The following is a 55,775-nucleotide window of genomic DNA, read 5'->3' as shown; positions in this document are numbered from 1 at the left end:
CTGGCCATCATTCTGGCCGTTCTCTCTCTTCAGATCGTCGGCGACGGCCTGCGCGATATGCTGGACCCCCGCCTGAAAAAGGACCTTTAAGAAATGCAGCTTGAAAACACTGGTTCACCCATGCTGATCCGCAATGTCCGCCCGGTTTCCTTCGGGGCCGGTACACCGGAAGGCCTGATCGACATTGCCGTCGGTGCCGACGGAAAGATTGCCGCCACCGGACCCGGTCTGCCGGTCAGCGAAGGCATGACGGTCATCGATGGTGCGGGCGCGTGGATTTCGCCGGGCTGGACCGACCTTCATGTCCATATCTGGCATGGCGGCACGGATATCTCGATCAGGCCGTCGCAATGCGGCGTCGAGCGCGGCGTGACCACGCTGGTCGATGCCGGCTCTGCGGGCGAGGCCAATTTCCACGGCTTCCGCGAATATATCATCGAACCCTCCGTGGAACGGGTGAAGGCCTTCCTCAATCTCGGCTCGATCGGGCTGGTTGCCTGCAATCGCGTGCCGGAACTGCGCGACATCAAGGATGTCGATTTCGACCGTATCTTCCAGTGCTACGAGGAAAACCGCGAGCACATCATCGGCATCAAGGTGCGTGCCAGCCACGTCATCACCGGCTCATGGGGCATCACGCCGGTCAAGCTCGGCAAGAAGATCGCCAAGATCCTGAAACTGCCGATGATGGTGCATGTCGGCGAGCCGCCCTCGCTTTACGAGGATGTGCTTGAAGCCCTTGGCCCCGGCGACATCATCACCCATTGCTTCAACGGCAAGCTCGGCTCGTCGATCATGGAGGATGAAGACCTCTTTAACCTGGCCGAGCGCTGCGCCGGCGAGGGTATACGCCTCGATATCGGCCATGGCGGCGCGTCCTTCTCGTTCAAGGTTGCCGAAGCGGCGATTGAACGCGGCCTGATGCCGTTTTCGATTTCGACCGATCTTCACGGCCATTCGCTGAACGGCGCGGTCTGGGATATGGCAACCACCATGTCGAAACTGCTGTCGGTCGGCATGCCGTTCGACAAGATTATCGACGCCGTGACACACGCACCGGCCGCCGTCATCGGCCTGCCTATGGACAACCTGCTGGCGACCGGCGCGCGCGCCGAGTTCACCATCTTCAACCTCATCGATGAAGAACTGGACGTGGTCGATTCCAACGGCGACCCGGCGCATATGACGCGCCTGTTCGACCCGGCCTATGCCGTGATAGGCACGAAGGCCGTCAAGGCGTCGCGCCACACGCCCGGCACATGGCGTGCCGGTTACAACGGACAGAATTATGCATTTCGCTGACCGAACGAGCGGCCAGACACCACATTTTGAAAGTACAGGAGTTTTCGTGTCCCAGACATCCGTAATCAAGACGGGCGAAGCCGCAACCGTGGCAGAACGCCTTGCGACACTTGGCATCGAGATCCCGCCTGCGCAGCCGCCGATCGCCAATTTCGCGGCCTTCAAGCAGGAGGGCAATATTCTCTACCTGTCAGGGCAGGGGCCAAGCGAGAAGGACGGTTCGCAACATTACGGCAAGGTCGGTGGCGATGTCAGCGTCGAAGAGGCCTACAAGCATGCCCGGCTGACGGGGCTGAACCTTCTGGCCGTGATGCAGGATGCGCTTGGCGACCTCGACCGCATCAAGCATGTGGTGAAAATCCTCGGCATGGTCAACGCCGCACCCGATTTCACCCGGCATCCGGCCGTCATCAACGGCTGCTCGGACCTCTTCATCGAAGTGTTCGGCGAGGCCGGTATTCACGCACGCTCGGCGGTGGGCCTCGGTTCGCTCCCGAACAATATCACCGTCGAGATCGAAGCGATTGTCGCTCTGAAGGACTGAGACCTAGTGTTCGCGCCATCCCATCAACCGCTCGATACGTTCCGCCGAATCGCGGACATAGTCGCCGAAGGGCACATCGCCAGCGGTGGCCTTCTGCTCGGGCAGCACGATGGAGATCGTCGCGGTGCATTCCCCCTCGGCATTGCAGATCGGCGAGGCGATGCAGGCAACGGAATAGTCGGATTCGCCGACCTGAACCGAAAGCCGGTTGTCAAAGGCAATCGCTGCCGCGCTGGACAGTTCTTTCGGGTCGATGGTTGCACGCCCCGTCGGCGAGGCGCGGGCGCCGCGCTTGAACAGCTCGATGCGGTCCTTTTCCGGCATGTGGCCGACCAGAAGCCGGCCGGACGCGGTCCAGTTCAGCGGAATGCGCGAGCCGACGCGCGACATGACCTGGAAATGGCTGGGGCCGTCGGCCATGGCCATGACCAGCATGTGGTGGCCGTCGCGCCCGCAAAGTTGCACGGTCTCGCCCGCGCGGCGGCAAAGGTCATGCATTTCCTGGGTGGCCACCCGCATGAAATCGACGGAGCGCGCATAGGCGATGCCGTAATTGTAAAGGCGGGGGCCGAGCCACAGCGTGCCGTCATGGGCGCGGGTCAGCACTTCCTTTTCAACCAGGTCCTCGGTGATCGTGTAGATGGTCGAAAGCGGCGCGCCAATCGCCTTGGCAATGGCGTAACCACCGGCCGGTTCACCGGTTTCATAAAGATGATCGATGATCTGAAGAACACGGTCGATGCCGCTGACACGGGTTCTTTTCTTCTTCTTTTCAGGGGCGTCCGCCGGTTGTTCAACGGCGCCGGTGTCGTTCGTCTCGGTCATGATCGTTCCTCAGTTCGGGGCGATATTGCATTATTACGATACAGTTGTCGAGTTGTGCCCGGCGCATTCGACAGACCCACGGAGACTATCAATGAGTGAAGATATCAGGCAGTCGCTCGGACTGCGGCCCGTCATCAACGTATCCGGCACGATGACCGGCCTTGGCGCGTCCATCGCGGTTCCGGAAGCCGTCGCCGCCGTTCCGAAGATCATGACACAGTTTGTCGAAATGAACGACCTGCAGCGCAAGGCCGGCGAGATCATTGCGCGGCTGACCGGCGCGGAAGCCGGTTTCGTCACGGCATCGTGCTCGTCGGGCATCAGCCTTGCTGTTGCCGGCGCGATCACCGGTCCCGATCTTCTCGCCGTCGAGCGCCTGCCGGAAACCACGACTTCGAAAAAGGAAGTCATCGTGCAGGTCGGCCATATCGTCAATTACGGCGCGCCGGTGGATCAGGCCATCCGTCTCGTCGGCGGCACAATGGTTCCGATCGGTCAGGCAACCTCGACACATCGCTTCCATCTGGAAAACGCGATCACCGAAAATACGGCCGCTGCCGTTTATGTCGTCTCCCATCACGTGGTCGATTACGGCCTGCTGCATCTGAGCGAGTTCGTCGAGATCGCCCATGCCCGCGGCGTACCGGTCATCGTCGATGCGGCATCGGAATATGACCTCAGGGGGTTTCTGGAAACGGGCGCCGACATGGCGCTTTACTCCGGCCACAAATTCCTTGGCGGGCCGACCTCGGGCATCGTTGCCGGCCGCAAGGACATGGTCCGCAATGCCTATATCCAGAACTACGGCATCGGCCGCGGCATGAAGGTCGGCAAGGAAAGCATTTTCGGCGTCATGGCTGCGCTTGAAGCCTGGGAAACGCGCGATCACGAGGGCATTCGCGCCCGCGAGAAGAGCTATCTCGACCTCTGGAAGGATACGCTTGACGGTCGTCCGGGCATCAACGCGGTGATCGATCCCGATCCGACCAAAAACCCGCTTGATCGCCTCAAGGTCATGATCGATCCGGCCGAGGCCCGGATCACCGCATGGGATATGGCCGCAGCGCTTGCCGCCGGCGATCCACCGATCATCGTGCGCGATCACGAGGCCGAGCATCAGTATTTCTATCTCGACCCCTGCAACCTGCATCCCGGTCAGGAACACATCGTGGCGCGCCGTCTCGGCGAGGAACTGGACCGCGCCCAGCGCTCCAACGACATCATCGCCACGCCGATCGAAGACCTGAGCCGTCATCGGTTCGACAGCCTGCTCAAATGGCCTGACTGAGGACCGGAAGACGACGAAGGGGACAGCAAAATGACACATCAGCCAAACACGAATGTCAGCCAGACGACGCCGGTTCTGTCGGTACAGAACCTGACCACCTCCTTCTATGCGGAAGGCGACTGGCGCAGCGTCGTCCGCAATGTCTCCTTCGACGTGATGCCGGGGGAGACGCTCGCAATCGTCGGTGAAAGTGGCTCGGGCAAGAGCGTGACCTCGCTTTCGATCATGGGGCTTTTGCCGCGCGACATGTCGCGCGTTGAAGGCCGCATCCTTCTGGATGGCCGCGACCTGCTGCAGGCGTCCGACAGGGATATGCGGGCAACCCGTGGGGCCGACGTCTCGATGATCTTCCAGGAGCCGATGACGAGCCTCAATCCGCTCTTCACCATCGGCGACCAGATTTCCGAGGCGATCCGCTGCCACAGCGATGTGAGCAAAAAGGAAGCACGCGCCGAAACCATCCGGCTTCTGGAAAAGGTGCGCATTCCCTCTGCCGCATCCCGTTTCGACGAATATCCGCACCGCTTTTCCGGCGGCATGCGCCAGCGCGTGATGATCGCCATGGCGCTCGCCGCCCGGCCGAAACTGCTGATCGCCGACGAGCCGACGACGGCGCTCGACGTCACCATTCAGGGGCAGATTCTCGACCTGATCAAGACCCTGCAGGAGGAGGAGGGCACCTCCGTCCTGTTCATCACCCATGATATGGGCGTGGTTGCTGAGATTGCCGACCGCACGGTGGTGATGTTCCGCGGCGAACAGGTGGAAAGTGGCAAGACCAGCGATATCTTTGCCAACAGCCGCGAGCCCTATACCCGCGCCTTGCTGTCGGCCGTGCCGGTGCTCGGCTCGATGTCCGGCACGCAACTGCCGGAACGCTTTCCGATTACCGATGTCCGGACCGGCGACATCACGCCTGCGGCAACGTCGAAAGATACGGTCGCGCGCACCGAAAAACCGGTGCTTGAGGCCCGGAACCTGTCCGTGCGGTTCGATATTCATTCCGGCCTTTTGTCGCGGCTTGCCGGCCGGGTTCATGCGGTCGAGAACGTGTCGTTCAAGCTCCACGCCGGTGAAACGCTCTCGCTTGTGGGGGAATCCGGTTGCGGCAAGTCGACCACCGGGCGCGCGGTGATGCGTCTGCTGGAGCCGGACAGCGGCGAGGTGCTGGTCGATGGCGAGGATGTGCTTGCTTATGACGCACGCTCGATGCGCAAGCTGCGCCAGTCGGTGCAGATGATCTTTCAGGACCCCTTCGCAAGCCTCAATCCGCGCATGACGGTCGGTGAGGCGGTCGCCGAGCCCTATCTCGAACACAAGCTGGGCACACGGCAGGAAGCCCGCGAGATGGTTTCCGACATTCTCGACAAGGTCGGGCTTTCGCCGGATATGGCAAAACGCTATCCGCACGAGTTTTCCGGCGGCCAGCGCCAGCGCATCTGTATCGCCCGCGCGCTTGCGCTCAATCCGAAGGTGATCATTGCCGATGAAAGCGTGTCGGCGCTTGACGTTTCGATCAAGGCGCAGGTGATCAACCTGATGCTCGATCTTCAGGAAAGCATGAATATTGCCTTCCTGTTCATCTCCCACGACATGGCCGTGGTCGAACGCGTCAGCCATCAGGTGGCGGTGATGTATCTTGGCGAAATCGTCGAGATCGGCCCGCGCAATGCCGTCTTCTCCAATCCGCAGCATCCCTACACGCGCAAGCTGATGCAGGCCGTGCCGATCCCCGATCCCGCCCGTCTCGGCATGAAGCGCGGCGGTCAGGTCGATGATCTGAAAAGCCCGATCCGTCCGCTCGACTATGCGGCGAAAGCGCAGGACTACAACGAGGTTTCGCCCGGCCATTTCTGCCTGAGCTGATTGCGGGAAAGCCTGCCGCCGAAAGACGGGACATGTCACAGCGGCAGGCATCCACTGCGCATCGACAGCGATGATAACCGGCTTGCTATAGTCTCTTGCCGGACCTGTTTCAGGGCTGGCTTGGCTTATGCGCAGTCTTTCGCCACAGAAACGGTGCATGATAGAGCTCGGCCAGCGCTTTCCAGGCTGCGGCTGAAAGCATCAGCCAGTAAAATGGCAGATAGAGTGCATCGGCGCGCATCTGGCGCGCTTCTGCCGGCCGCATCCGCGACAGGCCAAGGCGCAGAAACACCCAATAGCTTGCCAGAATATTGGCCAGATCCACGCCGGACAGCAATTGATGCAGTGGCGAGGGGGTATGGTCGGGATGAATCATCATGGCGGCTGTCGAAAACAGCGCCACGAACAGTAGCGGATGCAGCAGTGCCGACAGAATTACGCCCGCACCGTTTGTCAGAAACACCAGACAGCCGAGCGTGCCCAGTTCGCTGAACAGCCGGCCGGGTTCGCGCAACGCAACCAGAAGCGTCTGCAGCCAGCCCTTGACCCAGCGCGACCGCTGGGCAATCCACGGGCGAATGGAAACCGGCGCATCCTCCAGCGTTTCGCAGCTGATCACGCCGCAATGATAACCCAGCCGGTGCAGCCTGAGACCGAGATCGGCATCTTCAGCGACATTATAGGAATCCCAGGCACGGCATTTTCGCAAGACTTCCGTCCGGAAATGGTTCGATGTCCCGCCGAGCGGCAGGGGAAAACGGTGTCGTGCCAGAAACGGCAGTATGCCTCTGAACAGTCCGGCATATTCGCAGGCAAACAGTCCCGAAATCCAGTTCTGGCCGACATTGCCGATTGTCAGCGGCGCCTGCAGACAGCCAAGTGTGCCGGGTGCGGCGTTGAAGGTGGCCCAGGCCTCGCGCAACTGACCGGGATGCGGGCGGTCCTCGGCATCGTAGATCGTCAGGAAGGTGCCGCGGGCGCCGGAAAGCGCGTAGTTCAGGGCCTTCGGTTTGGTGCGCGGGGCAGCCGGCGGCACGACCACCAGCTCGAAATGCGGCGGCATGGGCGTGGCCCGAATGGCCGCGATGGTTTCGCTGTCATCGGCCTCGCAGACGAGTTTGATATCAAGTTTGGATGTCGGCCAGTCCAGTTTCTTCATATGGCCGACAAGTTGCGGGATCATGCCGGCTTCGCGGTAAAGCGCGATCATAACCGTATAGACCGGCAGGGGCGTATCGCTGTCGATGCTGCCACTGTGCCTCTCCGGAAAGGCGGACGCCCTGACGGAAGCCAGGCGGATAAGCAGTGTGAGGGCATAAAGCGTGGTGAAAAGCAGATGGGTCAAAAGCAGCGTTTCAGTCGGAAAAAGGATCAGCCCGGCAAAGAAACTGACCACGCTGCCGCCGAGCAGAAAACCCTGCTTGCCCCAAAAGACGACGCGTGCGGAAAACCGCGGCTCCCAGATCATCAGCCGATGGATGGTTTTTGAAAGGCGTCGTCTGGCCCCCACTTCCCAGACCGTCCTGCGGATCGCGGATGGTACCGTTACCACGACAGCGCGGCGAATGGCCGGGCGGGTCGAAAGGCGCCAGTGCAGTTCGGCAAGGTTTTTCGCGCAGGGCACGATGGCAAATCTGGTGCTGCCGTCCTTGCCCTCGAGCCGCAAGCCGCCGGGCTGGACAAGCAGACGATCGATCCTGGGCCGGTCGGTCACGCAGTCGGCGTCGAGTTCGTCACAAAAGGGCAGCGCCAGATAGTGCGCCAGTCTGCGGTAATAGGTTTCCGGCGAAACCGATCCCTCGGCAAGCAGTTCCTGTTCGATGGTGGTGCCGTTGTCCTGCGCGGCGGTTTCGGCCTTTTCGATCAGCGCATCATCGAAGCCGAGCCGACGGAGCATGCGCCGTTCGCCGGCCAGCGGGTTCTTTGCCGCCCCGGATTTAGAGGCAGAAGTCTCCGTGCTTGTGCACCGCATGGCGTACAAGTGCGAAGCCTGCATCAAAGCCTCCTCTCCTCAAGCTATGCGCGAACTTTAGCAAGAGACTATTAAAGGCTTTGTTTTCAAGAATCACAACATGTAATTGTGTTTTTTTGCTAATGCAATCATGGATTCACGTAATGTTCCACGGGCGGAACTGGCCGTTGCCCCTGCAGGGCAAGGACATGACGCGTCTAGAGATTTCGGTAGCGTGCGATTGCACCGCGCTCGATTGCAGCGCAGGTCAGTTTGTCGAGGTGAAGACGGTCACGCAGAAGTTGCAGGAGGCGAATTTCCTCGGGCTTGACCGCCTGATCGACAGCCATGATTTCCACGGCCAGTGCATAGGCCGTATCGTGGAGCCGCGCGGGCAGCGTATCGCGGATGATCTCCAGTGCAATATCCATGCCCTCGCTTCCCGACAGGATCTCGGCACAGGCATGGGAAACGTCGGTCAGCCGGTCTTCGTCAAACCCGTCAAAGACCGGCAGCGAGCGGGTGATGTGACCGATGCGCGACAGTTCGGCGTCGCTCATCGCGCTGTCGACGGCCGAAGCCATGACCATCACGTAAATCAGGGCATCATAATGAACAAGCGGTGTCCGGGGCATGGGGCATGTCTTTCGATTGAATGCGGGGTTGCGCTGTTACTGGCTCGCCCAGATGATGCGGGCGATCCATTCCACGGCGGAAAGATCGAAGGTGAGGTTATCGTGCGCGGGGTTGATCGACATCAGCTCGATCTGGCGACTGGTGCGGCGCACGAGCACCTTGGCCATCACCTCACCCTCAAGGGTCTTGACGACGACACGGTCGCCCTTGCGGGTTTCGGCATTGGCCTCGACAATCAGCACGTCGCCGTCGCGATAAAGCGGCAGCATGCTTTCGCCCTGCACCTCCAGCGCATAAACGCTCTGGCTGGCGCGCGCGGGGGCGGGGAAATCGACCTCGTCCCAGCCCTGGCCGACGGGAAAGCCGCCATCGTCGAAGAAACCGCCGGTGCCGGCGCGGGCAAGGCCGAGCAGCGGTATGGTGGAGGGCTGTGGCGGAAATGCGCCCGTGGGCGGTGCGCCGTTATAGCCGGCATTGCCGTCGTCCGCGCTCAGAAATGCCGAGAGGTCGGTCCCGGTGGCATCCAGAACCTTGGCGATCGATTCCATCGAAGGCCAGCGTTCGCGTCCGTCCTTGCCCAGACGTTTGGATTTGTTGAAGGCGGTCGGGTCGAGACCGGCTTTGCGCGCCAGTCCGGAAGGCGTCAGCTTGTGCCGGGCGGCCAGATCATCGATCGCGTCCCAGATGGCGCTGTGGCGAAGCTTTCTGGACATGGTTGTTCACTCCGGCCACGAAGGCGCGTTGATAACGGGCGGACTATATCGCATCGTGCGTTGCGGCGTAAAGCTTGGACAGGAATAAAATCCTCTGTCCCGCTCAGGCGACCATCGCCATATTGACCTTGCCCAGCTGGATCACGGCCTGGGTGCGGCTGTCGACATTGAGCTTCAGCAGGATGGCCGAGACATGGGCCTTGACGGTGGCCTCGGACACGCCGAGTTCGTAAGCGATCTGCTTGTTGAGCAGGCCCTCGCACAGCATGCGCAGCACGCGCGACTGCTGCGGCGTCAGCGTCTGCAGCCGCTCCAGCATGTCGGCAATGTCGGGATCGGTTTCTTCGCCGCCCTCGAAATCGTCCGGCGTATAAATCTCACCGGAAAGCACGGTGCGGATGCCGTTGCGCAATTCGTCGATGCCGACGGATTTGGAAATGAAACCGGATGCGCCGAGCGCCAGCGTCCGGCGGATCGTGTCATTGTCGTCGCTGGCGGAAATCACCACGATCGGCAGGCTGGAAAACTCCGCCTTGAGCGTGATCAGGCCGGACAGCCCGCTGACCCCGGGCATGGCAAGGTCGAGCAGAAGCAGGTCGGCTTCGGGATTTTCACGGGCGGCTTGCTGAACCCCCTCGAAGTCGCCGGCCTCCACCACCGCATAATAGGTTGCCATGCCGCTGATGGCCTGTTTCAGGGCACTGCGGAACAGGGGGTGATCGTCGGCGATCAGTATTGTCTGTCCGGTCATTCGCTGCCTCCTCCCAAAGGCAATGTCACAACCCTGGCCGTCTGTCACGCGACGGCTGCAACAAAACGTCGTAAATTTTCTCCATGATCGCGTGTTTCAGCCCGAGATCAATAAAAAAAAGCCGATTGGCCGTGAAAACCCCGGATTTGCTGTTGCTTTCGCGTGGCACCCGTCAATTGTCATGGACTTTTACCCGATGCTGGTTCAAACCCGTGCCGAACATATGCCACCGGAAGCTGATGCTCATGCCGCAACCGATATTCAAGATCGTCGCGCGCCTGGAATGGCAGGCCGCACGCTCTGCCGGCGCCTATGAAGGCGCTACCGTCGATCTTACCGACGGGTTCATTCATTTTTCGACAGCCGGGCAGGTGGAAGAGACCGCCAGCCGCCATTTCGCCGGACAGCGCGACCTGCTGCTGGTCGCCGTCGATCCGGACAGGCTGGGTGAAGCGCTCAAATTCGAGCCCTCGCGCGGTGGCGCCCTGTTTCCTCATCTTTATGCGGCCCTTCCCTTTTCCGCGGTGCTCTGGGAAAAAGAGCTTCCCGAAACGGCTGATGGCGGCCATGATTTCACGGGACTTCTGGTATGATCAATCTTTTCAAATGCGGTGCGCGCAATGCGGTGTTCATGCTTGAGCCGGAGGCGGCGCACGGGCTGACGATCAAGGGCATTGCGAGCGGCCTCATGCCGCGCGCGCGCCATGCCGCAGACAGCCGTCTTGCCGTCACCGCCGCCGGGCTTTCCTTTGCAAACCCGCTCGGCGTTGCCGCCGGTCTCGACAAGAACGGCGAGGCCATCGATGGTCTGATGAAGCTGGGTTTCGGCCATGTGGAGGTGGGAACCGTGACGCCGCGCCCGCAGCCCGGCAATCCGAAGCCCCGGCTCTTCAGGCTTGTGCAGGACGAAGCGGTGATTAACCGCATGGGCTTCAACAATGAGGGACATGCCGCCCTCGCCGTCCGGCTGGAAAAACGCAAGCGGCGCGGCATTGTCGGCGTCAATATCGGCGCCAACAAGACTTCGGAAGACCGGATCGCCGATTATGTCGCCGGCATCGAACGGTTTTCGGCGCTGGCGGAATTTCTGACCATCAACATTTCCTCGCCGAACACGCCGGGCCTCAGGGACCTGCAGGCGCGCGAGCAACTGGCAAGGCTGCTCGACGCGGTCGCCGGAGCCCGGGAAAAGGCCGCAGTCCGTGTGCCGGTTTTCCTGAAGATCGCCCCCGACCTCACCGAGGCCGGGCTTGATGATATCATGATCGAAATCGCAAACAGCACGCTTGACGGTGTGATCGTGTCCAACACCACGCTGTCGCGTCAGGGATTGAGGGACAGGAAGCTGGCGGATGAAAATGGCGGCCTTTCCGGGGCGCCGCTGTTCGACCGGTCGACGGCGCTTCTGGCACGTGTGCGCCAGCGTCTCGGTCCCGACAGGGTGATCATCGGTGTGGGCGGCGTTTCGAGCGGCGCCCGGGCGCTTGAAAAGATCCGCGCCGGCGCCGATCTGGTGCAGATCTATTCCGGTATGGTCTATGAGGGCCCGCAACTGCTGAGCGACAGTTTTGCGGCCATCCTTGCAGCGCTTGAAAATGATGGCCTGTCATCCGTCCGTCAGCTGCGCGACACCGCCGTTGACGCATGGGCCGAAAAGCCGTTCATCGCGCCTACCGGCTGAGACACATCGACCAGAACGGCGTATTGCCGAAATTCGGGCTTGTCGCTTTTGCAACCCCGACATGGGAATAGTTTCCCAGCATGTTGTCGAGATGTTTCGGCGAATTCACCCAGGCCTGAAACGCGCGTTCCGGCGTTTTCTGCTGCATGGCGATGTTTTCAGCCGCCGGCAGCGGCAGGTCGTTGCGCTTGAAGCGGTTATATACGCTTTCCGAACCGGTGATGTGGTTCATCCTGTCGGCAAGCGCCATCCGGCTTGCCTGGTCGACGGCCACATTCGTGCAAGCGCGCGAGGGGCTGACCGGCTCGAGCCCGCGGCTTTTTCTGAGCGCATTGACCCAGGGCAGGAAGGTTGAGGTCATGGCCGTGGCATCGACATCGCCGCGCGGCAGGCCGCTGCCGCCGAAAAGACCGATGCTGCAGGCTGAAAGCCCGATTGCGATGGTGGCGAACGCAAACGCTCGCCGGCCTGTGCTGAATGGGGTCAACGGCGATAACTCAGAATGCGGATGATGATGAACACGGGGATCACGATGATCGCGCCGAGCACGAAATAATGGCCGATCTCGCCCAGTGCCGCAAAGCCGCGCTGCCAGAGGCCGGCAAAGAAATCGATGACACCGTCCCAGAGATCGAGCGGATGGATGCCGAGCGCCGACAGAATAAAACCGACAATCAGCGAGACCACCAGCAGCCTGACGATCGTGCCGACCACCGTGCCGCCCAGAAACCGGTTCAGTTCATTGCTCATTCCGCTCAATCCTTCTGCTCGGCCGTCATTAAGGTGCCTTTGGGGCAGTTTCAAGGTGGAAAATACCCGATCGAACGGCAAGAGGCACGCTGTAATCCGGTTTGTCCTTGCCGCCTTTTGCTAAGGGAACATCACCGGAGGCTTCCGCGTTTTGGATAAAGACTTTCGAAGAACGTCATATGGAGGCCGTTATGAATCTGACGCCTGAACTTTGCCATGCAGCGCGTATTCTGGCCCGCATCGACCGTGCAAGGCTTGCCGCAGAAAGTGGTCTTGCCGAAGACCGGATCGCTGCCTTTGAAGAAGGCACCGGCGAACCGGGCGACAGCATGCGCGAAAAGCTGCAGACCACGCTTGAAGCCCTCGGGATTGTTTTCCTGCCCGAGGAAGCGGAAGGCGGTATCGGCGTGCGCCTGAAGTTTACCGAAAGCGAGACCCGCCGGATCCTCAACTGGGAAGGCGAGGGCGGTCGCGCAAACGAGGATGATGTCGTCTGAGACGTTTGACCAATCGGCGATTATAGGTGATGACGGTATCAGGGGTGTCATCGCGCACCCCTGATTTTCCTCATGACCGGAGCAGACCGCCTTGTCCGAGAACAGCTTTCTGAGAAGCATTCTCAATTCCACATCCGAAAATCACTCACTGCTGGAAGATGCGCAGGGCATCATCGCCGGCGCCATGCTCGCAGCCCTTGGCGTGACGATGCTGAAGGCGGGTGGGCTTCTGACTGGCGGCACTGCGGGGCTTGCCTTCCTCGTCACCTATTCAGGCTTCATGGGGTTTGGCCTTGCCTTCTTTCTGGTCAATCTGCCGTTCTATTATTTTGCCTGGCGACGGCTCGGGCTGAAATTCACCATCAAGACCTTTGTCGCCGTCGGCCTGACCTCGGCGCTTTCCGGCATCGTGCCGCAATTCATTTCCATCGGCGAGACCCATCCTCTGGCGGGCGCGCTTTTCGGCGGCATTCTGGTGGGCGCGGCGCTGCTCATCTTCTTCCGTCATGCCGCAAGCCTTGGCGGTTTCGGCATTCTGGCGCTTTATCTTCAGGATCGTTACGGCTGGAAGGCCGGTTATATCCAGCTCGGCCTTGACGGCATGGTGCTGCTTTTGTCCTTCCTCGTTGCCTCGCCCTATATCATCGTCTGCTCGGTCATCGGCGCCGTGGTCATCAACTTCGTTCTGGCCATCAATCACCGCCGCGACCGCTATATCGCGATGTAGAAAAACCTTTCCCTGACGCCTGTTTCCTGTAATCGTGACCTTATGAACGAAACGGAAACATCGCTGCTGCCGGAACGCTTCCGCCGCTGGTTCGCCGTCAAAGGCTGGCAGCCGCGGCCGCATCAGCTGGACCTGCTGCAACGCGCCGGGGCCGGCGAGGACATGCTGTTGATCGCGCCGACCGGTGCCGGCAAGACGCTGGCCGGTTTTCTGCCCTCGCTTGCCGATCTTGACCGTCAGGGGCCGCAAAAGCCGGGCATGCGTCCACGCGGGGTGCACACGCTCTATATCTCGCCGCTGAAGGCGCTGGCCGTCGATATCGCCCGCAATCTGGAACAGCCGGTCATCGAAAGCGGCCTGCCGATCACCATGGAAACCCGCACCGGCGATACGCCGCAATCCAAACGCCAGCGCCAGCGGTTGAGGCCGCCGGATATCCTGCTGACGACGCCGGAACAGCTGGCGCTTCTGCTTGCGGGAAAGGATGCGGACAGGTTCTTCGAGGATTTGCGCTTCGTGATCTTCGACGAGCTGCACTCGCTGGTCACCTCCAAGCGCGGCCATCTGCTTTCGCTGGGTCTTGCGCGGCTGAGACGTCTTCGCCCGGAACTGACCGCTATCGGCCTTTCGGCCACGGTCTCAGACCCGATGGAATTGCAGCGCTGGCTGGTGGCGCAGACCGGCGAAGTGGCGCCGCCCCATGCCGGGCTGATCACGGTCGCCGGCGGTGCGCGGCCGGAAATCACCATCCTCAAAGCCTCGCAACGCATTCCCTGGTCGGGCCATTCGGCGCGCTATGCCGCGCCCGATATTTACGAAGCGCTGAAACAGCGAAAGATGACGCTGATCTTCGTCAATACCCGCTCGCAGGCCGAAATCGTGTTTCAGGAACTGTGGAGCATCAATGACGACAATCTGCCGATTGCGCTGCATCACGGTTCGCTCGATGTCGGCCAGCGCCGCAAGGTGGAGGCCGCGATGGCGGCGGGAAAACTGCGCGCCGTCGTTGCCACCTCGACGCTCGATCTCGGCATCGACTGGGGCGATATCGACCTGGTGATGCATATCGGCGCGCCGAAGGGCGCCAGCCGGCTTGCCCAGCGCATCGGCCGCGCCAATCACCGCATGGATGAACCGAGCCGCGCCATTCTGGTGCCGGCCAACCGGTTCGAGGTGATGGAGTGTCAGGCAGCGCTCGATGCCAATTATGTCGGCGCGCAGGATAGTCCCCCCATCGGCGACGGCGCGCTTGATGTGCTGGCCCAGCATGTGCTCGGCATGGCCTGCGCCGGACCTTTTGAGGCCGATCTGCTTTATGAGGAGGTGCGCTCTGCGCTACCCTATCACGGGCTCACCCGCGAGACCTTTTTCCGCGTGGTCGATTTCGTCGCCACCGGCGGCTATGCGCTGCGCACCTATGAGCGCTATGCAAAAATACGCAAAACCGCCGACGGGCTCTATCGTCTCACCCATCCCGATTTCGCCCGCCAATATCGGCTGAACCTCGGGACCATTGTCGAAATGCCGATGCTGAAAATCCGGCTGGTGCGGCCGGGAAAACGCGGCGGTCCCTTGCGCGGCGGTGCGGTGCTGGGCGAGGTCGAGGAATATTTCATCGAGATGCTGCGCCCCGGCGATACGTTCCTGTTTGTCGGCAAGGTGTTGCGGTTCGAGGGGCTGCGCGAGAACGAGTGCATGGCCTCCACCGCCTATGACAGCGATCCGAAAATCCCGGCCTATGCCGGCGGCAAGTTTCCGCTGTCGACCTTTCTGGCCGATGGCGTGCGCGCCATGCTGGACGATGCCGAACGGCGCAAGGTGCTGCCGGCGTCCGTGCGCGAATGGCTGGCCTTGCAGGAACAGCATTCGCACCTGCCGAAACGCGGTGAGCTTCTGGTGGAAACCTTTCCGCTTGAAAACCGCTTCTACATGGTCGCCTATCCCTTCGAGGGGCGGCTTGCGCACCAGACGCTCGGTATGTTGCTGACCCGGCGGCTGGAACGCGCCGGCGCCCAGCCGACCGGCTTCGTCTCGACCGATTATTCACTCGCCGTCTGGGGGCTGAAGGATATCGGCGCCATGCTGGCATCCGGCGAACTCGACCTGAAGGCGCTGTTCGACGAGGACATGCTGGGCGACGATCTCGAAGCCTGGCTCGATGAAAGCTACATGCTCAAACGCACCTTCCGCGCCTGTGCCACCATTGCCGGGCTGATCGAGCGGCGGTTTCCGGGCAAGGAGAAGACCGGCCGCCAGATGACGGTTTCGGCCGACCTTATTTATGACGTTTTGAGAAGCCATGAGCCGGACCATATCCTGTTGCAGGCAACCCGCGCGGATGCGGCCTCCGGCTTGCTGGATATCGCCCGCCTTGGCACAATGCTGCAACGAATCAAGGGACATCTGACCCATTACCGGCTGACGCGCATTTCGCCGCTCGCCGTGCCGGTGCTGCTGGAAATCGGCCGCGAAAGCGTCAATGGCGGGGCCGGCGATGCGGTGCTGAAGGAGGCTGTCGACGAACTGGCCGCCGCCCTTGAAGCTGCGGAAACCGAAGACGGACGGGAAGAGACCGGCGCATGAGCCTTACGACCGCGACATATGAGAGCGAGCCGCCCGGCAAGACCGCAGACAGTTTTGCCGGTCATGCGGTGATGTTCGACTGTTCCGGCGCGGCCTTTTTCCCCGGCCTTTCGCTGCTCGTCGTCTCCGACCTGCATCTGGAACGCGGTGCGGCCCACGCCCGGCGCGGCTTTTTCCTGCCGCCCTATGACACCGGACGCACGCTTTCAGCGCTTTCGGCGGTCATCGCACGCTACCGGCCTGCCTGTGTCGTTTCGCTCGGCGATAATTTTCATGACCGCACCGGCGCCCGCGAGATGGCAAGGGACCACCGCGAAAGCCTGTCCGCGCTTGCCGAAAGCTGCGACTGGGTCTGGATCAACGGTAATCACGATCCCGATGGCGTTGCCGGATTGCCGGGCCGGGTTTTCGATGAGTGGCGGTTTGAGGGGCTCAATTTCCGTCACGAACCCGCGCAAACGGGCGCGGCGGAAATCTGCGGCCATCTGCACCCCTCCGCAACCCTCCGTCGCCCGGGAAAATCGGTCCGCCGGCCCTGCTTTGCCAGGGACGAAAACCGTCTGATGCTGCCGGCCTTTGCCACCACACGCGGCGGTCTCGACCTTCGCCATGCGGCATTCCGGGGCCTGTTCGATCGCAATGCGCTGACCGTGCACATGCTGGGCCCGGAGCGGGTCTATGCGCTGCCGTTTGCAGCACTTTCCGGGTAAACGGCCGAACGGTCAGTTCTTCCTGAAGATCACGCTGGCAAACCAGCCGGAAAACAGGGCGATGAACACGGCGCTCATGCCGTAAAACAGCGGATAGTCGTGGGCGGCGGTGGTGATCTGAGCTTCAAGCCCGGTCTTGACCACCTGGAGCGGCAGGTTCTGGGTCGCGATCTGGCGACCTTCCTTGAACAGATAGGCCTGAACCGTGTGGGTGCCCTGGGGAATGTTTACCGGCAGGCGCAGACTTGCGCGGAACAGGCTGTTGGAGACGAATTTCACGCCGTCATATTCAGCGTCGTAGATCCCGTCGACCGCGTTCAGTCTCAGCATCGCCTCACGGAATGTGGCCACGTCGCTGGCGTCGCCAAAATAGCCGACCGGCGCGATGCGCAGATGCGAAACGCCGATGCCCTGCGAATTCAGGGTCTGCGGGGATGTCACGTCCTCAAGCGGCCGCGTGCTCGAGATCGAATAGGAGCGCGGCACATGCTCGAATGAAATCGTCTGGCGGTTGACCCATATCCCGAAAAACCGCTCCTTGCGCCGGACATCGGCCTCTGCCTTCGGGCCTTCGAGGATCACCACGATGTCATAGCGGCCCTTCGACAACAGGATCGGGTCGGCATCGTTGATGGCGCCGAAGACGGTTAGGTCGGCGCCGGAAAAGTCCGAGGTGATGGCGATCTCGTTGGTCGAGGTGCCGATTTCCAGCGTCTCCTGCTGGATCACAGGCGCCTGCTGCGCAGCGGCGATTGCGGGCAGAAAAACGAGGGCCAGAACGGACAGGAGCTTTTTCATCATTGCGGCGCTCCCTCGAAGACGACGGAGAACAGGTCGGTCGGTGTCACCACCAGGCCGAAGGCAAGGCGCACGCCGACGGCCAGGATCAGCAGCGCCAGCAGCGCGCGCAGCTGTTCGCCCTTCAGCTTCTGGCCCACACGCACGCCGTACTGGGCGCCGATCACGCTCGACATCATCAGGATCGTGGCGAGCACGATATCGACCGCATAGTTGGTCACCGCCTGAACCACGGTGGTGTAGGCCGAAACGAAGATGATCTGGAACAGCGATGTGCCGACGACGATATTGGTCGGTATGCGCAGAAGATAGATCATCGCCGGCACCATGATGAAGCCGCCGCCGATACCGAGCGAGGAGGTCAGAACACCGATCGAGCCACCGAGCAGGAAGACGGGAATGACGCTCAGATAGAGCTTCGATTTCTTGAACCGCATCTTGAACGGCAGGCGATGGATCCAGTTGTGCTGGCCGGGCTTGCGCAGGGAAACGGCTTTCTGCGAGGCGCTGCGCCGGATGGCGCGAATGCTTTCGGCCAGCATCAGCCCGCCGATCGAACTCAGGAGCACCACATAGAGGATCGAGATCACCAGATCGAGCTGGCCGAGATCGCGCAACAGCGAAAACAGCCAGACACCGATCGTCGCGCCGACAAGACCGCCGGTCAGAAGCACCGTGCCGAGCTTCATGTCGAGTGTGCCGCGCCGGAAATGGGTGAGCGTACCCGAAACGGAGGAAGCCACCACCTGGCTTGCCCCGGTGGCAACAGCCACGACCGGCGGAATCTGGTAGAAAATCAGAAGCGGGGTGATCAGAAATCCGCCGCCGACGCCAAACATGCCCGAAAGAAAACCGACTGCCGCACCCATGCCGAGAATGACAAAGATATTGACCGAAAGTTCAGCAATCGGCAGATAAATCGACACGCGCTTCCCCAATAGCGGCATGGCCGGACGGGTTGCGTCCAGCCTGTTGAAAATGCTTTTTCTTTCTGCGGCCTACGGTCGCAACTGTCAATTCAAACGACCGTAAACCACCAATTCTTCTCAGGCGCTGTTGCTGTTCAGCAATGTCTCGACAAGCGCAGGCGTGATCGCACCGTCGGCTTTCAGGCCATTCTTGTTCTGGAACGCCTTGATTGCGGCATCGGTTCTGGCGCCGAGAAGCCCGTCTTCGGGGCCGGAGTCATAGCCGCGCTCATTCAGGATCGACTGGATGTCGCGGATGATTGCCTGCTTGTCCGGCGCGCTTGCGGCGGCCTCCTGCGGCAGCCATTCGGCCGGCGGCACCACCTGGTTGGCGGCCGGCAGCGGCGTTTCGGCTTCCCAGTCAGCGGCAAGCTTGCGTCCGCGGTCGAGATCGGCTTTGGAAAGCGCCTCGGTCACTTCGTCGCGCCGGTTTGCGGCTTCGGGATCACCGTTGCGTGCAGCAATCGCGAACCATTTATACGATTGTGCGAGGTCAGCATCCACGCCGGCGCCGCGTGCATGCATGATGGCAAGGTTGAACTGGCTGTCGGCAACGCCGTGATCGGCTGCCGCACGGAACCACTTTGCCGCTTCGGCAAAATCGGGCGTGCCGCCGTCGGCGCCATTGGCCAGCATTACCGCAAGATTGTGCATGGCCCTGACATTGCCGGCCCTTGCAGCCTTGCGATAAAGCGTGATCGCCTCTGCTGCGTTGTGATCGACGCCGACGCCCTTTTCGTAAAGACTGCCGAGCTGGAAAGCGGCAGGAGCGGAGCCGCGTTCGGCCGCGGCGTCAAACCAGATGGCCGCTTCGGCGGGGTCGCGCTTGAGGCCGAGACCGTCCTGATAACGCATGCCGATCTCGTAAAGTGCATCCGGATTGCCGTTTCGGGCCGCATCGGCAAGCGCTGCGGGGTTGATCGTCGCGGGGACGTCGATGTCGAGAGGGGCGGGGTCTTTCGGGCGCTGCGCGGCAAGGGCCTCGCGCGCCTGGCTGGCTTCCGGCTGTGATCCGGAATTCAGCCTGGCCAGCGGAGCTTTCGCGCCGGCCGCTTTTTCATTGCCGGAGGCGGCCTTGGGTGATGCGGAGGCCTGTCTTGCCGGCGACGGTTCCGCCAGCATGTCGAGCACATCCTTTGTGGTCACGGATGCCGTTTCTTCCGAAATTTCCGGCGGGCGCGTTGCAGGGGGCGGTTCCGGGGCGGCAACCGGCGTCTGGGCCGGTGCGGGCGCGCCGGCCCGTGCTGGCGTTGCCGGTGCATCCGGTTTGATGCTGCCGGTGACAAGGCTGTTGTCGGTGTCGAACATCTGGAATGCGCGGACGGCAGGCGCTGCTGCAATTTCCCGGGCTTCTGCGGCAAAATTGGTTTTGACGGCAGCCCGGTCAGGCGAGCGCAGCGAAGGCGCTGCGGCGACATTCTGTTTGGCTGTGCTGCCCGATATGGCTTGCTGCGGCGGGGTTGCCGGGGCAGGGGCACGCAGCGACGGCGGGGCCTTGTCGAAGGCCTTGGTGGCCTGAAGTATGGCCTCGCGGTCCTTTCCCGTATCGGAGAGGAACGGATAGGCGATGATCGCCAGCAGGATCGCGCCGGCAGCGAGGTAGACAGGCCGGCGGGAAAAACCGTCCCGGGCCTGTTTCGCGCTGTCCTCATCCTTTTCAGAAGGCTTTGCGGGCGAAATGGACGGCGTCATGTCCTCGGCATTTTCAAGCGCGGAACGGGCCGCACGCCGGGCAGCGGCGATCAGGTCGCCCTGAGGGCCGCCGGCGGCAAGCCGCTGGTTGCGCATGCCGGCGGGCTGGCCGGGCTCGCGCTTCTTGTATTCGGTCTTGGCAACAGGCCGGTCGTGCACGGGCAAAACAGGCGTGTTTTGCTTTGGCGCCTGTCCGGCGCGCACACGCGAGAGAATGTCCATGACATCGTCGCTTGCGCCATCGGCCTGCGTGTCGACGGCAGACGCAGCGGAAGGCTGCGATGCTGCAGCGGGAAACTGCATCTCGAAACGCGGCGGTTCCTGCCGCTCGGCCTCGGTTTCGGCCGCCTTGCTGGCCTCAGCCGTAGCTGCCGAGGGCGCGGGAGCGACGAAAGGGCCGGTCTCCGCGCGCCTCCCTTCGGTCTCTGTGGCGGTTTCGCCGTCTTCGGCATTCAGGGTGTCGAGCCTGTCGGAGATGGTTTTCAGGGTATCGTGCAGACCGGCTGTGCCATCACTGTCGCGCCCTGCCTGCTGAAGGTTCTTAAGATCGGCGGCGAGCGCCTTGAGGACGGCAATATGCTCGTCGGTTTCGCCCTTGCGGCGTTCCTCGAAATTCTTCAGCGCTTCCTCGGCGGCGTGCTGCGCGGCCTCAATGAGGTAATCGTCATTGCTGGCCGTCAGGTTCTCGATACGCGCGCCGATGCGCTCTTCAAGCTCGGCGAAAGGTTGCTTCGGATCCGGCCGGCCGACCAGCGTCGTCAGTTCGGCGATCTGCCGTTCCAGCTTCTGCAGCGCCGGGGCGCTCATGTCGCGCCGGCTTTCCTCGAACCGGTCGGCAAGCGCGGTCAGCTGTGCGCTGATCCGCTCATCCGATCCGTTTTGCGCGAGATCGGCAATCCTGCGCGCCAGCCGTTCCTCGGTGCCGGCGAGATCGAGCGCTTCGATGCGCGCGGCAAGGCGTTTTTCGAATGCTTCGGGATCGATGGCATTGGTGTTGTCGCGCACCGTAGGCGTCGGCATGGCGGCGATCTGCTCGGAAAGCCTCCGTTCCGCACCGGCCATGTCGATGCGCGAAACCGTGTCGTTGATTTTCGATACGGCCGCTTCAAGGGTTTCAGGCCGGAGGCCCGGCTTCTGGTTTTCGATCAGGCCGGAAAGCCGTTTGAGCTCGTCGCGCACGGCATCGCGGCTGCCATCATCGGCCGTGCTGAGGTCCAGTGCATCCAGTCTGGCGGTAATCCGGCGCTCGCTGCCCTGAAGGTCGATCCCGCTAATGGTCTGGTTGATGCGCCTGACCGCGTCTTCGAGTGCGCGTGGGTCCAGGCTGTGGCTGTTGTTTTCAACAAGAGCCGAAAGTCTGTCGAACTGCTGCTGCAGGTCGCGCCGGTCCTGTTCGCAGAAACCGCCGGCGGCGGCATTGTCGATTTTGTCGGCGATCCTGCGTTCCGCCCCGGCCATGTCGATGCGCGAAACCGTGTCGCTGATTTTCGATACGGCCGCGTCCAGGGCTTCAGGCCGGAGGCCGGGCTTCTGGTTTTCGATCAGACCGGAAAGCCGTTTGAGTTCGTCGCGCACGGCGTCGCGGCTGTCATCATCGGCCGTGCTGAGGTCCAGTGCATCCAGTCTGGCGGCAATCCGGCGTTCGCTGCCCTGAAGGTCGATCCGGCCGATCTTGTCGGAGAGCTCGGAAACGGCCTGAACGAGCGTTCTTCTGTCGATGCCGGGCGTGATGTTTTCAACGGCGGCTGTCAGCTTGTCGAGCCGTGCTTCAAGCCTGAGATGCCCGTCGTCCGCGCTGTGTTCCTTGAGGCGGCTGGCCATGTCCTCAAGGCTTTCAAGCAGTGTCGTCTGCTTGGTGCCCTGATCGCGCATCTGCCAGTCGATCGCCGCAACCGCGCTGGCGAGTTCTGCAAACCGGCTTTCCAGCCGCTCGACCGTCGGGTCGTGCTGAACTTCACCCTGTCGGCGGCCAATCAGCTCGATATTGCGGTCGATGTCTTCGATCCGGCGCTCGATGGCGCTCATCTGCCCGTCAAGCTTGCGGCCGGAAGCGGGGATCCGGGTGCACAGAACCTCCATCGCCCGGGCCAGTGCCGTGAGACGGTTTTCAATGTCGTTCAGACTGTTATCCGTCTGGCTGCGATCGAGACGCTGCCTGATATCGTCGAGACCATAGGCAAGCGCCGACAGATCGCCGTCCAGCCTGGCCGGGTCGAAAGGCGTCAGATGCTGTTCGAGCGTGTCGAAACGGGTCTCGAGGCGGGCCATACTGTCGGAACTCGCAAGGCCGCGTATCAAGGTCTGAAGGTGTTCGAACTCCGCCATCAGCGGATCATCGGAACTGGCGGCCGCGTTGCTCAAAAGCCAGTCGACGCCCTCGGAAATTCTCAAGAGTTCGCTGCGGGTCTGTTCGTCGCTCGCCAGCGTGTCGGTCTGCCGGTCGAGATGGGAGAGCATGTCATGAAGGCCCGCCAGCTCATCACGCAGGCTGTCGGTGAAATCCTCGCGCACGGCGGCCCTGAGGTCCTTGAGCGTCGAGCTGATCTCGCGCAGTTCGGCATTCGTGCGCACAAGGTCCGGATTGGTGGAAGGGCGTTCACGGCTGGGGCGCTCGCGGGGCGGCTGCGAAGGGGCTGGCCTGCGGGCGGATGCGCGGTTTGCCATCATGTCGGCAAGGCGGGATTCCAGACCCTCGATGGTCTGGTTGAGCGCGTCCAGAGAAGGTCTTTCTCCCCGTGCGTCCTGTGTCATCCGCGTTTGCGCCATGGTTCGTGCCCGCTCCGGTTCACGGTGCCTGTGGCGTATCAAGCGAAGCTGCCTCCCTCACGCGCGCAGGACCGCATCAACAGTTCTGAACCCCAGCTTTCGCCCAACATGGTAAAGAAGTTGTTAACTCCTGCATGAAACTTCGGGCAGGAGAACCGGAAAATCCGTGCGCTTCAGGGAATTTTGCCGTGCAGGAAACGGTTTGAACGCACGCGGTCGCCGCTTTGCGGCGCCGGGCATTCAGGACGGGTGAGCGGTGATCAGGGTTGCGCCGAAGATGGCGCCGGGCTGTCCCTTTTTGCCGGTCGCCTGCAGCAGGATCGCGCAGCCGTCGCTTTCGCGCGGATCAAGTACGCGCGCCGGCAGCGTGATGCGGGCCGGAGCGCCATGCCACATGCCGACGGTCTGAACATCGGTGACGATATTGCGGTAGGTGATTGTCCGGCCCTTGTTCTCGCCGTCCTTGATGGCGACCTTGTCTTCATGCTTGAAATAGACAACGAGCACATCGGCCTTGCCGGTGCCCGCGCCGATATCGATCAGCACCTCGTCGCCGTTCATCGTCGTGGAAACGGGGACATTGAGGCCATCGCCATCGGCGGCAAGGGTTTCGAACGTCTGGTTGAGGTCGGCCACGTCGGTGCCGACCATCTGGGTGCGCCCATTCAGGATCGCCTGTGGCGTGTAGACGCCGCTGCGGCCCATCGCCTCGCCATAGGCATATTGCCGTTCGGTGTTCTGGCGGCTGCTCATCGTGTCGGTCCAGCCGAGATAGTTCCAGTAGTCGACATGGTAGCTGAGAACGACGATGTCACCCTGATCGGCAAGCGCCGCCGCCGCCTTGTCTGCGGGGGGGCAGGAAGAGCAGCCCTGAGAGGTGAAGAGTTCGAGAACGCCGAGCGGATTCCGGATCTCGTCCGCCTGCGCCGTGGACAGGGCAAATGCCGCAAGAAAGGCGGCCGATATGAATGTCTGCTTCAGCACGGCAGCAACTTTCACCAGCTTATAGGGGCTGCGTTGTGTTTTCATCCAACGCCTGAAAAACATGATTGGCAATTTACCCTTTAACGAAATCAACGGGAAGTCACGATGGGGTGAAAAAGAGCCCGTGTCATCACACGAAAATGCGCGGCGACGGTCAGCGGCTGAGCGGCATCCCGCCATCCTCATGCATGCCGGCTCCAGGGTTGTGATGTGGTGGTCACGGCGGACTGTGCGGCTGCGGCTTCATCCATTATCCGGGCCAGATAGCAATCCTGCGCGGTCTCGGCGAAACTGTAGGAAGAAATGCCGCGTTCCACGTAGACGCGCATGTTTTCAAGGCAGGTCGCAACCGCAATTTCATCATCAAACAGATGCGGTCCCGGGAAAGGATTGCGATAGACCCAGCGACCCGCAGCCACGATCCCGGCGTGATGATAGCCCTCGAAATTGACGAAATGGCCCTTGTCCATGCGCTGAAGCTCAGCCGTCATCGGCGTGCGCTCGTCCATCAGGTAGTCGATGCGTTCCGGTGTGATCTCGCCGCATTCGCCGCGAACCGTCACCCTGGGCGCGCGAATGCGGCTGCGGTGCTGGCCATTGGCGAAGTCATAGACGCCGACCTTGTCGCCGAAATCGAATGTGGCGATGGTCTGGGCCGCAGCGATTACCTCATAGCGCTCGGGCTGGTCATAGCGTCCCGGCCCCTTGACCACCGGCAGCGTGACGCGGCTGGCGGTGACCGTGGCGTTTTCGAAACCGATTCCCAGAAGTTTCCGCATCATGCTGATGCTGTGATAGGTCTGCAGGACCGAGACATGGGCATAGTTCGGCGTGCCGATCAGGCCGTCCAAGATCAGGGCCCGCATGGCCGAGAGCACCGGATGCAGGAAATACTGCTCGGCCACCTCGATTTTCGCTCCGGCCGCGACCAGCGCGTTCAGTGCGAGCAATTGATCGTGATCGAAGGCCGCCGTTTCGAGGAGAACCGGGACCTTATGCGCGGCAAGTTCGCCAATCCGGTCGACAATATGCTCCGGACGTATGGAGACGACGGCAAATTCGGGTCGGGTGGCGGCAAGCAGGTCATCAATCGAAGCGAAGACCGGCACGCCCCATTCCTGCTCCAGCGCAGCTTGATCGGCTGCCGGACGGCCGGTAACGATACCGGTGGCGCGAAAATGCGCGGGCAGGGCCTTTGCCACCCTGAGGAAGAATTCAGCCCTCCAGCCGGAACCGATCACTGCAAAAGGTATGGGCGACACCCTGCTTTCCTCCCCGAAATACTGTCTCCGGCATAGACAGTATCCGGTTCGGGTACAAGCCGATATGAAGAAGGCGGCCATCGGCCGCCTCAGTTTGTTGACAAAGCTGCCCCTCACTCCGGGTCATCCTCGGGCTTGACCCGAGGATCCAGGGCCGCACGATGTGTGCTTGCTTTAAACCCTTTCTTATCAGAGGGTTGAGCAGAATGGATGCTCGGATCGCGTCCGAGCATGACACCTGTGGGGACGGCTGAGGGAGGCAACAACCCACACGTCTTCGGGTTTGTCAGCAGTCTGAAGGCGACTATCGGCTGCCTTCTTCAACTGCGCATCAGAGCAGATTATTTCCAGCTGCGGATATCGACGAACCGGCCTTCGATGGCGGCAGCGGCGGCCATGGCGGGGGAGACCAGATGGGTCCGGCCCTTGTAGCCCTGGCGGCCTTCGAAATTGCGGTTCGAGGTCGAGGCGCAGCGTTCTTCCGGCTTCAGCCGGTCATCGTTCATCGCCAGGCACATGGAGCATCCCGGCTCGCGCCATTCGAAACCGGCCTCGATGAAGATCTTGTCGAGGCCCTCGGCTTCCGCCTGTTCCTTCACCAGCCCCGAGCCCGGCACGATCATGGCATTGACCCGGTCAGCGACCTTGCGGCCCTTGGCAACGGCTGCGGCTGCCCGCAGATCCTCGATACGACCATTAGTGCACGAACCGATGAAGACGCGGTCGAGTTCGATATCGGTGATCTTCGTTCCCGGTTCGAGGCCCATATATTTCAGCGCACGCCATTTGGAGGTGCGCTTGGTCTCATCGGGAATATCATCGGGGTTCGGCACTTCACCGGTCACCGCGATCACGTCTTCCGGCGAAGACCCCCAGGAGACGATCGGCGGCAGGTTGGCGGCATCGAGCGTGACCACACGATCATATTCCGCACCCTCGTCGGTCGTCAGCGACTTCCAGTATTCTACCGCCCGGTCCCAGGCCTCGCCCTTCGGCGCGCGCGGGCGTTCCTTGATATAGGCAAAGGTCTTTTCGTCCGGCGCGATCAGGCCGGCGCGGGCGCCACCCTCGATCGTCATGTTGCAGACGGTCATGCGGCCTTCCATGGACAGGTCCCGGATCGCCTCGCCGGCAAATTCGATGACGTGGCCGGTGCCGCCGGCGGTGCCGATCTCGCCGATGATAGCCAGAATGATGTCCTTGGCGGTGACGCCTTCCGGCGCCTTGCCGTCAACGCGCACCAGCATGTTCTTGGCTTTCGACTGGATCAGCGTCTGCGTGGCGAGCACATGCTCGACCTCGGAGGTACCGATACCATGCGCCAGCGCGCCGAAAGCGCCATGAGTGGAGGTGTGGCTGTCGCCGCAGACAATCGTCATGCCCGGCAGCGTAAAGCCCTGCTCGGGACCGACGATGTGGACGATGCCCTGACGCTTGTCCTTCTCGGAATAATATTCGACGCCGAAATCGAGTGCATTCTGGGCAAGGGCTGCCACCTGAATGCGGCTTTCCTCGTTCTTGATGCCGTTGACGCGGTCGGGCGTGGTCGGAACGTTGTGGTCGACCACGGCCAGCGTCTTCAGCGGCGCATGCACCGTGCGACCTGCCAGCCTCAGACCTTCGAAGGCCTGCGGGCTGGTAACTTCGTGGACCAGGTGGCGGTCGATGTAGATGAGACAGGTGCCGTCATCCTGGCTGTCCACCAGATGATCGTCCCAGATCTTGTCATAGATTGTGCGAGCCTTGCTCATGATTTCGTAACCCATTTGTCGAGGAACAGGAAAAAGGCGCGGTTGCCCGCAGCCGGCATTGCTTTTTGAAAAGCATCAGCTAAGTCGGGCGTTGAGCGCGCCGGAAATCATCGCAAAGAAGCGGCTCGGCAGGCGCTTTCTGTCCTGCAGCACGAAAGGCCTTAGGGAAACGGCCGCGCTCTTTCTGTCAATGATCCTCATGGGCCGGTCTTTACCAGCTTTCCGGGGTTTCGGCAATCATTTACGAGAATGGTTCAAAACTGGCTTCGCGCCCGGTCCGTATGCGTTCTGAGAAGCATGAAGAACGGGTCCGGGCCAGTGCGCTGACTGCCGCCGCTGACGGTGTCGGCGATGACATCATCATCGAGCAGAAGACGATCTGCGCCTTTCGCGGTGCCGGCAAGCACAGGTGTGGCAATGGAACCCAGTATCATCGGGTTTCCGGCGCCGGCCACAATGGCGCGGGTTGCATCCATTTTCGCTCCGTCTGACCGCAACCGGCCGAAATGGCGTTTGCGGTTCTGCAATTCATGGGAGCATGGAGATAGGAATCGATTCCGGCTTTTTCTTGTTCGCGGCCGCCTTGGCGTCGGTAAAACGCAAAGAAGCCGCCCGGAGGCGGCTTCTCGAAACAGAATGAAGCGAAAAAACTTATTCGCTCTTGGCTGCTGCGGCAGCTTCCTTCTCGGCCTTGGCAGCAGCGCGGGCGGCTGCAGCCTTTTCGCGGGCTTCGTCGTTCAGACGGCGTGCGCGAACGGAGGTATCCTCGGCGATACGCGCGGACTTGCCGCGACGGTCACGCAGGTAGTAGAGCTTCGCGCGGCGAACCTTACCGCGGCGGATCACTTCAACGCCTTCGACCTGGGGCGAATAAACCGGGAATACACGCTCCACACCTTCGCCGTAGGAAATCTTGCGAACGGTGAAGTTCTCGTGGATGCCGCCGCCGGAGCGGGCAATGCAGACACCTTCGAAGGCCTGCACACGGGTGCGGGTGCCTTCCGTCACGCGGACGTTGACCCGGACCGTGTCGCCGGCTTCAAACGGGGGGAGTTCGCGCTGTCCCTTGATGCGCGCGGTCTCTTCAGCTTCGAGCTGCTCGATGATGTTCATCGGTCTAACCTCTTGATATCTTGCTTTAACGGCCAGAGCGCCCGACAGTCATCCTTTGGACAAAGCCTCCGGATTCGCCTTCATTCCAAGGCAGGAGCGTTACGCGGTTCTTCATTTGGGCAACCGGAAACACCGGTCAGGGCGGGCCTATAGACGTTTTTTTGGCCTTTGTCACCCCTTATTGCGGGGTTTTACGGCCACAAACGCATCGGATTGCGCCCATTCGGTCCGCAACAGCCCCATCATCACGGTGTCCCAGCGCTCATTGTCAAAGCGCGCCGAGGAGCGGCGTGTGCCTTCCTTGGTGAAGCCAAAGGCGAGATAGGCCCGGATTGCCGCGGCATTGTTGTCATAGACATTGAGTTCGACCCGCATGATGCCGGGCTCCCTGAAGGCTTCATCTACGAGAAGGGCAAGCAGCGGCCGGGACAAGCCCTTGCCCCGGAATTCAGGGGCAATGGCGATGCGGCAGAGCCTGGCGGCGCCGTTCAGCCGGTCGAAGACGATCTGGCCATGGCCCGCGACGGTGTCTCCGGTTCTGGCTGTAAAACACACAAGCGCGGGCTTTGAGCCCAGCATGTCGGCGGACCCTTCGCAAAGCTGATCGTAGCTGAAGGGAAAGGCAAGCTGCGTGCCGCCCCAAAGGGCTGTCGTTCTGGCATCGTCAAACCAGCGCGACACAATGTCGAAATGCTCCGCTGCAAACGGCTCGAGCTGCAGTGCCTCACTCATCGTCGCTCTCCTTGCCTGCGACAAGCTCGGGCCGGCGTGCGGCCGTCAGCCGAAGTGCCTGTTCGTGACGCCATTTGTCGATGACCGCATGATTGCCGGATGTCAGCACGTCGGGGATCGTTTCCCCTTCCCATTCGGCGGGGCGGGTATAATGCGGATGTTCCAGAAGCCCGTTTTCGAAGCTCTCATGCGTGCCGGAAAGCGCATTGCCCATCACGCCCGGCAGAACCCGGATGACCGCATCGAGCAGCACCAGCGCGGCAGGCTCGCCGCCGGAGAGGATATAGTCGCCGATGGAAACCTCTTCGAGGCCGCGCCGGTCGATCACGCGCTGGTCGACGCCCTCGAAACGTCCGCAGACGATCACGGCGCCCGGGCCTTCGGCCAGTTCGCGCACGCGCGCCTGTGTGAGCGGTTTTCCCCGCGGGCTCATCAACAGGCGCGGCCGGTCGTCGCCGGCGCTGACGGCATCGATGGCCCGGCCCAGAATATCGGCGCGCAAGACCATGCCCGCGCCACCGCCGGCCGGCGTGTCATCGACGCTGCGGTGCCGGTCCTCGGCAAAGTCGCGAATGTTGACGGCATCCAGCGACCATTGCCCGCGTTCGGCCGCCCGGCCGGCAAGCGACGTACCAAGATGGCCGGGAAACATCTCCGGATAAAGGGTGAGGACGGTCGCCTTGAAGGACATTGCGGTTACCGGCCGTCGGGATCGGGAAAGTCCGGGGTGTCATCGTCGCCGTCATCGATCAGACCGGCAGCCACCGGATCGATCAGCACCCGACGGTCGGTGAAATCGATTTCCAGCACGGCGCTCTCGTTGAAGGGGATCAGCACCGGGCGGCGGCCCGGACCTTTCAGCTCGAGCAGGTCGCCGGCGCCGAAATCGAAGATCGCGCTGATGGCGCCGTAGCTGTTGCCTGCGTCGTCGAAAACATCGAGGCCTTCAAGATCGGCGTAGAAATACTCATCGTCATCAAGCTCGTCATCCGGCAGATTGTCACGCTCGATATAGAGATTGAGGCCGCGCAGCGCTTCTGCAGCGGTGCGGTCGTTGACCCCGCGAAAGCGGATGACGATCATGTTGTTCTTGCCGGGGCGCGTTTCGAGAATCTCGAACATACGCCCGTCCTCGGCATGCAGATTGCCGTAATCGCCGACCGTCAGCGGGTTTGCGGTAAAGCAGCGCACGCGCACATCGCCACGCAGGCCCTGCGCCGCGCCAATGGTTGCCATCAATACCGGATCTTTGAGCTTCGCCATCGTCATTCTTCCCTGCCATCAATGGCTATCTATGCTCTTTTGGCGCAAAGGAAAAGGCCGGACGCATGCGCCCGGCCCTTAATCAATGCCCCAAGAGCGTGCCCTGCACCGGAAGCGGCAGGCCGCCTGCGGGCGTGAAGCTTATTCCGAAGCTTCGGCAGCGGCTTCTGCGGCAGCGGCTGCTGCTTCTTCAGCCTTCTGCTTCTTTTCGGCAACGCGCTCTTCGGCCTTCTTGCCGGGCTTGGCCTTGTTCGGGTTGTTGCGAGCCTTGCGCTCGGCAATGCCGGCTTCGGCGAGGAAGCGCAGAACACGGTCGGTCGGCTGGGCGCCGGTGCCGAGCCAGTACTTCACGCGCTCTTCGTCGAACACGACGCGCTCTTCCGAATCCTTCGGCAGCATCGGGTTCCAGTGGCCGAGCTTCTCGATGAAGCGGCCATCACGCGGGGAGCGCTCGTCGGCAGCGACGATGTGGTAGTAGGGGCGCTTCTTGGAACCGCCACGGGCGAGACGAATCTTGATTGCCATTCTGTTTTCTCCTTAAAGGCATTTCTTTGGGCCTGAGCCCATTCGTTTCCTTGACCCCGTCTTCTGCGATCAGCGAAAGCCGACACTGGAATGACAGGGCATTTTCGATGGCCGATAACCGGCCTATTTCTCTGCACCACCGTGTTCGGCGGCGATCTGCTCATGATGCCGGATGACTTCCTTGATGATGAAATTCAGGAAAGTTTCGGCAAAATCGGGGTCGAGATCGGCGTTTTTCGCCAATGTTCTCAACCGCGAAATCTGCTGTTCCTCACGCGCCGGATCGGCCGGCGGCAGGTCGTGTTTGGCCTTCAGGTGCCCGACTGCCTTGGTGCAGCGGAACCGTTCGGCGAGAATGTGCACCAGTGCGGCATCGAGGTTGTCGATCGACTGGCGATACTGGGCAAGCTGTTCCTTGATTTCAGCGTCCGTCACTTCTTCTTCCCCTTGCCAAAGCCGCCGCCCAGACCGGGAAGCTTCGGGCCGCCGAGGCCGGGAAGTTCGCCAGGCGGCATGCCGCCCGGACCGCCGAGACCGCCGGCCTGCTTCTGCAATTCGGCCAGCTGGTTGGCGTCGAGCTTGGAAAGGTCGGGCATGCCGCCGCCCATTCCGCCCATGCCGCCCGGCATGCCGCCGCCGCCCATCATGTTCATCATCTGCTTCATCTTGCCTTTGCCCTTGCCGCCCATGGCTTTCATCATGTCGGACATCTGGCGGTGCATCTTCAGAAGCTTGTTGATATCGGCGGCCGAGGTGCCGGAACCTGCGGCAATGCGCTTCTTGCGCGAATTTTTGAGAACGTCGGGATGTGCGCGTTCATACTTCGTCATCGAGGAGATGATGGCGAGCTGGCGGTTGAAGACGCTGTCGTCCATGCCGGCGGCGGCCATCTTGTCCTTCATGCCGCCCATGCCCGGCATCAGGCCCATAATGCCGCCCATGCCGCCCATGTTCTGCATCTGCTTCAATTGTTCGGCCATGTCGTTGAGGTCGAACTTGCCCTTGGCCATCTTCTGGGCCATGGCCTGGGCTTTTTCGGCGTCGATGGTCTCGGCGGCCTTTTCCACCAGCGAGACGATATCGCCCATGCCGAGAATACGGTCGGCGATGCGCTTGGGATGGAATTCTTCCAGCGCATCCATCTTTTCGCCGGTACCGATCAGCTTGATCGGCTTGCCGGTGACCGCGCGCATGGAAAGGGCAGCACCGCCGCGCCCGTCACCATCCATACGGGTCAGAACCAGGCCGGTAATACCGACGCGCTGGTCGAAGTTGCGGGCGAGATTGACGGCGTCCTGACCGGTCAGACTATCGGCCACCAGCAGGATTTCGTGCGGATTGGCCTGCTTGCGGATGTCGGACATCTCGACCATCAGCGGCTCGTCGATATGGGTGCGGCCGGCGGTATCGAGGATGACGACGTCGTGGCCGCCGAGCTTGGCCGCCTGTACCGCGCGCTTGGCGATGGCGACCGGGTCCTGGCCCTTGATCACCGGCAGCGTGTCGACCGAGGTCTGCTCGCCGATCTGCTTCAGCTGCTCCTGGGCGGCCGGACGACGGGTGTCGAGCGAGGCCATCAGCACTTTTCTGCGGTCGCGATTGGTCATCCGCGCCGCGATCTTGCCGGTGGTCGTCGTCTTGCCGGAACCCTGCAGGCCGACCATCATGATGACGACCGGTGCGGGCGCGTTGAGATCAAGCGTGACGCCCTCGGAGCCGAGCATCTCGACCAGTTCGTCATGGACGATCTTGACGACCATCTGGCCGGGCTTGATCGACTTCAGCACTTCCGCGCCGACGGCCTTTTCCCGCACGCGGGCGGTGAAGTCGCGCACCACCTCCAGCGCGACGTCGGCTTCCAGAAGCGCCCGGCGCACTTCGCGCAGCGCAGCCGTCACGTCGGCTTCCGAAAGCGAGCCGCGGCCGGTCAGTCCCTTGAGGACGGAACCAAGGCGGTCCTGGAGGTTTTCAAACATAGCCCAATCCCTTTTCGTTTCGCACACGTCGAAACGTTGGCACCTCTGCCGGCAAATGCAAGACGCAAAGCAAAATTCCATCCGAGGGCGCATCGCGCTGTCGGATGTTGACCTCCGGGCTCTCTTTATACCTTTTCGGGCCCCGGTCGGTGGCTGAACGTCTTCACTGTCAGCAGATTTGTCGGCGATAAACCCCAAGATTGCGGCAAAGTCAAGCCATGGCAGGCGCTTTTGCGCATTTCGGGCCGTGGAACTTTTTCGCCGCTACCGCATATATATCCCGGTAGGCCGGTCGCGACAATCAGTGATGGCCAATAACACCCGGATCAACCGAAAGGACCCTTTCATGATCCCCACGCGCATGCGGCTGCACAAGAAGAACCGCTATTATGCGGGTCCGGAAAGCGACCATTTCGACGGCACATTGTTCTTCAATCCCGATGGCATGAACCCGCCGGGCCTTGCGGAAGTCGCCAAATGGCAATTCGCGCACAAGCGCACGCCCTGGCCCAAACAGGTGGAATGCCGCTTTGCGCCGCACAGGCCGGACGCGCTTGTCGAGGGCAACGACATGCGGGTGACGATGATCGGCCATGCCAGCCTGCTGATCCAGGTTGCCGGCGTCAATATTCTGACCGATCCGGTGTTTTCCGAACGTGTGAGCCCATTCAATTCGCTGGGCCCGAAACGGGTCTGCCCGCCCGGCATTGCCTTTGAGGACCTGCCGAAGATCGATTTGGTGCTGGTCACCCATAACCACTACGACCATCTGAGCCAGACCTGCCTGAAGCGGCTGCAGGCCGAACATGCACCCCGGATCGTCACCCCGCTCGGCAATGACACGGTGATCCGCCGGAAAGTGCCGGATGCCATGATAACCGTGCTCGACTGGGGCCATCAGGCGCAACTGCCCGGCGGCGTGCGGGTCTTTGCAGAGCCCTGCCACCACTGGTCGGCGCGCGGCGTGATGGACCGGCGCATGGCGCTGTGGGCCGCCTTCGTGCTCGAAACCCCGGCCGGGCGGATCTATCACATCGGCGATACCGGTTTTCACGAAGGCCGGAACTACCGTGCCGCCGCGGAAAAATATGGCAGCTTCCGCCTCGCCAACCTGCCGATCGGCGCCTATGAGCCGCGCTTCTTCATGAAAAACGAGCATCAGGACCCGGTCGAAGCCGTGAAGGGGTTTGAACTTTGCAATGCGGCCTATGCCGCCGGCCACCATTTCGGCACCTTCCAGCTGACCGATGAGGGACGGGACGATCCGGTGAAGCTCCTCAAGGCGGCGCTTGCCGATGCCGGTATTGACGAAGAGCGCTTTCGCCCGCTTGAACCGGGCGAAGCCTTCGATGTGCCTGAAACCGGCTGAGGGGCGCTGTGGCCAGCTCTATCTTCCGGCCAGCGCTGCCTCGGTCGAAGACGCTCCCTGGCGCTGTTTCAGCACATGTTCGCGCCAGATGGTGAACACCCCCGCGCCGACGACGATCAGCGCGCCGACGACCATATGCACGGTCAGTTGCTCCTTGAACAGCAGCACGCCGAAAAGCGAGCCGTAGACAAGCTGCAGATAGGTGATGGTCTGCACGGTGACGGCTTCCGTGACGGCAAGGGCGCGAATCAGCAGGTAGTGCCCGGAAATGCCGGTGGCGCAAAGCGCGATCAGCCAGCCCCAGTCTGCCAGCGGCACATCCTCCCAGAAGAACGGGCCGATAAGGCTGGTCAGCACCATGCCGACAACGCCGGTGTAAAACAGGCTGACTTCGGGCGAATCGTAACGTCCGGCAAGCCGGGTGAAGAGCGAATAGAGCGCGAATGTGAAGCAGCAGCCGACCGGCACCAGCGTCACCAGCGTAAATTCCTCGCCGAAAGGATCGATGACGATCAGCACGCCGCACAGGCCGATGACGATGGCGACCCAGCGACGCCATCCAACGCGTTCGCCGAGAAGCGGCACCGACAACAGCGCCACCACAAGCGGGGCCGACATGAAAATCGCCTGGCTCTGGGCAAGGCCGACAAGGGCAAAGGAGATGATCGAAATCAGGATCTGCGCCACCAGCAGGAAGGAGCGCCAGATCTGCAGGGTGGGATGCTCGGTCGCCACCGCCTTGCGAAAGCCGCCGGGCATTCTTGCCGCCAGAAGGATCACGAACACGCCGAAGGCCCAGTAGCGCACCATTGCAATGAAAAGCGGAGAGTATAGCGGGCCGAGATGGCGGGTGATCGCATCCTGAATGGCGAAGATCGAGATCGCGCCGAAGGCGAGAACAACACCGGACGCCTTCATGCCGCCGCTCCGTTGCACGACAGGCAAGGAGCCGAAAGGGCGGCGCGCCGGCAAACCGGCAATTCGGTCACCTGCGCAGCAAAAAGAGGAACTAACATCGTTTCAGAACTTTCGAGAAGGTACGGTCCGGTCAGAGGCGGCCGGGCCATTACGGGCAGCAGACTGTTTCAGGAACGCACAGGCGGCCGAAACGTTCACTGCCGGCAGACAGGATTATCCCGACATTACACACGATCAGCACCGACGCAAAGGTCGCGTAGGGCCCGAGGCGTTCCGTTCTCGCTTTTCGGCGTCATTTTTCGCTATCGTTCCGGCCGGCACTGGTGACGCCGCATGGTTTTGCCCATATAAGGCCGCTTGAAGGACTGGTGATGGAGCCTTGTGGCATGGCGGACAGTGACAGCATGGTGCGCATGGAGCGCATGAACGGACTTGGCAACAAGATCCTCGTCATCGATATGCGCGGGCGCGCCGGCAAGGTGACCCCGCAAGCCGCGATCCGTCTCGACGCCCACCCCGACACCGAATTCGACCAGATCATGGCGCTTTACGATCCCCGCGATGATGCGCCGGACGGCTGGATCGATATTCTCAATTCCGACGGCTCGATGGCGCAGGCCTGCGGTAACGGCACGCGCTGCGTGGTCGATTATCTGTCGCGCGAAACCGACAAGCGCCGCTTTTCCTTCCGCACCATTGCCGGCGCGCTGTTCGCCGAGCGGTTGTCGGATACGCTGATCTCCGTCGATATGGGCGCGCCGATCTTCGAATGGGAGAAGATTCCGCTCGCAGGCACCGCCGCCGACACCACCCACATTGCCCTGCCGGAGCCGCATGAGGCCGACCCGGCGCTGCAGCGGTTTTCGGCCGCGTCCATGGGCAATCCGCATGCCGTCTTCTTCGTGCCGCGCGATGTCGACAGCTACGATATTCTCGCCTTCGGTCCGCGTTACGAGCGCCATCCGCTGTTTCCCGAGCGCGCCAATATTTCGCTTGCCCAGGTCACGTCGCCGTCCTCGCTGTCGCTGAAGACCTTCGAGCGCGGTGCCGGGCTGACGCTCGCCTGCGGCTCGGCCGCCTGTGCCGCCGCCGTCTCTGCCGCCCGCACCGGCCGCACCGGCCGCAAGGTCACCGTCTATCTGCCGGCCGGCGCGCTGGAGATCGACTGGCGCGAAGACGACGACCACGTGATCATGACCGGGCCTGCGGAACATGAATGGTCCGGCCGGGTTGATCCGGTTACGGGGGAATGGGAACGATGAAACCGTGCCACGGGAAAGCGTCTTGCGCGGCACTTTCTGGCTGTGTTTTGACCTTTGCAGGGAGAAACCAGTGACATCGTCACCGCAAAGCGAAGGTTTGAGCCGAAAGGGCTGGTGGCAGCGCCGGGTCGTGACACCTGCCTGCCGTTTTTATGCCGATCCGCCCGATGCCCTGAACGCGTTTTTCTGGATCAATTTCGTCCTGCCGGCCGGCTTTTACCTTCTGGTGTCGGGTACATTGTCGTCCGTCGGTTTTTTTGTGCATACCTTTTTTGTGCAGCCCTACGGGGCGATCGGGCCGGTTGTCATTGCCACGGTCGTCAACCTGATACTCAAGCTGCTGTTGTTTGTCGGGATTCAGGGCGGCAATCTTTATGCTGCAAGGCATTTCAGCAATTATCGCACGCTGTTTATCGCAATCTTCGTGCTGAATTTCATTGCTCTTCCCACCCGGGCGCCGGCTTTCATTCCTGCGCTTTTCAGCATCGTGCCGGTATGGTCCAACCTTTTGCATGATGGGCTTTTCCTGGCGCGGACCGGCGCGTTTTCCCCTGTGTCCCTGCTGGTGATGGCATTGACCGGCGGGCCGGTTTTGTGAGGCGATGATTTTGGCAAGTCCTGCGGAACGTCTTGGTGAAGCATTGCAACGGCGCTATCGTCGGTTCCGTGGCGATCACGCCACGCTGGCCGATGCCCTTGTCGCGGCATTGCACATGCGCGATCCGGCCCTGAAGGCGTTTTTCTGGATCAATTTCATCCTGCCGGCGGTCTATGTGTTCTATATCAGCCGGCTTGGTTTATGGAGCCAGACCGCCGTCATCGCGCCGTTCAGACAGGGGCTCGCAGATGGCACGTTTACGTTTGCCGAGCTTTACGCCGATCCCGCACGCGCTTTCATGATCTCCTGGTTTCCGCTGGAGCTGATGCTGCTGTCATTTCTTGTTCTGCTGGTCCTCAATCTGCGCTGCATGAAGCTGTTTCCCGATCGCAAACGGCTGTTCCGACTTGTCCTTGCGGGCAATTTTCTGGCGCCCCTTGTTGGCAGTATCGGCGTTCTCCCGGTGTTGCCGCGCCTTCCCTTCGACCTTGCCACATATGCCGTTCACATCTGGCCTCTGTAACATCAGGGTCTTTCAATTTACGGCCGGTTGCGCCATATAGCGGGCAACCGGACAAGACGACCAGCGATGACCATCAAGACCCTGACATTCGGCTGCAGGCTGAACACCTATGAGAGCGAAGTCATGCTCAAGGCCGCTGAGGAAGCGGGGCTTGGCGATGCCGTTCTGGTGAACACCTGTGCGGTCACCGGCGAGGCCGTGCGCCAGGCCAGACAGGCGATCCGCAGGGCACGGCGCGAAAACCCCGATGCCCGCATTGTCGTTACCGGCTGCGCGGCGCAGACGGAGCGGCAGACCTTCGCCAATATGGCCGAAGTCGATGCGGTCTTGGGCAATGCCGAAAAGCTGGAAACGGAGAGCTACCGGGCCTTGCCGGATTTCGGCGTTTCGGCGGAAGAAAAGCTGATCGTCAACGACATCATGAGCGTCACCGAAACCGCGCCGCAGATGGTCGAAAGCATTGACGGCCATGTGCGCGCGTTCTTGCAGGTGCAGAACGGCTGCGACCACCGCTGCACCTTCTGCATCATTCCCTATGGCCGCGGCAATTCCCGTTCCGTGCCGATGGGGGCTGTGGTCGAACAGGCCCGCACGCTTGCGGCAAGGGGCTATCGCGAGATGGTGCTGACCGGGGTCGACGCCACATCCTATGGCGCGGACCTTCCCGGCGAGCCGACCCTCGGGCTTCTGGCAAAGACGCTTTTGAAACACGTGCCGGAGATTGCACGCCTCAGACTGTCCTCCATCGACAGTATCGAGGTCGACCGCCATCTCCTCGATCTTCTGGCCGACGAGCCGCGTTTCATGCCGCATCTGCATCTCTCGCTCCAGCACGGCGACAACCTGATCCTGAAGCGGATGAAGCGGCGGCATCTGCGCGATGATGCGCTCGCCTTCATCCGGCAGGCCCGCGCCCTTCGCCCCGGGATCGCCTTCGGCGCCGATTTCATCGCCGGTTTTCCGACCGAAACGGACGCGCATTTTGAAAACTTGGTGCGCTTTGCCGAGGAAGCGGATATCGCCCGGCTGCATGTCTTTCCCTATAGCCCGCGTCCCGGTACTCCGGCAGCGCGCATGCCGCAGCTCGACCGGGCCGTGGTGAAGGCGCGGGCAAAACGTCTGCGCGAAACCGGCGAGACACTCAGAATACGCCATCTCGACCGGATGGTCGGCACCACCCAGACCGTGCTGACGGAACGCGGCGAAAACGGCCATGCGGAAAATTTCGCACCCGTGGCGACGCCGGGGCTTGAGCCCGGCCTTTTCGTCACCGCCCGCATTACCGGTCACGACGGTTCCCGGCTTGAGGCGGAATTTGCGGGACACGCTGTCTGATATCCGATCTTCGACGTCTGGCGCGTTGACAAGGCGCGGTGACGCACGGGATAAAGAACCGCAAACGGCAAGAACAGGAAATTATTCCCATGGCCCTCGGCTTCATGAAAAACGTCTTCACCTTCGGCAAAAAGGACGCGCCGAAGGATGAGCAGACCGTCCTGCCGGAAGACGAGACCGAGGCGCCCGAAGCCGCAACGTCGGAACCGGAAGCGCCTGCCGAAACCGTCACCGAGGTCGAAAGCGCGGACCCGTGGGACGATGATAGCATTGTCGGCGGTGTTGTCGGCCCATCGCAGAGTGAACCGGAAGAGCCCGCGACCCTGGAAGAGCCTGCCGCCGAAACCCCGGCAGCGCCCGAGGCCCCGCCCGCGGTTGAGGAGCCTGCGGTGGACGAACCTGCTGCCGAAACGCTGCCGGAAGCGGAACAACAACCTGACCCTGCCGCACCGAAAAATCGGGGCTTCGAGATCACCAGCGGTGCAAAGCCGGAAGCGGTACCGTCGCAGCCGGCCAAACGGCTCTCCTGGTTCCAGCGGCTGAAGGCCGGGCTGTTTCGCACCTCGCAGCAGCTTTCCGGCCAGATCGCAGCCCTGTTCACCAAGCGCAAGCTCGACGAGGAAGCGCTGGAAGAACTGGAAGACCTGCTGATCCAGGCCGATCTCGGCGTTGAAACCGCCATGCGCATCACCGATACGCTGTCTTCGGAACGTTATGGCCGCGATGTGACCGGCACGGATGTCTCCCGGATCATGGCAGGCGAGATCACCAAGGTGCTGGGCCCTGTGGCAAAGCCGCTGGCGCTCGATCTTTCGAAAAAGCCGCATGTCATTCTGGTGGTCGGCGTCAACGGTACCGGCAAGACCACCACCATCGGCAAGCTTGCCGCCAAGCTGACGGGCGCGGGCCTGAAGGTGACGCTGGGGGCAGGCGACACGTTCCGCGCTGCTGCCATCGAACAGCTGAAGATCTGGGCCGACCGCACCGGCGCCGATTTCGTCGGCACGAAACTGGGGGCAGATGCCGCCGGCCTTGCCTATGACGCCTTCAAGCGCGGTCAGGAAAACGGCTCCGACGTCGTCATCATCGACACGGCGGGCCGGTTGCAGAACAAGGCCGAACTGATGGACGAGCTGGCCAAGATCGTTCGCGTGCTCGGCAAGCTCGATCCCGACGCGCCGCATACCGTGTTGCAGACACTCGATGCCACCACCGGCCAGAATGCCATGAACCAGGTGGAAATCTTCCGCAATATCGCCGGCGTTTCCGGCCTTGTGATGACCAAGCTCGACGGCACGGCGCGCGGCGGCATTCTGGTGGCGATTGCCGCCAAACACAAATTGCCGGTCTATTTCATCGGCGTCGGCGAGGGGATCGACGATCTCGAACCGTTCGAGGCGGAAGAATTTGCCCAGGCGATTGCCGGAACCACGGAAGAAGAAGAGGCCTGAAGGGCGGTTGCGCCCGTAAAATAGCCGTTATTGGGGTTGAAGGAACGCCGCCCCCATATGATATGAGCCGACGATCCCACGCACAAGAAACGACAGGTCATGAGCGAACCCACCAAAAGACTGACGACCGAACAGAAGGAAGAACCTTTCCTGAAGCTTGTCTTCGAGCTTGGTCCGTTGCTGATCTTCTTCTTTGCCAATCTGCGCGGCGAATGGCTGATGAGGACATTTCCGGTGCTCGCCCCCATCGGCTCGCCGCTTCTGGTGGCAACCGCGCTGTTCATGGCGGCCACGGTGATTTCGCTGATCGCCTCGCGCATCGTCATGGGCAATATTCCGATCATGCCGCTGGTTTCCGGCGTCGTCGTGATGGTGTTCGGCGCGCTGTCGATCTGGCTGCAGGACGAGACCTTCATCAAGATGAAGCCGACCATCGTCAACGGCTTGTTCGCCGCCGTGCTGCTCGGCGGGCTTCTCTTCGGCCGTTCGCTGCTCGGCTATGTGTTTCATTCCGCCTTCAAGCTCGATGACGAGGGCTGGCGCAAGCTGACGCTCAGATGGGGCCTATTTTTCGTGTTTCTGGCGATCCTGAACGAGGTTGTCTGGCGCAATTTCTCCGCCGATACCTGGGTCAATTTCAAGGTCTGGGCCACCATGCCGATCACCATCGCCTTCACGCTCGCCCAGATGCCGCTGATCATGCGCCATTCCACCGAACCGCTCGGCGAGGAAAAGAAGGACGAGGGATAAGCGGCTTCGCTGTATCTGCGGTCGTTTTGCCGGCACGTTCCCAAACCACCGTCATCCCGGCCTTGAGCCGGGATCCAGGGCTGTGCGGGAAAACTCATAGTATTTCGCGGGTGCGCGCAGCAGGACACACATCGTGTGGCCCTGGACCCCGGCTCAAGGCCGGGGTGACGGCAGAGCATGTGTTGCAGTCTGTGTCTCAGTTCATCAGCCGCGAAGCCGGGCCGATGGTGCGGTTGATGACCGGCAGGATGTCCTTGGCATAGGATGCAGGATCGATCGGGCCGACCTTCTTGAAGATGATCGTGCCGTCCGGTCCGACCACGAAGGTTTCGGGCACGCCGTAGACGCCCCAGTCGATGACGGCAGCGCCGCGCTTGTCGACGCCGATGGCGGAATAGGGATTGCCGAGTTCGCCCAGGAACCGCAGGGCGTTGTCGGGATTGTCCTTGTAGTTGATGCCGACGACGTTGACGTCGGGGTTTTCGGAAAGCTCCATCAGGAACGGATGCTCCTGCCGGCAGGGCACGCACCACGACGCGAACACGTTGACGAGGGTGAACTTGCCCGCGATTTCCGCACTGGTGAGCGCCGGGCGATTGCTGCCCTCAAGCGGCGGCAGGTTGAGTTCGGGCGCCTGTTTTCCGATCAGCACGGAGGGAATTTCCGAAGGGTCGCGGCCGAACAGGATCTGCCAGCCGAAAACGGCGAACAGGGCGGCAACCACGATCAGCGGCAAAGCCGCCATCAGGGTGCGGCGCTTTCCCGGGCCCCGTTTTTCGTCGCCGTCATCGCTCATCATCGTTTTCCCGCGCTGCGCCGTCTGGCGCCGGCCTTTTCAAGGGCTGCAAGTTCGCGTTTGCGGGCGCGTCCATCCAGCATCAGCCAGGCGACAAGCCCGGCAAAGACCAGTGCCGTTGCGCCATAGGCTGCGGAAATGAAGAAGGTGTGGCTCATCATTGCGTCCTCGGCTCTCGCCGTGCGACCGGCGCTTCCGCCCGGCTGGCGGCCACCCGGCGCATGGCGGCAACGCGGCGGCGGTAGATTTCGTTGCGCATGGCAACAAGATGCATGGTGAAGAAGGCAAAAGTATAGGCGAGCGCCATGACCGCCAGCGGCCACAGGAAAACCGGATCGATGGTCGGGCCGTCGAGGCGGATCACGCTTGCCGGCTGATGCAGCGTGTTCCACCAGTCGACGGAAAACTTGATGATCGGGATGTTGACGACGCCAACGAGAATCAGGATCGCCGACAGCCGTGCGGCGCGCTGCGGCTCATCCACTGCCCGGTTGAGCGCGACGATGCCGAGATACATCAGGAACAGGATGAACACCGAGGTCAGCCGCGCATCCCACACCCACCACGCGCCCCACATCGGCTTGCCCCAGAGCGAGCCGGTCAGAAGCGCCAGAAAGGTGAATGCCGCGCCAATCGGGGCTGCGGCCTTGTGGGCGACATCGGCCAGCGGATGACGCCAGACCAGCGTGCCGAGCGCTGCCACCGCCATCACCATGTAGCACATCATCGCAAGCCATGCCGCCGGCACATGAATATACATGATGCGCACCGTATTGCCCTGCTGGTAATCGGCTTCGGAGGTAAAGGCGAGACAGAGGCCGACGACAGACAGCGCCAGCGTGATTGCGATCATGAACGGCAGGATGCGGCCGACAAGGGAAAGAAACCGCGTCGGGTTTGCAAGCCCCGCAATCATGCCCACCTTTGGCTTCATCTCATCCATCGCAGCAATCCATCCCTGTTGCTCCTATCGGGTTTCGCTCAATCGTCACCCTGACGCAAGGCCAGGCTGGCGGCAAGCGGCCCGACAACGGCAAAAAAAAGCGTGAGCGCGACCAGTATCAGGAAAGGCGGCAGAAACGCCTCGATTTCCGAGGTCGCCGCATAGCTGGCCCCCACGCCGAAAATCAGCACGGGGATCGACAGCGGCAGGATCAGGATCGGCACCAGCAGACCGCCGCGCGGGAGAGAAACCGCGATTGCCGCGCCTGCAGCCCCGATAAAGGTGATGGCGGGCGAGCCGGCAAGCAGCGTGATGAAGGATGCGCCAAGGCCGGAAAGGCCGACATTCATCAAAAGGCCCATGACCGGCGAAAGAACGACGAGCGGCAGCACATAGGCGGTCCAGTGCGCCAGGCATTTGACGAGAACGATCAGCACCAGCGGTTCGTCCTGCATCTTCAGAAGATCGAGCGAACCATCGTCGCGCTCGCTGCGAAACAGGCGGTCGAGGCCGATCAATGTCGACAGCAGCACTGCGATCCAGACCATGGCCGGGCCGATTCGCGCCAGCAGCGCCAGATCCGGGCCGACGCCGAAGGGCACGGTTGCAACCACGCAGAGGAAGAACAGCAAGCCGACCAGCGCGCCGCCGCCGGCACGTATGGAGAGAACCAGATCGCGAAGGAAAAGCGCGCCCATGGCTTAAAAAGCCTCCGCCAGAAACGGGTCGGCGCCTAAATGCCGGGGCCCGGAAAATTCAAGCGCCTGCTGATTGGCAAGGCCGAGCGGCTCATGGGTTGCGGCAATCACGATGCCGCCTTCGCCAAGATGCGCGTTCATCAGCTTGGTCAGGGTTTTTCTGGCAGCCGTGTCGAGGGCGGCGGTCGGCTCGTCCAGCAGCCAGACCGGCCGGTAAGCGACCAGAAGGCGGGCAAAGGCGATTCGCCGTTTCTGGCCGGCCGAGAGATAGCCGAAGGGCAGGTCAAGCGTGCCGGAAAGCCCGATCGCCTCGGCGGCCTCGGTGATGTCGAGCCCCGTACTACCGGCAAAATCGCCCATCATCTTCTGCCAGAAGGTGAGGTTTTCACGCGCCGTCAGTTCCGGTTTCATGGCGTTCTGGTGGGCGAGGTAATGGGCGGCGGGGGCAAGCGGCCGGCCTTCCGCATCATCGCTGTCGAAAAACAGCGCCGTGCCGTCGGTCGGCCCGACCAGCCCCAAAAGCGCGCGCAGCGCCGTTGATTTGCCTGCGCCGTTCGCCCCGGTGAAGACCATGCTCTCGCCGGCGCGCAGCGAAACCGCGAGATTACTGAAGATCAGCATGTCGCCCCGGCTTACCGAAAGGCCTGTAGCCTCGATGCGCAATGCCATCATTACCCCTTCGGCGAAGGCCGCCGGACCCCGTAGCTTGTCGGTTGATAAAAAAATTTAAATTTCAACCATTGTTTATCTGGCACCTTTCTTAGAAATTATCTATACAATGCGCAACCACGCCAGCGGCCGGCGTGAAACACATCCTTGTGCCGAACCTGGGGCATTATGTCCCGCGTGCGGACAGCGGAAATGGTCGCACCCGCATCCTGATGTCGTAAGTACATAGGCGTTCGCACGGCTGGTTGAGGCCAATCAGAATGAGCGGGGTTTTATCCGTGGCTAAATCACTCGACAGTTTTGAATGTCGCTCCACACTCGATGTGGACGGAAAAGAGTATGTTTACTTCAGCCTGCCCAAGGCCGAAGCAAACGGGCTTGCAGGCGTTTCGAAGCTTCCTTTCTCCATGAAGGTGCTTCTGGAAAACCTTCTTCGCAACGAAGATGGCCGCTCGGTCACCAAAGACGACATTATCGCTGTCGCCAAGTGGCTCAACGACAAGGGCACCGCGGGTGCTGAAATCGCATATCGTCCGGCCCGCGTGCTGATGCAGGACTTCACCGGCGTTCCCGCCGTTGTCGATCTCGCCGCCATGCGTGACGGCATCGTCAATCTCGGCGGCGACCCGGAAAAGATCAACCCGCTGGTTCCCGTCGATCTCGTCATCGACCATTCGGTCATCGTTGACGAATTCGGCACGCCGCAGGCTTTCGCGCACAATGTCGAATATGAATACAAGCGCAATGGCGAGCGCTACCGCTTCCTGAAATGGGGCCAGCAGGCGTTCAAGAACTTCCGCGTTGTTCCCCCCGGCACCGGCATCTGTCATCAGGTGAACCTCGAATATCTTGGCCAGGCTGTCTGGACCAAGGAAGAAGACGGCTCCGAAATCGCCTATCCCGACACCTGCGTCGGCACCGACAGCCACACCACCATGATCAACGGTCTTGGCGTTCTCGGCTGGGGCGTTGGCGGTATCGAGGCCGAAGCGGCCATGCTCGGTCAGCCGGTATCCATGCTGCTGCCGGAAGTCATCGGCTTCAAGCTGACGGGCGAGCTGAAGGAAGGCGTCACCGCGACCGACCTCGTGCTCACCGTCGTGCAGATGCTGCGCAAGAAGGGCGTTGTCTCCAAGTTCGTCGAGTTCTACGGCCACGGCCTCGATTCGATGACGCTCGCCGACCGCGCCACCATCGGCAATATGGGCCCGGAATACGGCGCCACCTGCGGCTTCTTCCCCGTCGACGGCGAGACGCTCCGCTACCTCGACATGTCGGGCCGCACCAAGGATCGTATCGCGCTGGTTGAAGCCTACACCAAGGCCCAGGGCATGTTCCGCGAAGGTGATGGCGACGAGCTTGTCTTCACCGACACGTTGGAACTCGACCTCGGCGACGTTGTGCCGTCCATGGCCGGTCCGAAGCGTCCGGAAGGCCGCATCGCGCTCGAAAACATCGCCTCCGGTTTTTCCGATGCGATGGTCAACATGTACAACAAGGAAGAGGGTGACCTCGGCAAGCGTTACGCCGTCGAGGGCACGGATTATGATCTCGGCCACGGCGATGTCGCCATTGCCGCGATCACGTCGTGCACCAACACCTCCAACCCGTCCGTGCTGATCGCCGCCGGTCTTCTGGCGCGCAACGCCGTTGCCAAGGGTCTGAAGACCAAGCCGTGGGTCAAGACGTCGCTGGCACCCGGGTCCCAGGTCGTTGCCGAATATCTGGAAAAGGCCGGTCTTCAGGACGATCTCGATGCGCTTGGCTTCAACCTTGTCGGTTTCGGCTGCACCACCTGCATCGGCAATTCCGGTCCGCTGCCGGGCCCGGTCTCCAAGACCATCAACGACAAGGGCCTGATCGCCGCCGGCGTTCTCTCCGGTAACCGTAACTTCGAAGGCCGCATTTCGCCGGACGTTCAGGCCAACTACCTGGCCTCTCCGCCGCTGGTCGTTGCCCATGCGCTGGCCGGCACGGTCACCAAGGACCTGACCACCGAGCCGCTCGGCGAGGACAAGGACGGCAACCCGGTCTATCTCAAGGACATCTGGCCGTCGGCCAAGGAAGTCCAGGAGACGATCGAGAAATACGTCACCCGCGAGCTTTACGAAAGCAAATATGCCGACGTGTTCAAGGGCGACGAAAACTGGCAGGCGGTTCAGATTCCCGACGGCCAGACCTATGCCTGGGACGACAACTCGACCTATGTCCAGAACCCGCCCTATTTCGTCGGCATGGGCAAGACGCCAACGGCCGTTTCCGATATCGAGAATGCCCGCATCCTCGGTCTGTTCGGCGACAAGATCACCACCGACCACATTTCTCCGGCCGGTTCGATCAAGGCGCAGTCGCCTGCCGGTGAATATCTGATGGGTCACGATGTGGCGGTTGCCGACTTCAACCAGTACGGCACGCGGCGCGGCAATCACGAAGTGATGATGCGCGGCACCTTTGCCAATATCCGCATCCGCAATCACATGCTCGGCCCGAACGGCAAGGAAGGTGGCTACACCATCCACTATCCGTCCAAGGAAGAGATGTCGATTTTCGACGCGGCCATGGAATACCGCAAGGAAGGCGTTCCGCTGGTTATCTTCGCCGGCGGCGAATACGGCAACGGCTCCTCGCGTGACTGGGCGGCCAAGGGCACCAATCTTCTCGGCGTACGCGCCGTGATTGCCGAAAGCTACGAGCGTATCCACCGCTCGAACCTGGTCGGCATGGGCGTCATCCCGTTCACCTTCGAAGACGGTGCAAGCTGGGAAAGCCTCGGCCTGAAGGGCGACGAAACCGTCACCATCGAAGGTCTCGCCGATATCAAGCCGCGCGAAAAGAAGGTTGCCAAGGTGACCTTCGCCGACGGTACGGTGAAGGACGTTCCGATCCTGTGCCGCATCGATACGCTCGACGAGCTCACCTACGTCAACAATGGCGGCATCCTGCAGACCGTTCTGCGCGATCTGGCCGCCTGAAAAGGCGCGCATCATTGATGTGAAATTTGAAGCCGGGCGGTGAAAATCGCCCGGTTTTTTGTGCCCGGTCCACCCCGGGCGCCGGCTGCGATTTTCCTGTTCTTTGACGGGCGGAGACCGGGAAAACCGGGCCGGGCCCTTGCACTTGGCTTTCCATTGTCGCAAGGTGAGGCAGTTCGAGTATGCCGGTTTCCCGGTATTCGTGTCGGTCGGGAGGGGCGATGCCTTTCCGCGCTGTCGGTAGCAAGTGATCACAATCCATGAGTTATTCTGCTTTTGATCATCCTGTGCTTTCGGGTCTGGTTGGCGACGATGAGGTTGCCGCCTTCTTTTCGCTCGATGCTGAAATCAGGGCGATGCTGGCCTTCGAGGCCGCGCTTGCAGAGGCCGAGGCCCGCGCCGGTGTCATTCCCGAAGCGGCGGCCGAGCGCATCGGCGCTGTCTGCACCACGTTTTCACCCGACATTGCCGCATTGAAGAAGGCGACCGGGCGCGACGGCATAGTGGTGCCGGACCTCGTGCGCCAGTTGCGCGCGGAAGTCGGGCCGGACGCGGCCGATTACGTCCATTTCGGCGCCACCAGTCAGGATGTCATCGATACCTCGCTGATGATGCGGCTTTCGGATGTCTCGACACTGCTGATCGATCGGCTGGACCATCTGTTCCAGCGCATGGATACGCTCGAATCGCGCTTTGGCCAGAACGCGCTGATGGGGCGCACCCGCATGCAGCCGGCCATGCCGATCACCGTGTCGGATCGCCTGCGCGCCTGGCGCGAGCCGGTGCTGTATTTGCGGCAGTTCCTGCTGCGTGTCGACAGTCAGTTGTTCGCGGTCCAGTTCGGCGGCGCTGTCGGAACCCTGCACCGCCTGCCGGAGCAGGCCGTCGAGGTCAGGGCAATGCTTGCCGATCTTCTCGGCCTGATCGATGCGCCGCAATGGCAGAACCAGCGCAATGTTCTGGCTGAATTCGCTTCGGCCATGTCCCAGATTACCGGCAGCCTCGGCAAGTTCGGCCTCGATATCGCGCTTCTGGCCGAAATGGGCGAGGAAATCGAGCTTTCCGGCGGTGGCGAATCCTCCGATATCGAGGGAAAACGCAATCCGGTGACAGCGGAAGTGCTGGTGTCGCTGTCCCGCTTCAATGCGGCGCAGCTTTCGGCCATGCATCTGGCACTGGTGCATGAACAGGAGCGCTCAGGTGCGGCCTGGACGCTTGAATGGCTGACCCTGCCGCAGATGGTGGCTGCCGCTGCCGCCTCGCTCAAGCTGGCCGACTGGCTGTGCACCAAGATCACCCGCCTCGGGACCTGATTTCTGCCTTCATATTGCCTTGACCAATTGCACTGATTTGAGAGCCCGGCGGTCCTTGATCCTTCGGTTGTCACCTTAGAGGACCACACGGGATTCAACGGCTTGTATGAAAACCTGTCCGGCGCGCAAACCGCTGGCGGACTCTTGTCAATTGATATGATTTGCCGCACGATGGGACATGACCAAATGGCGTCCCAATCCCAGGCTGATCAAACGACCGGCCTATCTTTCCCTTGCTGAGCAGATCGCCGGCGCCATCCGTGATGGCCTGCTGGTCGACGGCATGCGTTTGCCGCCGCAACGCGAGATGGCGGCCGATCTGAAGATCTCGGTCCAGACCGTCAGCCGTGCCTATGAGGAACTCTCCAGAAGGGGGCTGGTGGTTGGCGAGGTGGGGCGCGGGTCCTATGTCAAATCGGTGTCGACTGCCCCGGAACGCCCGCATCTGAGCGAAGGCGCGTCCGGTGTCGTCGATCTCTCGATCCTGAAACCGGTCTGCGAAAGTCGCAGCCTTGGCCGGTTTCGCAACGCCTTCGCCGAACTTGGCAGTTCCATGCCGCCGGATATGGCCTTTTCGATGATCCCGAATGCGCTGTTCCGGCGCTATCGCATGGCCGGCGTCAATTGGCTTGCGGCCTGCGGGCTGAAAGTGCCGCATCACGGTATCACGGTGACCAATGGGTCCAGCGATGCGATGACGGCAGCCTTCATGAGTGTCGCCCCGCCGGGCGCGGCGCTGGCGGCGGAAGACCTGACACATCCGATGGTCAGGCCGCTCAGCAGCTATCTCGGCATTGACCTCGAGCCGGTTGCCGTCGATGCCGACGGGCTTTTGCCGTCTGCGCTGGAGGCGCTGGCCGCCCGCAAGCGGCTGCGGGCGATCTTCCTGCAGCCTTCGGCCGCCGGTCCGCGTGGAACGCTGATGAGCGCGCCGCGCAGACGCGCGATTGCGGCGATTGCCCGCAGATATGATCTTGCGATCATCGAAAACGATGTGCTGGGGCCGCTGGTCGAAAACCGGCCGCCGCCGGTCGCCGCCTTCGCGCCGGAACGCACGCTTTACATCACCGACCTTTCCAAGAACACGATCCCGGGCCTGAGATGCGGGTTTCTGGTCGCGCCTGACCGGTTCGCGGCCGCCGTCTCCAACCGTTACCTTGCCGCCAACTGGATCGCGACGCCGGTGATGGCGGAAATCGCCAGCCGCTGGATTGTCGACGGCACGGCGATGGAGCTGGTCAACTGGCAGCGCATGGCGCTGAAGCGCCGCCGGGCGATTGCCGAAAAGGAACTTGCCGGTGTTGCCTGCGCCATTACCCCCGGTGCGCTGCATGTCTGGATTCCGCTTCCGGGCGGGATCAACGAGACGGCCTTTGTCGATCGCGCCCGCCACCGCGGCGTGGCGGTTGCCGCGGGCAATTCGTTCCGCTCGGGCCGGGAACCCACCGCGCCTGCCATTCGGGTTGCGCTCGCCGCCTCGTCGGAAATCGAGCTTTCATCCTCGCTGGCGCTGATTGCCGCCATGCTGGAAGAAGGGGAGCGCAAATCGCGCCCGGCGGTGGCCGGCAATGGCTGAGGGGGGGGCGCCAGCCGTGCTTGCGCGCCGGCCGCTGTTTGCCGTCGGTAGCCGGAAGACCGCCGGCAGCCCGCCCGCACTCGCCGCCGAAACGGCCGTGGCGATGAGTTATGGCGGTTCCTCCCACGCGGTGCTGATGGCCACGCCCGCCGACCTTGTCGATTTTGCCTATGGTTTCAGCCTTACAGAGGGCATCATCCGGCATCCGGACGAAATTCTGTCGGTCGAGATCGTTGCCTTCGAGACCGGAATTGACCTGCAGATTGCGCTTGCGGAGGATCGCTCGGCCGAACTGGCGGCAAGACGCCGCTCCATGGCCGGTCCCGTCGGCTGTGGTCTGTGCGGGCTGGAAGGTATCGAAGCCGCCATGCGACCGGTTCCATCGGTCGAAGACGACCGGTTTACAATGACAGCCGACGACATCGACCGGGCAATGAACGCCCTTTCCGGTCTCCAGCCGCTGTTTGCCGAAACCCGCGCCGTGCATGGCGCAGGCTTCTATTGTCCGGACAAGGGCATGACGGCGGTGCGTGAGGATGTCGGCCGCCACAATGCGCTCGACAAGCTCATCGGCGTGCTCGCCCGCGAGCAGGTGGCTGCCCGGCGCGGCGCCTTTGTCGTCACCAGCCGTCTTTCCGTCGAAATGGTGCAGAAGGCGGCGATTGCCGGTGCCCCGGTGCTGATCGCGGTTTCACAGCCGACCGGCCTTGCGGTGGAGACGGCGGAAAAAGCCGGTATCACGCTGGTTGCAAGCGCACGCGGCGACGGATTTTCGGTATTCACCCATGGCGCGCGGATCACGTCTTGACGACCGGGCGCTCCGCCCGGCCGTTTTCCGTTTGACGTGTCTTATGCGGCGAGCTGTTTTGCCTTGCGGGCCCGTCCTTCGGCGTCCGCGGCCCGGATGGCGGCAACCACGTCCTTGGGCGTGACCGAACCGGGCACGTTGCCCATCGTATCGGCCGGGTCGCAGGCCAGTTTTGCCACTTCGAGCAACTGGTCGTCCGTCGCATCGCCGATGCCGATATCGGCAAGCGTCATCGGCAGGCCGATCGCTTCGCAGAAACCGTAGACGGCATTGACGATTTCACGCGGGCGTTTGGTCAGCATCAACAGCGACTGGGTGCCGATCGCGACCTTTTCGCCATGCCAGTAGCCATGCGTGCCCTCAAGCGCGGTCAGGCCATTGTGGATCGCATGGGCGCCGGAAAGCCCGCCGCTTTCAAAACCGAGACCGGACAGCAGCGTATTGGCCTCGACGATCCGCTCGAATTCCGGTGTCACGATCTTCTGTGAGGCAGCCGCCTTGGCCGCCGCGCCATCGGCAAGCAGCGTGTCGAAACACATGCGGGCCAGACCATAGGCCGTCATCGAGCCGACGCGGCCGGTCATGTTGGCGCTGCCGGTCTGTTTGCAGTCTTCCGCCTCGAACCAGGTCGAAAGCGCATCGCCCATGCCGGCGACGAAAAGGCGGACCGGCGCACCGACCACCAGTGTGGTATCGACCAGCACCACATCCGGGTTTTTCGGCAGCACCTAGAGGGAGAAAGTTTAAACTCCCTCTTTGAGACGCTGGAGCAATGGGAACGCCATCTCGCACAATTGGATTTTAAAAATCTGAGGTGCGACGATGACGAATTCGCACCATGATTTCAATAAGGTATCCAAGGGTAAAACGCCTGCGCCGTTCTCACTGCGGCTGACGTTTGAGGAACGGGCGAAGCTGGAAGCGGCTGCAAATGGCGCGCCGCTGGGCGCGTATATCAAGGCCATGCTGTTTGACGGCGATCTGGCGAAGCTGCGCCGCCGCAATATGAACCCGGTCGCCGATCAGCAAGCCTTGGCACGGGTGCTCTCGGCGCTTGGCCGCTCCCGGCTCTCAAGCAATCTCAATCAACTGGCCCGCGCCGCCAATACCGGGACGTTGCCGGTCCATCCCGAAACAGAACAAGAGCTGGTGGAGGCCTGCCGTGAAGTCATGGCCTTGCGGGCCGATTTGCTGCGCGCGCTTGGGCTGGATGGAGGCGCGCCATGATCCTCAAGGGCAATACACGCGGCAATGCGCGGGAACTGGCGAACCACCTGATGCGCGGGGCGGAGAACGAGCATATCGAGCTGCATAGCCTGCGCGGCTTTGTGGCGGATGACCTGCATGGCGCGATGCAGGAAAGCACGGCCATTGCCAAGGGCACGCGCTGCCAGAAACATCTCTTCTCCCTCAGCCTCAGCCCGCCGCAAAACGAGGCCGTGCCGGTCGAGACCTTCGAGGCGGCGATTGACCGGATTGAAGCCGAGCTGAGCCTGACCGGTCAGCCGCGCGCCATAGTCTTCCACGAAAAAGAAGGCCGCCGTCACGCCCATAGCGTCTGGAGCCGTATCGACGGCGAAGAGATGAAGGCGATCAAGCTGGATTATTACAAGCGCAGGCTCAACGGTATCGCGCGCGATCTTTACCGCGAACATGGCTGGGACATGCCGCGCGGGTTCACCGATAAGCGCGAGCGCGATCCGCTCAGCTTCACCCGCGAAGAATGGCAACAGGCCAAACGCACCCGGCAAGACCCGAAAGCGATTAAACAGGTATTGCAAACCTGCTGGCAGGGTTCGGACACCAAAGCCGCCTTTGAGACCGCCTTGCGGGAACGCGGCTATTTCCTTGCAACCGGGGAGCGGCGCGGCTTTGTCGCCGTGGATTGGCGCGGTGAGGTGTATTCCCTGAGCCGGGCTACCGGGGCCAAAACCAAAGACCTGAAAGCCCGCATTGGTGATCCGAAAGACCTGCAATCCACGGATCAGGCCCAAGCGTTCATTGCCGCCCGTATGACGCCCAAGCTGCAAGAATGGGCAAAAGCGGCGGAAGAGCAAGCGCAGAAACAAAACCTCGCGGCCCGGTTCCAGCGGGAACAGATGGTCCAGCGTCAGCGCCATGCCCGCGCGCAGCTCAAGCAGCGGCAAGAGGCCCGCTGGCTGGACGAGGAACGCAGCCGTGCAGCGCGCACGCCACGGGGAATGCGCGGCCTGTGGGGCTGGGTCACGGGCAAGAACCGCAAAATTCGGCAAGAGAATGAGGCGGAAATCGCCCGCGCCACCCAGCGCGACCGGGCTGAAAAACACGCGGAAATTCAGCGCCAGCTCACCGAACGGCGGAATTTGCAAAAGAAGATCGTCGCCGCGCGGGAAAAGCAGAACGCGCAGATGCAGGCGCTTAACCGCGATGTCGCGCAATACATGGCGATGGGCCGCGCGCCAGCGCCGCAAGAGACGCCGCGCGATCAAGGCCGCACACCCAGTCGCACCCGTCAAACCCGCGATCCGCAGCGCGGACCAGACCTTGACCTTTAACCACACCACAAGAGGACACCACTATGGTTATCATTCCAAAGCTTTCCCTCGATAATGATTTGGCCGAACAGCTGGCCGAAATGGCAGATCATTACGGCGTCTCGCTGGAACACATGATCCGCGTGGCCATTGACCGGGAATACGGCCAGTTTGAGAAGTGGCGCTACACCTTCCAGCCGGACGCAACCCCCCCCGGCTTGGCAAACTCGACATGTCGATGATGAGATTCCGTTTTGAGAACGGACTCCGGGGAAATTGCACGCTTAGCCGCGCGCTGCCCGGTTGAACACATCGCATGGATAACCGCCGAGCGCGGCAAGGCTTCTTGGCGACCACAGGCGGATAATGGGGATGTCGATCTGGAATTCAGCCATGATGTTCCTCCTCATGTCTGGCTTGCAAGTTGATACGGACCCGCCAAACAGGACGGCGGCTGTCGTGTAAGCATGATAAATCTGCGGCCTCGTATCCTCCTGAACCGAGTCGTTGCATTTATTGGATGCGTGTTAAACTATATTTCGGTCCGGTGATCCGGTAACCGTATGTTTTGGCTATAACAATTCCTGTCATTGTGATGGAATTGTTGTCTGAGAACTCGACGAAATAGGACTTGGAGGTTTTTTCCTCACCGCGATTGAGCGTGACGTGGATGTCAATCTTTCCGAGCGTGGGCCAAGATCGTATACTTCCCCACGTCCCTTTTGCGTCGTGTTTGTCGCCGATATACGTATCGACGTAACCTCCCGGCGCAAAGTGGATGCTGAAATTGCTTCTTATGTCCTTCCAGCGACCGTATAGCCTCTTCTCTGGGTCTTGAAATACTTTTTGCGTTAGGCATTCGAAAAAACCGCTGCAACTGATCCTTTGAAAAGGGTTTGTGCCGCTGCGCTGAAAACTTGCCGTCGAAACAACGAGGATCGCAAGGGCCGTCACTGTAAGAATACCTCTGGGCATTAGCCTTTCTCCGTATTGCTTGACACGGCCCAGCTCGGGGCTGCATCCCGTTTTTTGTCGAGCAAGAAATTGCGGCGGACAGTCATGTGGGAAACCCCGAAATACGCGGCCACGTCTTCGACGCTCATTTCCTGAAATGTCAGCATCTCAAGGGCCGCGCCAATCTGCGCTTCGTCCAGCTTGCGGGGGCGGCCAAGGGTCTTGCCGCGCTGCTGAGCGGCTTTGAGGCCCGCCACGGTGTTCTCGGCGATAATCTCGCGCTGGAATTCATCGAAGGCGGCAATGATGTGAAAGAACAACCGGCCCGCTGGGGTGGTTGTGTCGATGGCCTGATCGAGCACTTTTAGGCCGATCTGATGGGCTTGAAGAAAGTCGCTGACGGCGATGATATGCTTGACCGAGCGCGCCAGCCGGGACAGCCGCCAGACCACCAGCGTATCGCCGGGGCGCAGCGCTTCCAGCGCGGCCTCCAGCTTGGGCCGCGCCAGATTGCGCCCGGATGCGCTTTCCACAAAGATGGGATCGCAGCCTTGGTTTTCCAGTGCATCGATCTGCAAATCCGGGTTCTGGTCGCGCGTGGAAACGCGGGCATAGCCAATCAGCCGTCCGGCCTCTCCGTCATTAATCCCGCGTCCAGCGGCATTCATGCGCTTTTCCCCTTCACAAAAACGAAGGTTTTCGTGAAGCCTGCATGGTGGGTCTTTCCGTGATTTAAAGTGCGGGAAACCGCAGGGTTTTCCGGTTGAACGTATCATTTTTCCTGTTATTATTTTCTATAATCAAAATTTAACAAATACCTTCGTTATTGTTATCCCGTTTATCATTTATAATTGCAATTATTACTTTAATTATTCCATGTATTAACACCAGCGCATTCGCGGCGAACGATGGCGCATACTTTCAGGAGTGGAGCGTAGAGGCTCAGGAAAATTTTGTTATTACATCCATGGTGATGGCTGGAGCCATTGCCTCGCAAACGGACAAATCGATTCAGAAATGCATAGACGATTGGTACGTGCGAGACTCCGAAAAACTGAATGGGCAGATAGTGAAGCTTATTACTGATAATGAGGAATACGCGCCATCTGCCGTTCTCTTGGCGCTGATACAGAAGAAATGCGGTGCTTTTCCCACGCGCTAAAAGCTATCAAGCCCGCCTATTTGTGTAGGCCCTTTGAACTCGACACTCATTGCTGGGCTCTCGGTCTTTTCGATATTTGCCGACTTTTGTAAAGATTTAAGATCAGACGTCAGATCTTCTTGGATGCCTTTTATTATGTCTTGCATCCCATCTAATTCATCCAATGAAAGTGGTTCGTCGGTATCCTCGTAACGCTCTTGCATGATGCCAACCTCCTGATCGGCGCTATTCAATTCGTGCTCTACCGCATCGACCTTTTGTATTCGGTCGTCGCCGTGCTGAATTTCGCTTAGCTTGGCATGATCTTCACGCCAGATAATGTTTTGGGCAGATGGGTCATCGGAGAGCGCGCCGTCCCGTTCATATGCCAGATCATCATCACCCCGGAAAACAAGCGTCCCGTCAGGCAATCGGGCGTGAGAACGGCGGTGCAAAAGTCGGCCACGGAAGCGGCGGAATAGACCGTCCGCGGGCGGAGTAAAATCCGTCCACCTATCTTCCTTCTGCAATG

At 61.4% G+C, this 55,775-nt stretch carries 56 protein-coding genes (1 of these 56 running past the window's edge); 25 read left to right on the top strand and 31 right to left on the bottom strand.

The genetic code is table 11. The features are described from left to right. The 3 genes in view from ABID12_RS16605 to ABID12_RS16595 are tightly spaced (at most 3 nt apart) and all read left to right on the top strand, a layout consistent with a single transcriptional unit that may run on beyond the window. Positions 1-90, top strand: the end of a protein-coding gene (locus ABID12_RS16605; RefSeq protein WP_106307453.1) for an ABC transporter permease. The gene continues 783 nt to the left of window position 1, outside the view; only the last 90 of its 873 coding nucleotides appear in the window; the start codon falls outside the window, past its left edge; it ends in the stop codon at positions 88-90. Between the two features lie 3 nt (positions 91-93). Then, positions 94-1,302, top strand: a complete 1,209-nt coding sequence (locus tag ABID12_RS16600; RefSeq protein ID WP_354435192.1) for an amidohydrolase/deacetylase family metallohydrolase — start codon at positions 94-96, stop codon at positions 1,300-1,302. Continuing rightward, the gene (locus ABID12_RS16595; protein ID WP_435528248.1) at positions 1,289-1,846 is read left to right on the top strand and encodes a RidA family protein; all 558 of its coding nucleotides are present in this window, start codon (positions 1,289-1,291) and stop codon (positions 1,844-1,846) included. Before ABID12_RS16600 ends, ABID12_RS16595 begins: the two co-directional genes overlap by 14 nt. Before the next feature lie 3 nt (positions 1,847-1,849). Here ABID12_RS16595 and ABID12_RS16590 read toward each other — a convergent pair whose 3' ends face one another. Continuing rightward, positions 1,850-2,671, bottom strand: coding sequence for an IclR family transcriptional regulator (locus tag ABID12_RS16590; protein ID WP_354435189.1), 822 nt, complete (start codon positions 2,669-2,671; stop codon positions 1,850-1,852). A gap of 91 nt (positions 2,672-2,762) precedes the next feature. On the opposite strand from ABID12_RS16590, the gene ABID12_RS16585 reads away from it, so the two are divergent. Then, on the top strand, positions 2,763-3,959 hold the full coding sequence (locus ABID12_RS16585) for an aminotransferase class V-fold PLP-dependent enzyme (RefSeq protein WP_354435187.1): 1,197 nt from the start codon (positions 2,763-2,765) through the stop codon (positions 3,957-3,959). Between the two features lie 30 nt (positions 3,960-3,989). Then, positions 3,990-5,825: an ABC transporter ATP-binding protein gene (locus ABID12_RS16580; RefSeq protein WP_354435185.1), complete on the top strand. Its 1,836-nt coding sequence runs from the start codon at positions 3,990-3,992 to the stop codon at positions 5,823-5,825. 109 nt (positions 5,826-5,934) lie between these two features. Here ABID12_RS16580 and ABID12_RS16575 read toward each other — a convergent pair whose 3' ends face one another. The 4 genes from ABID12_RS16575 to ABID12_RS16560 form a co-directional block, all read right to left on the bottom strand. Continuing rightward, the gene (locus ABID12_RS16575; RefSeq protein WP_354435184.1) at positions 5,935-7,722 is read right to left on the bottom strand and encodes a glycosyltransferase family 2 protein; all 1,788 of its coding nucleotides are present in this window, start codon (positions 7,720-7,722) and stop codon (positions 5,935-5,937) included. Between the two features lie 272 nt (positions 7,723-7,994). Beyond that, entirely contained in the window at positions 7,995-8,411 is a 417-nt protein-coding gene (locus ABID12_RS16570) for a tellurite resistance TerB family protein (protein WP_106307430.1), read from the bottom strand. A 36-nt stretch (positions 8,412-8,447) separates the two neighbouring features. Further along, positions 8,448-9,125 (bottom strand): S24 family peptidase, encoded by a 678-nt coding sequence (locus ABID12_RS16565; RefSeq protein WP_354435182.1) that lies wholly within the window; start codon positions 9,123-9,125, stop codon positions 8,448-8,450. Between the two features lie 103 nt (positions 9,126-9,228). Further along, positions 9,229-9,876, bottom strand: a complete 648-nt coding sequence (locus ABID12_RS16560; RefSeq protein WP_319518010.1) for a response regulator transcription factor — start codon at positions 9,874-9,876, stop codon at positions 9,229-9,231. Between the two features lie 245 nt (positions 9,877-10,121). On the opposite strand from ABID12_RS16560, the gene ABID12_RS16555 reads away from it, so the two are divergent. Next, positions 10,122-10,469, top strand: a complete 348-nt coding sequence (locus tag ABID12_RS16555; protein ID WP_354435181.1) for a DUF952 domain-containing protein — start codon at positions 10,122-10,124, stop codon at positions 10,467-10,469. Beyond that, positions 10,466-11,557, top strand: a complete 1,092-nt coding sequence (locus ABID12_RS16550; protein ID WP_354435179.1) for a quinone-dependent dihydroorotate dehydrogenase — start codon at positions 10,466-10,468, stop codon at positions 11,555-11,557. The genes ABID12_RS16555 and ABID12_RS16550 overlap by 4 nt, the downstream gene beginning before the upstream one ends. Here the strand turns inward: ABID12_RS16550 and ABID12_RS16545 are convergent. Together ABID12_RS16545 and ABID12_RS16540 are read right to left on the bottom strand one after the other, a co-directional pair. Next, entirely contained in the window at positions 11,547-12,044 is a 498-nt protein-coding gene (locus tag ABID12_RS16545) for a CAP domain-containing protein (protein ID WP_354435177.1), read from the bottom strand. The genes ABID12_RS16550 and ABID12_RS16545 overlap by 11 nt on opposite strands. Next, positions 12,041-12,307 carry a DUF6460 domain-containing protein gene (locus ABID12_RS16540; RefSeq protein ID WP_106307415.1) on the bottom strand — a complete coding sequence of 89 codons (267 nt, stop codon included), beginning with the start codon at positions 12,305-12,307 and terminating at the stop codon, positions 12,041-12,043. The genes ABID12_RS16545 and ABID12_RS16540 overlap by 4 nt, the downstream gene beginning before the upstream one ends. 191 nt (positions 12,308-12,498) lie before the next feature. Here ABID12_RS16540 and ABID12_RS16535 point away from each other — a divergent pair, with 191 nt between their 5' ends. The 4 genes from ABID12_RS16535 (at position 12,499) to pdeM (ending at position 16,824) form a co-directional block, all read left to right on the top strand. Next, entirely contained in the window at positions 12,499-12,804 is a 306-nt protein-coding gene (locus ABID12_RS16535; RefSeq protein WP_106307926.1) for a hypothetical protein, read from the top strand. A 91-nt stretch (positions 12,805-12,895) separates the two neighbouring features. Continuing rightward, positions 12,896-13,531 carry a YitT family protein gene (locus ABID12_RS16530; protein ID WP_354435175.1) on the top strand — a complete coding sequence of 212 codons (636 nt, stop codon included), beginning with the start codon at positions 12,896-12,898 and terminating at the stop codon, positions 13,529-13,531. A gap of 42 nt (positions 13,532-13,573) precedes the next feature. After that, positions 13,574-16,114, top strand: a complete 2,541-nt coding sequence (locus ABID12_RS16525) for a ligase-associated DNA damage response DEXH box helicase (RefSeq protein WP_354435174.1) — start codon at positions 13,574-13,576, stop codon at positions 16,112-16,114. Continuing rightward, on the top strand, positions 16,111-16,824 hold the full coding sequence (gene pdeM / locus ABID12_RS16520; protein WP_354435172.1) for a ligase-associated DNA damage response endonuclease PdeM: 714 nt from the start codon (positions 16,111-16,113) through the stop codon (positions 16,822-16,824). Before ABID12_RS16525 ends, pdeM begins: the two co-directional genes overlap by 4 nt. Positions 16,825-16,836: 12 nt before the next feature. Here the strand turns inward: pdeM and ABID12_RS16515 are convergent, their stop codons facing one another. The 14 genes from ABID12_RS16515 to ffh all read right to left on the bottom strand — a co-directional run bounded on the left by ABID12_RS16515 (position 16,837) and on the right by ffh (position 32,654). Then, positions 16,837-17,622 (bottom strand): TIGR02186 family protein, encoded by a 786-nt coding sequence (locus tag ABID12_RS16515; protein WP_354435316.1) that lies wholly within the window; start codon positions 17,620-17,622, stop codon positions 16,837-16,839. Continuing rightward, entirely contained in the window at positions 17,622-18,548 is a 927-nt protein-coding gene (locus tag ABID12_RS16510; protein WP_106313185.1) for a sulfite exporter TauE/SafE family protein, read from the bottom strand. The genes ABID12_RS16515 and ABID12_RS16510 overlap by 1 nt, the downstream gene beginning before the upstream one ends. Positions 18,549-18,668: 120 nt before the next feature. Next, positions 18,669-23,033, bottom strand: coding sequence for a peptidoglycan-binding protein (locus ABID12_RS16505; RefSeq protein WP_354435170.1), 4,365 nt, complete (start codon positions 23,031-23,033; stop codon positions 18,669-18,671). A gap of 255 nt (positions 23,034-23,288) precedes the next feature. Next, a complete protein-coding gene (locus ABID12_RS16500; protein WP_354435169.1) occupies positions 23,289-24,077 on the bottom strand; it encodes a DUF1223 domain-containing protein in 789 nt (262 codons plus the stop codon). 137 nt (positions 24,078-24,214) lie between these two features. Beyond that, a complete protein-coding gene (locus ABID12_RS16495) occupies positions 24,215-25,294 on the bottom strand; it encodes a Gfo/Idh/MocA family oxidoreductase (protein ID WP_354435168.1) in 1,080 nt (359 codons plus the stop codon). 341 nt (positions 25,295-25,635) lie between these two features. After that, positions 25,636-27,045 (bottom strand): 3-isopropylmalate dehydratase large subunit, encoded by a 1,410-nt coding sequence (leuC, locus tag ABID12_RS16490; protein ID WP_354435167.1) that lies wholly within the window; start codon positions 27,043-27,045, stop codon positions 25,636-25,638. Positions 27,046-27,299: 254 nt separating this feature from the next. Continuing rightward, entirely contained in the window at positions 27,300-27,521 is a 222-nt protein-coding gene (locus ABID12_RS16485) for a hypothetical protein (protein ID WP_354435166.1), read from the bottom strand. Between the two features lie 175 nt (positions 27,522-27,696). Then, positions 27,697-28,158, bottom strand: a complete 462-nt coding sequence (gene rplS / locus ABID12_RS16480) for a 50S ribosomal protein L19 (protein ID WP_106308552.1) — start codon at positions 28,156-28,158, stop codon at positions 27,697-27,699. A 171-nt stretch (positions 28,159-28,329) separates the two neighbouring features. Next, positions 28,330-28,890, bottom strand: a complete 561-nt coding sequence (locus ABID12_RS16475) for a GNAT family N-acetyltransferase (protein WP_354435165.1) — start codon at positions 28,888-28,890, stop codon at positions 28,330-28,332. Then, positions 28,883-29,581: a tRNA (guanosine(37)-N1)-methyltransferase TrmD gene (trmD, locus tag ABID12_RS16470; RefSeq protein WP_354435164.1), complete on the bottom strand. Its 699-nt coding sequence runs from the start codon at positions 29,579-29,581 to the stop codon at positions 28,883-28,885. Before trmD ends, ABID12_RS16475 begins: the two co-directional genes overlap by 8 nt. 5 nt (positions 29,582-29,586) lie before the next feature. Further along, positions 29,587-30,153, bottom strand: coding sequence for a ribosome maturation factor RimM (gene rimM, locus ABID12_RS16465; protein ID WP_354435163.1), 567 nt, complete (start codon positions 30,151-30,153; stop codon positions 29,587-29,589). A gap of 141 nt (positions 30,154-30,294) precedes the next feature. Next, positions 30,295-30,678: a 30S ribosomal protein S16 gene (gene rpsP, locus ABID12_RS16460; protein ID WP_106308540.1), complete on the bottom strand. Its 384-nt coding sequence runs from the start codon at positions 30,676-30,678 to the stop codon at positions 30,295-30,297. A 123-nt stretch (positions 30,679-30,801) separates the two neighbouring features. Beyond that, positions 30,802-31,113, bottom strand: coding sequence for a chorismate mutase (locus ABID12_RS16455; RefSeq protein ID WP_106308537.1), 312 nt, complete (start codon positions 31,111-31,113; stop codon positions 30,802-30,804). Continuing rightward, entirely contained in the window at positions 31,110-32,654 is a 1,545-nt protein-coding gene (gene ffh / locus ABID12_RS16450) for a signal recognition particle protein (protein WP_354435162.1), read from the bottom strand. Before ffh ends, ABID12_RS16455 begins: the two co-directional genes overlap by 4 nt. Positions 32,655-33,000: 346 nt before the next feature. Here ffh and ABID12_RS16445 point away from each other — a divergent pair, with 346 nt between their 5' ends. Next, positions 33,001-34,023 carry an MBL fold metallo-hydrolase gene (locus ABID12_RS16445; RefSeq protein ID WP_354435161.1) on the top strand — a complete coding sequence of 341 codons (1,023 nt, stop codon included), beginning with the start codon at positions 33,001-33,003 and terminating at the stop codon, positions 34,021-34,023. Between the two features lie 18 nt (positions 34,024-34,041). Here ABID12_RS16445 and ABID12_RS16440 read toward each other — a convergent pair whose 3' ends face one another. Then, entirely contained in the window at positions 34,042-34,941 is a 900-nt protein-coding gene (locus tag ABID12_RS16440; protein WP_106308527.1) for a DMT family transporter, read from the bottom strand. 386 nt (positions 34,942-35,327) lie between these two features. Between ABID12_RS16440 and dapF the strand changes: the two genes are divergently transcribed. From dapF to ABID12_RS16410, 6 genes are all read left to right on the top strand, one after another. Continuing rightward, the gene (dapF, locus tag ABID12_RS16435) at positions 35,328-36,203 is read left to right on the top strand and encodes a diaminopimelate epimerase (RefSeq protein ID WP_354435160.1); all 876 of its coding nucleotides are present in this window, start codon (positions 35,328-35,330) and stop codon (positions 36,201-36,203) included. 22 nt (positions 36,204-36,225) lie between these two features. Beyond that, positions 36,226-36,801 carry a hypothetical protein gene (locus tag ABID12_RS16430; protein ID WP_354435159.1) on the top strand — a complete coding sequence of 192 codons (576 nt, stop codon included), beginning with the start codon at positions 36,226-36,228 and terminating at the stop codon, positions 36,799-36,801. Between the two features lie 10 nt (positions 36,802-36,811). Next, positions 36,812-37,324, top strand: coding sequence for a hypothetical protein (locus tag ABID12_RS16425; RefSeq protein WP_354435158.1), 513 nt, complete (start codon positions 36,812-36,814; stop codon positions 37,322-37,324). Positions 37,325-37,390: 66 nt separating this feature from the next. Beyond that, positions 37,391-38,659, top strand: coding sequence for a tRNA (N(6)-L-threonylcarbamoyladenosine(37)-C(2))-methylthiotransferase MtaB (gene mtaB, locus ABID12_RS16420; RefSeq protein ID WP_354435157.1), 1,269 nt, complete (start codon positions 37,391-37,393; stop codon positions 38,657-38,659). A gap of 89 nt (positions 38,660-38,748) precedes the next feature. After that, positions 38,749-40,110 (top strand): signal recognition particle-docking protein FtsY, encoded by a 1,362-nt coding sequence (gene ftsY, locus ABID12_RS16415; protein ID WP_354435156.1) that lies wholly within the window; start codon positions 38,749-38,751, stop codon positions 40,108-40,110. A 99-nt stretch (positions 40,111-40,209) separates the two neighbouring features. Then, positions 40,210-40,860, top strand: coding sequence for a septation protein A (locus ABID12_RS16410; protein ID WP_354435155.1), 651 nt, complete (start codon positions 40,210-40,212; stop codon positions 40,858-40,860). Between the two features lie 196 nt (positions 40,861-41,056). Here ABID12_RS16410 and ABID12_RS16405 read toward each other — a convergent pair whose 3' ends face one another. Genes ABID12_RS16405 through ccmA form a run of 5 tightly spaced genes read right to left on the bottom strand, consistent with a single transcriptional unit; the run spans position 41,057 to position 43,960 of the window. Continuing rightward, positions 41,057-41,659, bottom strand: a complete 603-nt coding sequence (locus ABID12_RS16405) for a DsbE family thiol:disulfide interchange protein (protein ID WP_435528247.1) — start codon at positions 41,657-41,659, stop codon at positions 41,057-41,059. Next, positions 41,656-41,814 carry a heme exporter protein CcmD gene (gene ccmD / locus ABID12_RS16400; protein ID WP_106308606.1) on the bottom strand — a complete coding sequence of 53 codons (159 nt, stop codon included), beginning with the start codon at positions 41,812-41,814 and terminating at the stop codon, positions 41,656-41,658. The genes ABID12_RS16405 and ccmD overlap by 4 nt, the downstream gene beginning before the upstream one ends. Next, on the bottom strand, positions 41,814-42,599 hold the full coding sequence (locus ABID12_RS16395) for a heme ABC transporter permease (protein WP_354435153.1): 786 nt from the start codon (positions 42,597-42,599) through the stop codon (positions 41,814-41,816). The genes ccmD and ABID12_RS16395 overlap by 1 nt, the downstream gene beginning before the upstream one ends. 38 nt (positions 42,600-42,637) lie before the next feature. Continuing rightward, positions 42,638-43,297 carry a heme exporter protein CcmB gene (gene ccmB, locus ABID12_RS16390; protein WP_354435152.1) on the bottom strand — a complete coding sequence of 220 codons (660 nt, stop codon included), beginning with the start codon at positions 43,295-43,297 and terminating at the stop codon, positions 42,638-42,640. A 3-nt stretch (positions 43,298-43,300) separates the two neighbouring features. Then, the gene (gene ccmA / locus ABID12_RS16385) at positions 43,301-43,960 is read right to left on the bottom strand and encodes a heme ABC exporter ATP-binding protein CcmA (protein WP_435528252.1); all 660 of its coding nucleotides are present in this window, start codon (positions 43,958-43,960) and stop codon (positions 43,301-43,303) included. A gap of 284 nt (positions 43,961-44,244) precedes the next feature. On the opposite strand from ccmA, the gene acnA reads away from it, so the two are divergent. The 4 genes from acnA to fdhD all read left to right on the top strand — a co-directional run bounded on the left by acnA (position 44,245) and on the right by fdhD (position 50,635). Beyond that, positions 44,245-46,938, top strand: coding sequence for an aconitate hydratase AcnA (gene acnA / locus ABID12_RS16380; protein WP_354435150.1), 2,694 nt, complete (start codon positions 44,245-44,247; stop codon positions 46,936-46,938). A gap of 260 nt (positions 46,939-47,198) precedes the next feature. Then, complete coding sequence (locus tag ABID12_RS16375; protein WP_354435149.1) at positions 47,199-48,251, top strand: 3-carboxy-cis,cis-muconate cycloisomerase; 1,053 nt, start codon at positions 47,199-47,201, stop codon at positions 48,249-48,251. Positions 48,252-48,429: 178 nt separating this feature from the next. Beyond that, entirely contained in the window at positions 48,430-49,827 is a 1,398-nt protein-coding gene (gene ehuR, locus ABID12_RS16370) for a MocR-like ectoine utilization transcription factor EhuR (protein WP_319517980.1), read from the top strand. Then, positions 49,820-50,635, top strand: coding sequence for a formate dehydrogenase accessory sulfurtransferase FdhD (fdhD, locus tag ABID12_RS16365; RefSeq protein ID WP_354435148.1), 816 nt, complete (start codon positions 49,820-49,822; stop codon positions 50,633-50,635). The genes ehuR and fdhD overlap by 8 nt, the downstream gene beginning before the upstream one ends. Before the next feature lie 41 nt (positions 50,636-50,676). Here fdhD and ABID12_RS16360 read toward each other — a convergent pair whose 3' ends face one another. Further along, a complete protein-coding gene (locus tag ABID12_RS16360) occupies positions 50,677-51,363 on the bottom strand; it encodes a dehydroquinate synthase/iron-containing alcohol dehydrogenase family protein (protein WP_354435147.1) in 687 nt (228 codons plus the stop codon). Positions 51,364-51,457: 94 nt separating this feature from the next. Here ABID12_RS16360 and ABID12_RS16355 point away from each other — a divergent pair, with 94 nt between their 5' ends. From ABID12_RS16355 to ABID12_RS16345, 3 genes are read left to right on the top strand one after another with little or no spacing between them, the layout of a single operon-like run. Continuing rightward, the gene (locus ABID12_RS16355; RefSeq protein WP_354435146.1) at positions 51,458-51,862 is read left to right on the top strand and encodes a hypothetical protein; all 405 of its coding nucleotides are present in this window, start codon (positions 51,458-51,460) and stop codon (positions 51,860-51,862) included. Beyond that, a complete protein-coding gene (locus ABID12_RS16350) occupies positions 51,859-53,169 on the top strand; it encodes a relaxase/mobilization nuclease domain-containing protein (RefSeq protein ID WP_354435145.1) in 1,311 nt (436 codons plus the stop codon). The genes ABID12_RS16355 and ABID12_RS16350 overlap by 4 nt, the downstream gene beginning before the upstream one ends. 23 nt (positions 53,170-53,192) lie before the next feature. Continuing rightward, the gene (locus ABID12_RS16345; RefSeq protein WP_354435144.1) at positions 53,193-53,390 is read left to right on the top strand and encodes a ribbon-helix-helix domain-containing protein; all 198 of its coding nucleotides are present in this window, start codon (positions 53,193-53,195) and stop codon (positions 53,388-53,390) included. A gap of 271 nt (positions 53,391-53,661) precedes the next feature. Here the strand turns inward: ABID12_RS16345 and ABID12_RS16340 are convergent, their stop codons facing one another. The 3 genes from ABID12_RS16340 to ABID12_RS16330 all read right to left on the bottom strand — a co-directional run. Continuing rightward, a complete protein-coding gene (locus ABID12_RS16340) occupies positions 53,662-54,123 on the bottom strand; it encodes a hypothetical protein (protein ID WP_354435143.1) in 462 nt (153 codons plus the stop codon). Next, the gene (locus ABID12_RS16335) at positions 54,123-54,770 is read right to left on the bottom strand and encodes a recombinase family protein (protein WP_354435142.1); all 648 of its coding nucleotides are present in this window, start codon (positions 54,768-54,770) and stop codon (positions 54,123-54,125) included. The genes ABID12_RS16340 and ABID12_RS16335 overlap by 1 nt, the downstream gene beginning before the upstream one ends. Before the next feature lie 490 nt (positions 54,771-55,260). Beyond that, positions 55,261-55,775 (bottom strand): hypothetical protein (locus ABID12_RS16330; RefSeq protein ID WP_354435141.1); only part of this gene is annotated, 515 nt, incomplete at its 5' end.

Source organism: Martelella mangrovi (assembly GCF_040545495.1).
Classification (GTDB): domain Bacteria; phylum Pseudomonadota; class Alphaproteobacteria; order Rhizobiales; family Rhizobiaceae; genus Martelella; species Martelella mangrovi.
This window is presented reverse-complemented; position numbering and strand designations above follow the sequence as displayed.

What these genes read in the sequence shown, in the direction of transcription:
- ABID12_RS16600 (WP_354435192.1), top strand. Translation starts at nt 94, where the DNA reads ATGCAGCTTGAAAACACTGGTTCACCCATGCTGATCCGCAATGTCCGC.
- ABID12_RS16595 (WP_435528248.1), top strand. Translation starts at nt 1,289, where the DNA reads ATGCATTTCGCTGACCGAACGAGCGGCCAGACACCACATTTTGAAAGT.
- ABID12_RS16590 (WP_354435189.1), bottom strand. Translation starts at nt 2,671, where the DNA reads ATGACCGAGACGAACGACACCGGCGCCGTTGAACAACCGGCGGACGCC.
- ABID12_RS16585 (WP_354435187.1), top strand. Translation starts at nt 2,763, where the DNA reads ATGAGTGAAGATATCAGGCAGTCGCTCGGACTGCGGCCCGTCATCAAC.
- ABID12_RS16580 (WP_354435185.1), top strand. Translation starts at nt 3,990, where the DNA reads ATGACACATCAGCCAAACACGAATGTCAGCCAGACGACGCCGGTTCTG.
- ABID12_RS16575 (WP_354435184.1), bottom strand. Translation starts at nt 7,722, where the DNA reads ATGCTCCGTCGGCTCGGCTTCGATGATGCGCTGATCGAAAAGGCCGAA.
- ABID12_RS16570 (WP_106307430.1), bottom strand. Translation starts at nt 8,411, where the DNA reads ATGCCCCGGACACCGCTTGTTCATTATGATGCCCTGATTTACGTGATG.
- ABID12_RS16565 (WP_354435182.1), bottom strand. Translation starts at nt 9,125, where the DNA reads ATGTCCAGAAAGCTTCGCCACAGCGCCATCTGGGACGCGATCGATGAT.
- ABID12_RS16560 (WP_319518010.1), bottom strand. Translation starts at nt 9,876, where the DNA reads ATGACCGGACAGACAATACTGATCGCCGACGATCACCCCCTGTTCCGC.
- ABID12_RS16555 (WP_354435181.1), top strand. Translation starts at nt 10,122, where the DNA reads ATGCCGCAACCGATATTCAAGATCGTCGCGCGCCTGGAATGGCAGGCC.
- ABID12_RS16550 (WP_354435179.1), top strand. Translation starts at nt 10,466, where the DNA reads ATGATCAATCTTTTCAAATGCGGTGCGCGCAATGCGGTGTTCATGCTT.
- ABID12_RS16540 (WP_106307415.1), bottom strand. Translation starts at nt 12,307, where the DNA reads ATGAGCAATGAACTGAACCGGTTTCTGGGCGGCACGGTGGTCGGCACG.
- ABID12_RS16535 (WP_106307926.1), top strand. Translation starts at nt 12,499, where the DNA reads ATGAATCTGACGCCTGAACTTTGCCATGCAGCGCGTATTCTGGCCCGC.
- ABID12_RS16525 (WP_354435174.1), top strand. Translation starts at nt 13,574, where the DNA reads ATGAACGAAACGGAAACATCGCTGCTGCCGGAACGCTTCCGCCGCTGG.
- pdeM (WP_354435172.1), top strand. Translation starts at nt 16,111, where the DNA reads ATGAGCCTTACGACCGCGACATATGAGAGCGAGCCGCCCGGCAAGACC.
- ABID12_RS16515 (WP_354435316.1), bottom strand. Translation starts at nt 17,622, where the DNA reads ATGAAAAAGCTCCTGTCCGTTCTGGCCCTCGTTTTTCTGCCCGCAATC.
- ABID12_RS16505 (WP_354435170.1), bottom strand. Translation starts at nt 23,033, where the DNA reads ATGACACAGGACGCACGGGGAGAAAGACCTTCTCTGGACGCGCTCAAC.
- ABID12_RS16500 (WP_354435169.1), bottom strand. Translation starts at nt 24,077, where the DNA reads ATGAAAACACAACGCAGCCCCTATAAGCTGGTGAAAGTTGCTGCCGTG.
- leuC (WP_354435167.1), bottom strand. Translation starts at nt 27,045, where the DNA reads ATGAGCAAGGCTCGCACAATCTATGACAAGATCTGGGACGATCATCTG.
- ABID12_RS16485 (WP_354435166.1), bottom strand. Translation starts at nt 27,521, where the DNA reads ATGGATGCAACCCGCGCCATTGTGGCCGGCGCCGGAAACCCGATGATA.
- rplS (WP_106308552.1), bottom strand. Translation starts at nt 28,158, where the DNA reads ATGAACATCATCGAGCAGCTCGAAGCTGAAGAGACCGCGCGCATCAAG.
- ABID12_RS16475 (WP_354435165.1), bottom strand. Translation starts at nt 28,890, where the DNA reads ATGAGTGAGGCACTGCAGCTCGAGCCGTTTGCAGCGGAGCATTTCGAC.
- trmD (WP_354435164.1), bottom strand. Translation starts at nt 29,581, where the DNA reads ATGTCCTTCAAGGCGACCGTCCTCACCCTTTATCCGGAGATGTTTCCC.
- rimM (WP_354435163.1), bottom strand. Translation starts at nt 30,153, where the DNA reads ATGGCGAAGCTCAAAGATCCGGTATTGATGGCAACCATTGGCGCGGCG.
- rpsP (WP_106308540.1), bottom strand. Translation starts at nt 30,678, where the DNA reads ATGGCAATCAAGATTCGTCTCGCCCGTGGCGGTTCCAAGAAGCGCCCC.
- ffh (WP_354435162.1), bottom strand. Translation starts at nt 32,654, where the DNA reads ATGTTTGAAAACCTCCAGGACCGCCTTGGTTCCGTCCTCAAGGGACTG.
- ABID12_RS16445 (WP_354435161.1), top strand. Translation starts at nt 33,001, where the DNA reads ATGATCCCCACGCGCATGCGGCTGCACAAGAAGAACCGCTATTATGCG.
- ABID12_RS16440 (WP_106308527.1), bottom strand. Translation starts at nt 34,941, where the DNA reads ATGAAGGCGTCCGGTGTTGTTCTCGCCTTCGGCGCGATCTCGATCTTC.
- dapF (WP_354435160.1), top strand. Translation starts at nt 35,328, where the DNA reads ATGGCGGACAGTGACAGCATGGTGCGCATGGAGCGCATGAACGGACTT.
- mtaB (WP_354435157.1), top strand. Translation starts at nt 37,391, where the DNA reads ATGACCATCAAGACCCTGACATTCGGCTGCAGGCTGAACACCTATGAG.
- ftsY (WP_354435156.1), top strand. Translation starts at nt 38,749, where the DNA reads ATGGCCCTCGGCTTCATGAAAAACGTCTTCACCTTCGGCAAAAAGGAC.
- ABID12_RS16410 (WP_354435155.1), top strand. Translation starts at nt 40,210, where the DNA reads ATGAGCGAACCCACCAAAAGACTGACGACCGAACAGAAGGAAGAACCT.
- ABID12_RS16405 (WP_435528247.1), bottom strand. Translation starts at nt 41,659, where the DNA reads ATGATGAGCGATGACGGCGACGAAAAACGGGGCCCGGGAAAGCGCCGC.
- ccmD (WP_106308606.1), bottom strand. Translation starts at nt 41,814, where the DNA reads ATGAGCCACACCTTCTTCATTTCCGCAGCCTATGGCGCAACGGCACTG.
- ABID12_RS16395 (WP_354435153.1), bottom strand. Translation starts at nt 42,599, where the DNA reads ATGGATGAGATGAAGCCAAAGGTGGGCATGATTGCGGGGCTTGCAAAC.
- ccmB (WP_354435152.1), bottom strand. Translation starts at nt 43,297, where the DNA reads ATGGGCGCGCTTTTCCTTCGCGATCTGGTTCTCTCCATACGTGCCGGC.
- ABID12_RS16375 (WP_354435149.1), top strand. Translation starts at nt 47,199, where the DNA reads ATGAGTTATTCTGCTTTTGATCATCCTGTGCTTTCGGGTCTGGTTGGC.
- ehuR (WP_319517980.1), top strand. Translation starts at nt 48,430, where the DNA reads ATGACCAAATGGCGTCCCAATCCCAGGCTGATCAAACGACCGGCCTAT.
- fdhD (WP_354435148.1), top strand. Translation starts at nt 49,820, where the DNA reads ATGGCTGAGGGGGGGGCGCCAGCCGTGCTTGCGCGCCGGCCGCTGTTT.
- ABID12_RS16355 (WP_354435146.1), top strand. Translation starts at nt 51,458, where the DNA reads ATGACGAATTCGCACCATGATTTCAATAAGGTATCCAAGGGTAAAACG.
- ABID12_RS16350 (WP_354435145.1), top strand. Translation starts at nt 51,859, where the DNA reads ATGATCCTCAAGGGCAATACACGCGGCAATGCGCGGGAACTGGCGAAC.
- ABID12_RS16345 (WP_354435144.1), top strand. Translation starts at nt 53,193, where the DNA reads ATGGTTATCATTCCAAAGCTTTCCCTCGATAATGATTTGGCCGAACAG.
- ABID12_RS16340 (WP_354435143.1), bottom strand. Translation starts at nt 54,123, where the DNA reads ATGCCCAGAGGTATTCTTACAGTGACGGCCCTTGCGATCCTCGTTGTT.
- ABID12_RS16335 (WP_354435142.1), bottom strand. Translation starts at nt 54,770, where the DNA reads ATGAATGCCGCTGGACGCGGGATTAATGACGGAGAGGCCGGACGGCTG.